Source organism: Vibrio sp. 10N.239.311.G01 (assembly GCF_041465805.1).
In the GTDB taxonomy this organism is placed as follows: Bacteria; Pseudomonadota; Gammaproteobacteria; order Enterobacterales; family Vibrionaceae; genus Vibrio; species Vibrio crassostreae_C.
The window spans coordinates 115,343-173,013 of sequence record NZ_JBFSRM010000008.1; the positions used below are offsets into that span (position 1 = coordinate 115,343).

The 57,671-nt window shown below is 45.3% G+C and carries 53 protein-coding genes and 2 pseudogenes (2 of these 55 running past the window's edge); 6 read left to right on the plus strand and 49 right to left on the minus strand.

Going from position 1 to position 57,671, the window contains the following annotated elements; translation table 11 throughout:
• The 5 genes from AB6D06_RS08855 to guaB all read right to left on the minus strand — a co-directional run.
• Positions 1–36, minus strand: partial view of an acetate uptake transporter gene (locus tag AB6D06_RS08855; RefSeq protein WP_010440610.1) — the 5' end (the start) only. It extends 558 nt beyond the left edge of the window; the window shows 36 of its 594 coding nt (coding positions 1–36); it begins with the start codon at positions 34–36; its stop codon lies off the left edge, out of view.
• 746 nt (positions 37–782) lie between these two features.
• Positions 783–2,333, minus strand: coding sequence for a Na+/H+ antiporter NhaC family protein (locus AB6D06_RS08860; protein ID WP_372110126.1), 1,551 nt, complete (start codon positions 2,331–2,333; stop codon positions 783–785).
• A 274-nt stretch (positions 2,334–2,607) separates the two neighbouring features.
• Positions 2,608–4,320, minus strand: a complete 1,713-nt coding sequence (locus AB6D06_RS08865) for a glycoside hydrolase family 19 protein (protein ID WP_372110127.1) — start codon at positions 4,318–4,320, stop codon at positions 2,608–2,610.
• Positions 4,321–4,644: 324 nt separating this feature from the next.
• Positions 4,645–6,198 carry a glutamine-hydrolyzing GMP synthase gene (gene guaA / locus AB6D06_RS08870; RefSeq protein WP_017059729.1) on the minus strand — a complete coding sequence of 518 codons (1,554 nt, stop codon included), beginning with the start codon at positions 6,196–6,198 and terminating at the stop codon, positions 4,645–4,647.
• A gap of 365 nt (positions 6,199–6,563) precedes the next feature.
• Positions 6,564–8,027 carry an IMP dehydrogenase gene (gene guaB, locus AB6D06_RS08875; RefSeq protein WP_017062496.1) on the minus strand — a complete coding sequence of 488 codons (1,464 nt, stop codon included), beginning with the start codon at positions 8,025–8,027 and terminating at the stop codon, positions 6,564–6,566.
• Positions 8,028–8,271: 244 nt separating this feature from the next.
• Between guaB and xseA the strand changes: the two genes are divergently transcribed.
• Positions 8,272–9,618 carry an exodeoxyribonuclease VII large subunit gene (xseA, locus tag AB6D06_RS08880; RefSeq protein WP_372110128.1) on the plus strand — a complete coding sequence of 449 codons (1,347 nt, stop codon included), beginning with the start codon at positions 8,272–8,274 and terminating at the stop codon, positions 9,616–9,618.
• A gap of 84 nt (positions 9,619–9,702) precedes the next feature.
• On the opposite strand, the gene ureG is transcribed toward xseA, so the two are convergent.
• From ureG to trmJ, 34 genes and pseudogenes are all read right to left on the minus strand, one after another.
• Positions 9,703–10,341, minus strand: a complete 639-nt coding sequence (ureG, locus tag AB6D06_RS08885) for an urease accessory protein UreG (protein ID WP_048614361.1) — start codon at positions 10,339–10,341, stop codon at positions 9,703–9,705.
• 46 nt (positions 10,342–10,387) lie between these two features.
• Entirely contained in the window at positions 10,388–11,068 is a 681-nt protein-coding gene (locus tag AB6D06_RS08890) for an urease accessory protein UreF (RefSeq protein ID WP_372110129.1), read from the minus strand.
• 42 nt (positions 11,069–11,110) lie between these two features.
• On the minus strand, positions 11,111–11,707 hold the full coding sequence (locus AB6D06_RS08895; RefSeq protein ID WP_372110130.1) for a HupE/UreJ family protein: 597 nt from the start codon (positions 11,705–11,707) through the stop codon (positions 11,111–11,113).
• 74 nt (positions 11,708–11,781) lie between these two features.
• Positions 11,782–12,234, minus strand: a complete 453-nt coding sequence (gene ureE, locus AB6D06_RS08900) for an urease accessory protein UreE (protein WP_108117935.1) — start codon at positions 12,232–12,234, stop codon at positions 11,782–11,784.
• 77 nt (positions 12,235–12,311) lie between these two features.
• Positions 12,312–14,015, minus strand: coding sequence for an urease subunit alpha (gene ureC, locus AB6D06_RS08905; RefSeq protein ID WP_017084416.1), 1,704 nt, complete (start codon positions 14,013–14,015; stop codon positions 12,312–12,314).
• Between the two features lie 39 nt (positions 14,016–14,054).
• Positions 14,055–14,390, minus strand: a complete 336-nt coding sequence (locus AB6D06_RS08910; protein WP_017062503.1) for an urease subunit beta — start codon at positions 14,388–14,390, stop codon at positions 14,055–14,057.
• Positions 14,391–14,401: 11 nt separating this feature from the next.
• The gene (gene ureA / locus AB6D06_RS08915; protein WP_004735119.1) at positions 14,402–14,704 is read right to left on the minus strand and encodes an urease subunit gamma; all 303 of its coding nucleotides are present in this window, start codon (positions 14,702–14,704) and stop codon (positions 14,402–14,404) included.
• Positions 14,705–14,837: 133 nt separating this feature from the next.
• Entirely contained in the window at positions 14,838–15,785 is a 948-nt protein-coding gene (locus AB6D06_RS08920) for an urease accessory protein UreD (RefSeq protein ID WP_372104483.1), read from the minus strand.
• On the minus strand, positions 15,782–16,477 hold the full coding sequence (urtE, locus tag AB6D06_RS08925) for an urea ABC transporter ATP-binding subunit UrtE (protein ID WP_017062505.1): 696 nt from the start codon (positions 16,475–16,477) through the stop codon (positions 15,782–15,784). Before urtE ends, AB6D06_RS08920 begins: the two co-directional genes overlap by 4 nt.
• Before the next feature lies 1 nt (position 16,478).
• On the minus strand, positions 16,479–17,321 hold the full coding sequence (gene urtD / locus AB6D06_RS08930; RefSeq protein ID WP_017056203.1) for an urea ABC transporter ATP-binding protein UrtD: 843 nt from the start codon (positions 17,319–17,321) through the stop codon (positions 16,479–16,481).
• Entirely contained in the window at positions 17,318–18,490 is a 1,173-nt protein-coding gene (gene urtC / locus AB6D06_RS08935; RefSeq protein ID WP_050052935.1) for an urea ABC transporter permease subunit UrtC, read from the minus strand. Before urtC ends, urtD begins: the two co-directional genes overlap by 4 nt.
• A 10-nt stretch (positions 18,491–18,500) precedes the next feature.
• Positions 18,501–20,129, minus strand: a complete 1,629-nt coding sequence (gene urtB, locus AB6D06_RS08940; RefSeq protein WP_372110131.1) for an urea ABC transporter permease subunit UrtB — start codon at positions 20,127–20,129, stop codon at positions 18,501–18,503.
• A 235-nt stretch (positions 20,130–20,364) separates the two neighbouring features.
• Complete coding sequence (gene urtA / locus AB6D06_RS08945) at positions 20,365–21,651, minus strand: urea ABC transporter substrate-binding protein (protein WP_010440568.1); 1,287 nt, start codon at positions 21,649–21,651, stop codon at positions 20,365–20,367.
• A gap of 295 nt (positions 21,652–21,946) precedes the next feature.
• Complete coding sequence (locus AB6D06_RS08950; RefSeq protein ID WP_010440564.1) at positions 21,947–22,174, minus strand: zinc ribbon domain-containing protein; 228 nt, start codon at positions 22,172–22,174, stop codon at positions 21,947–21,949.
• Positions 22,175–22,214: 40 nt separating this feature from the next.
• Positions 22,215–23,215 (minus strand): annotated as a pseudogene (locus AB6D06_RS08955) (diguanylate cyclase).
• 289 nt (positions 23,216–23,504) lie between these two features.
• The gene (locus tag AB6D06_RS08960; RefSeq protein ID WP_102428298.1) at positions 23,505–24,407 is read right to left on the minus strand and encodes a metal-dependent hydrolase; all 903 of its coding nucleotides are present in this window, start codon (positions 24,405–24,407) and stop codon (positions 23,505–23,507) included.
• A 131-nt stretch (positions 24,408–24,538) separates the two neighbouring features.
• Entirely contained in the window at positions 24,539–26,020 is a 1,482-nt protein-coding gene (der, locus tag AB6D06_RS08965) for a ribosome biogenesis GTPase Der (RefSeq protein ID WP_017062511.1), read from the minus strand.
• A gap of 158 nt (positions 26,021–26,178) precedes the next feature.
• Positions 26,179–27,339 carry an outer membrane protein assembly factor BamB gene (bamB, locus tag AB6D06_RS08970; RefSeq protein WP_017062512.1) on the minus strand — a complete coding sequence of 387 codons (1,161 nt, stop codon included), beginning with the start codon at positions 27,337–27,339 and terminating at the stop codon, positions 26,179–26,181.
• A 10-nt stretch (positions 27,340–27,349) separates the two neighbouring features.
• Positions 27,350–27,964 carry a YfgM family protein gene (locus AB6D06_RS08975; RefSeq protein ID WP_017062513.1) on the minus strand — a complete coding sequence of 205 codons (615 nt, stop codon included), beginning with the start codon at positions 27,962–27,964 and terminating at the stop codon, positions 27,350–27,352.
• Between the two features lie 79 nt (positions 27,965–28,043).
• Positions 28,044–29,312 carry a histidine--tRNA ligase gene (gene hisS, locus AB6D06_RS08980; RefSeq protein ID WP_372100242.1) on the minus strand — a complete coding sequence of 423 codons (1,269 nt, stop codon included), beginning with the start codon at positions 29,310–29,312 and terminating at the stop codon, positions 28,044–28,046.
• Between the two features lie 70 nt (positions 29,313–29,382).
• Positions 29,383–30,504: a flavodoxin-dependent (E)-4-hydroxy-3-methylbut-2-enyl-diphosphate synthase gene (gene ispG, locus AB6D06_RS08985; RefSeq protein ID WP_017065612.1), complete on the minus strand. Its 1,122-nt coding sequence runs from the start codon at positions 30,502–30,504 to the stop codon at positions 29,383–29,385.
• Between the two features lie 7 nt (positions 30,505–30,511).
• Entirely contained in the window at positions 30,512–31,468 is a 957-nt protein-coding gene (gene rodZ / locus AB6D06_RS08990; protein ID WP_372100246.1) for a cytoskeleton protein RodZ, read from the minus strand.
• A 440-nt stretch (positions 31,469–31,908) separates the two neighbouring features.
• Complete coding sequence (locus AB6D06_RS08995; RefSeq protein ID WP_372100247.1) at positions 31,909–33,051, minus strand: bifunctional tRNA (adenosine(37)-C2)-methyltransferase TrmG/ribosomal RNA large subunit methyltransferase RlmN; 1,143 nt, start codon at positions 33,049–33,051, stop codon at positions 31,909–31,911.
• 293 nt (positions 33,052–33,344) lie between these two features.
• Entirely contained in the window at positions 33,345–33,779 is a 435-nt protein-coding gene (gene ndk, locus AB6D06_RS09000) for a nucleoside-diphosphate kinase (RefSeq protein ID WP_010440533.1), read from the minus strand.
• A 106-nt stretch (positions 33,780–33,885) separates the two neighbouring features.
• Positions 33,886–35,181, minus strand: coding sequence for an aminopeptidase PepB (gene pepB, locus AB6D06_RS09005; RefSeq protein WP_016767136.1), 1,296 nt, complete (start codon positions 35,179–35,181; stop codon positions 33,886–33,888).
• 206 nt (positions 35,182–35,387) lie between these two features.
• On the minus strand, positions 35,388–35,588 hold the full coding sequence (gene iscX, locus AB6D06_RS09010; protein ID WP_010440526.1) for a Fe-S cluster assembly protein IscX: 201 nt from the start codon (positions 35,586–35,588) through the stop codon (positions 35,388–35,390).
• 147 nt (positions 35,589–35,735) lie between these two features.
• Positions 35,736–36,074, minus strand: a complete 339-nt coding sequence (fdx, locus tag AB6D06_RS09015) for an ISC system 2Fe-2S type ferredoxin (RefSeq protein WP_010440525.1) — start codon at positions 36,072–36,074, stop codon at positions 35,736–35,738.
• 20 nt (positions 36,075–36,094) lie between these two features.
• Positions 36,095–37,945 carry a Fe-S protein assembly chaperone HscA gene (gene hscA, locus AB6D06_RS09020; RefSeq protein WP_372110132.1) on the minus strand — a complete coding sequence of 617 codons (1,851 nt, stop codon included), beginning with the start codon at positions 37,943–37,945 and terminating at the stop codon, positions 36,095–36,097.
• Between the two features lie 22 nt (positions 37,946–37,967).
• Complete coding sequence (gene hscB, locus AB6D06_RS09025) at positions 37,968–38,483, minus strand: co-chaperone HscB (RefSeq protein WP_010440522.1); 516 nt, start codon at positions 38,481–38,483, stop codon at positions 37,968–37,970.
• An 84-nt stretch (positions 38,484–38,567) separates the two neighbouring features.
• Complete coding sequence (gene iscA / locus AB6D06_RS09030) at positions 38,568–38,891, minus strand: iron-sulfur cluster assembly protein IscA (RefSeq protein ID WP_010440519.1); 324 nt, start codon at positions 38,889–38,891, stop codon at positions 38,568–38,570.
• Between the two features lie 98 nt (positions 38,892–38,989).
• Positions 38,990–39,367 carry a Fe-S cluster assembly scaffold IscU gene (gene iscU / locus AB6D06_RS09035; protein WP_004735094.1) on the minus strand — a complete coding sequence of 126 codons (378 nt, stop codon included), beginning with the start codon at positions 39,365–39,367 and terminating at the stop codon, positions 38,990–38,992.
• Between the two features lie 33 nt (positions 39,368–39,400).
• Positions 39,401–40,615, minus strand: coding sequence for an IscS subfamily cysteine desulfurase (locus AB6D06_RS09040; protein WP_010440514.1), 1,215 nt, complete (start codon positions 40,613–40,615; stop codon positions 39,401–39,403).
• 27 nt (positions 40,616–40,642) lie between these two features.
• The gene (gene iscR, locus AB6D06_RS09045; RefSeq protein ID WP_010440512.1) at positions 40,643–41,164 is read right to left on the minus strand and encodes a Fe-S cluster assembly transcriptional regulator IscR; all 522 of its coding nucleotides are present in this window, start codon (positions 41,162–41,164) and stop codon (positions 40,643–40,645) included.
• A gap of 116 nt (positions 41,165–41,280) precedes the next feature.
• A complete protein-coding gene (gene trmJ, locus AB6D06_RS09050; RefSeq protein WP_010440509.1) occupies positions 41,281–42,009 on the minus strand; it encodes a tRNA (cytosine(32)/uridine(32)-2'-O)-methyltransferase TrmJ in 729 nt (242 codons plus the stop codon).
• 181 nt (positions 42,010–42,190) lie between these two features.
• Here trmJ and suhB point away from each other — a divergent pair, with 181 nt between their 5' ends.
• Positions 42,191–42,994, plus strand: a complete 804-nt coding sequence (suhB, locus tag AB6D06_RS09055) for an inositol-1-monophosphatase (RefSeq protein ID WP_010440508.1) — start codon at positions 42,191–42,193, stop codon at positions 42,992–42,994.
• A 303-nt stretch (positions 42,995–43,297) separates the two neighbouring features.
• Here the strand turns inward: suhB and secF are convergent, their stop codons facing one another.
• The 5 genes from secF to queA all read right to left on the minus strand — a co-directional run bounded on the left by secF (position 43,298) and on the right by queA (position 48,956).
• On the minus strand, positions 43,298–44,245 hold the full coding sequence (gene secF, locus AB6D06_RS09060; RefSeq protein WP_016788422.1) for a protein translocase subunit SecF: 948 nt from the start codon (positions 44,243–44,245) through the stop codon (positions 43,298–43,300).
• Positions 44,246–44,259: 14 nt separating this feature from the next.
• Positions 44,260–46,116 (minus strand): protein translocase subunit SecD, encoded by a 1,857-nt coding sequence (secD, locus tag AB6D06_RS09065; protein WP_372110133.1) that lies wholly within the window; start codon positions 46,114–46,116, stop codon positions 44,260–44,262.
• 20 nt (positions 46,117–46,136) lie between these two features.
• On the minus strand, positions 46,137–46,466 hold the full coding sequence (yajC, locus tag AB6D06_RS09070) for a preprotein translocase subunit YajC (RefSeq protein ID WP_004735087.1): 330 nt from the start codon (positions 46,464–46,466) through the stop codon (positions 46,137–46,139).
• Positions 46,467–46,576: 110 nt separating this feature from the next.
• Positions 46,577–47,713, minus strand: a complete 1,137-nt coding sequence (tgt, locus tag AB6D06_RS09075; RefSeq protein ID WP_017056177.1) for a tRNA guanosine(34) transglycosylase Tgt — start codon at positions 47,711–47,713, stop codon at positions 46,577–46,579.
• A gap of 190 nt (positions 47,714–47,903) precedes the next feature.
• The gene (gene queA / locus AB6D06_RS09080; RefSeq protein WP_017062523.1) at positions 47,904–48,956 is read right to left on the minus strand and encodes a tRNA preQ1(34) S-adenosylmethionine ribosyltransferase-isomerase QueA; all 1,053 of its coding nucleotides are present in this window, start codon (positions 48,954–48,956) and stop codon (positions 47,904–47,906) included.
• 334 nt (positions 48,957–49,290) lie between these two features.
• Here queA and AB6D06_RS09085 point away from each other — a divergent pair, with 334 nt between their 5' ends.
• Positions 49,291–49,737 carry a CBS domain-containing protein gene (locus AB6D06_RS09085; protein ID WP_372110134.1) on the plus strand — a complete coding sequence of 149 codons (447 nt, stop codon included), beginning with the start codon at positions 49,291–49,293 and terminating at the stop codon, positions 49,735–49,737.
• 69 nt (positions 49,738–49,806) lie between these two features.
• Here the strand turns inward: AB6D06_RS09085 and AB6D06_RS09090 are convergent, their stop codons facing one another.
• Positions 49,807–50,712 carry a hydrogen peroxide-inducible genes activator gene (locus tag AB6D06_RS09090; protein ID WP_017062525.1) on the minus strand — a complete coding sequence of 302 codons (906 nt, stop codon included), beginning with the start codon at positions 50,710–50,712 and terminating at the stop codon, positions 49,807–49,809.
• Between the two features lie 210 nt (positions 50,713–50,922).
• Between AB6D06_RS09090 and AB6D06_RS09095 the strand changes: the two genes are divergently transcribed.
• The 3 genes and pseudogenes from AB6D06_RS09095 to AB6D06_RS09105 all read left to right on the plus strand — a co-directional run.
• Positions 50,923–51,531 (plus strand): peroxiredoxin C, encoded by a 609-nt coding sequence (locus AB6D06_RS09095; RefSeq protein ID WP_017062526.1) that lies wholly within the window; start codon positions 50,923–50,925, stop codon positions 51,529–51,531.
• A 311-nt stretch (positions 51,532–51,842) separates the two neighbouring features.
• Complete coding sequence (locus AB6D06_RS09100; protein WP_372110135.1) at positions 51,843–52,586, plus strand: copper homeostasis protein CutC; 744 nt, start codon at positions 51,843–51,845, stop codon at positions 52,584–52,586.
• 150 nt (positions 52,587–52,736) lie between these two features.
• Positions 52,737–53,000: pseudogene (locus AB6D06_RS09105) on the plus strand (hypothetical protein); the annotation flags it as partial.
• A gap of 9 nt (positions 53,001–53,009) precedes the next feature.
• Here the strand turns inward: AB6D06_RS09105 and phoU are convergent.
• The 4 genes from phoU to AB6D06_RS09125 form a co-directional block, all read right to left on the minus strand.
• The gene (phoU, locus tag AB6D06_RS09110) at positions 53,010–53,708 is read right to left on the minus strand and encodes a phosphate signaling complex protein PhoU (protein ID WP_009848270.1); all 699 of its coding nucleotides are present in this window, start codon (positions 53,706–53,708) and stop codon (positions 53,010–53,012) included.
• Positions 53,709–53,782: 74 nt separating this feature from the next.
• A complete protein-coding gene (gene pstB / locus AB6D06_RS09115; RefSeq protein ID WP_009848269.1) occupies positions 53,783–54,601 on the minus strand; it encodes a phosphate ABC transporter ATP-binding protein PstB in 819 nt (272 codons plus the stop codon).
• On the minus strand, positions 54,602–56,311 hold the full coding sequence (pstA, locus tag AB6D06_RS09120; protein ID WP_029235348.1) for a phosphate ABC transporter permease PstA: 1,710 nt from the start codon (positions 56,309–56,311) through the stop codon (positions 54,602–54,604).
• A 111-nt stretch (positions 56,312–56,422) separates the two neighbouring features.
• Positions 56,423–57,671: the 3' portion of an ABC transporter permease subunit gene (locus AB6D06_RS09125; protein ID WP_372110136.1), read on the minus strand. Its footprint extends 968 nt past the window's final position; 1,249 of the gene's 2,217 nt are visible here — the last part of the coding sequence; its start codon lies beyond the right edge, outside the window; its stop codon occupies positions 56,423–56,425.

Consider the following 57,671-nt stretch of genomic DNA (forward strand, 5'->3'; position numbering starts at 1 on the left):
GCCTAGTGGCGCTGGGTTAGCTAGTTTGGTCGACATTGCGAATTTACCTTATTAAAGTGGTTGATTAAAAAAAAACAATAAAAGTTGTCAGAAAATTTTAATCTATAAACCGTACAACTAGGTAATCCAGTTATCGAAAACTAAGATTGTGTAAATGATCTTATGGAAAATTAGTTTCATAACAACGCTAATTAATTCATAGAACCTATAAGTAAACAAATTCCCTGTCACGTATCGACTCATTTGATCGTCATTCCAGAATCGAGGGACGAGATATCTGGAATCTCCTTTTAGACATAAGCACCGACGATAAACGCCAGAGATTCCCTACCACGTTCGTTCCTCACTGTAGGGAATGACAGAGGTTTGCTTAGATGCGGGTAACGAGATACGGGATGCGAAGAGCGCGTTCAGATTGAGCAAGCGAGAAACTAAATTGCAAACACGAGTAATAATAGGGCGAGCTTTTCGTTACTTGTTTACTCGTATCCCGCATCTACTCACTCAGTCGTCATTCCAGAATCGAGGAACGAGATATCTGGAATCTCCTTTTAGACATAAGCACCGACGATAAACGGTAGAGATTCCCTAATACGCTCATACCTCGCTATAGGGAATGACGGTGGTTTTCGTAGATGCGGGTAACGAGATTCGGGATGCGAACAGCGGGCTCAGATTGAGTAAGCGAGAAACTAAATTGCAAACACGAGTAATAATAGGGCGAGCTTTTCGTTACTCGTTTACTCGCATCCCGTATCTAGTCTCTCATTTGTAATCTTAAATTACGCTTGTTGTGGTTTAGATTCAGGCACTTGAGATTGAACGTCTGAAGAAGCGTTTTTACTCGCATCGCGCTTGGCTAACAACGTCACGACAATCAACTGAGCAACAAGAGCGCCTAACACAACCAATGCACTTCCCGTAAAGCCTGCGACTACAAAACTAATCAGAGCAATAGAGCCGTTCATCAATGCGTAAGGAAGCTGCGTCTTAAAGTGTTCAAACTGATCACACCCTGCCCCGGTTGAAGAAAGAATCGTGGTTTCAGAAATCGGTGAGCAATGGTCACCAAACAAGCCACCAGACAACACAGCGCCAATTGCGACGAGAAGCGGAGCATCTATCGCAATCGCGGTTGGAATAACCAATGGCATCATTATCGCGAAGGTTCCCCACGACGATCCCGTTGCGAATGAAATGATAGCCGATAATAAAAACGCGACCGCAGGTACTAACCAATATGGAAAGCCGCTCTGTGCTTGCTCAGCAATATAAGCTGCCGCACCCAACTCTTTACCAACGGTGCTTAATGCCCAAGCCAATACCAAGATGATCGCGACTGGCATCATGTTTCCCATGCCTTTTAAGTACACAGAAACACCATCAGACAACTTTCTTACACCGTAGTAAGCCATTAACGAAATTAATGTAATCGCCGCAAAGAAATAAGCCGATGATAACGCCGCTCTAAATGATGAACCTGCGACCTTTTGGAACGGGAAACCTTGTGGTACCAGCATGGCACACAACACCACCAGCATCACTAACAATGGTGCCCAGACAAAAGATGCCTTTGCATTTTTATGCGAGAACGGATTTAGTGATTCGTTATTCACGCCAGAGTTAATTCCCGCCTGGCAATCACGCTCGGCTTTTGCCATTGGCCCAAAGTCTAAACCTTTAACGGACACAAGCGGAACGATGAAAATCGCAAGAAATGCGTAGAACTGAAAAGGAATCGCACCGATGAAGGCATCCCAATCGGACATGTTGACATTCAACGCCGTGAACTCTTTCTGAATAAGGCTCATGATGTAAACACCCCATCCAATGAAAGGGATAAGAATAGCAACGGGCGACGAGGTTGAATCAATGATGAATGCTAGCTTCTGTCTAGAAAGTTTCAGTTTATCGAAAAGGGGACGAAAAACAGGGCCAACAATTAAAGGGGTGCCTAAGTCTGAGAAAAATATAACGATTCCACCCAACCATGCTGACAATTGAGCTTGGCATTTATTGCTTACCCACTGAGTCACTCGCTTTGCAAACGCGACGCCACCACCCGACTTTTCCATCAAAGCGACAAAACCACCGATGAACACCAACAGCATAATCACGCCAGCGTTGTAGCTATCTGTAAGCTGAGGGACTAGGTAACCTTTAACCATGGTACCAAACGTATCAAGCGGGTTAAGTTCGCTAAACATGCCAGTCAGCATCGCAACACCACTCAGCACGCCAGCAAAAAGGCCAATCACCACATTCCTTGTCGCCAACGACAACACCAAAGTAATCACAATGGGGATGAGTGACGTGATATCTGTCTGTTCCATAGGTACACCTTAACCCTAAAATAAGAGAATAAATATAAATTAAATTTGAATATAAATTCACAAGCATCATTTGTACAGAACTTTATCCTCTAACTGGATAATTAGTCTTTAAATGCGCTTCAACATAGCCAAATAGACCAATCACCCTGCTTAAATAGCCAAGTTCGAAACGGAAAAAAGCCGAAAGTAGAAACTTTCGGCTTTTGATTATTTATATCGCTATGGTCGTACTACTGAGCTCGTAACTTAGGCCACCTCTTCAGTATTCAGACTATCAATTACAGCTGATTTCATCCCAGAACCAATTCGATTGAACTGGGCTTTCCCAAACACCTGGGCCGTTTTTAGCCACGAAGCACTTACCGTTATGCGTCACTTTATCGCCATTACTCACTTGGCTAACACCGGCTTGCCACGTAATAAATTCAGATGGATCGACAACCACTGGCGGTTCTGTCACAGGTGGTTCAACTGGTGTTGGGTCTACTGGTTCTGGATCGACAGGGGCAGGATCAACAGGCGTTGGATCTGTCACAACTGGTGGTGTTGGCTCGCCCGCTACTAGTTTCCAAGGGCCACCATTGGTAGGGTCATCCCCTTGTGTCCACCATTTCGCTTCATAGGTTGCACCGTTGTGAGTCACTTGGTCACCCGCGTTGTAAACCTTGGTCGCACTCCAACCATTACCACCCGGATCAGTACCAGGATCTACCGGATCCAGCTTATCGACCACTTTCACTTCAGGCCAACTCGCATGAGAACCATAAAAGTTGGTCACACACTTCTCGTAATCGCCAGCCACCAGTGCGGAATAAGCAGTTTGAAAGCCCACTAGCTCACACTCAAATGAATACCCTTCTGGGCGGTCTGCGTAGTATTTCCAGTTACCATCCCAGTTGGTGTACAACACATCCGTTGCTCCGTTGAGATTCAAGCTTCCGTAAGGCGTTTGCTGCCAACATGTATTGGCTTCATCGGCTTCTACAGGAATTTCATAGTGCGCGGCTAACCCTTCCCAGTAACGAATACGGTTAACGGGTTGGCCTTTGTCTTTGTTCTGCTCGCCACATTCAATACCACCATTGATCACGTTGATTGTGGTACCAAAGCCATAGCCAATACCCGCATCCAATTCACGTTGAGATGGTGTCCATGTTCGGTCAATTACATGCAGCATTGCCGGTTTAGGCGCTTGTGGTGTTAAAAAGAACCAGATAGCAGACGCTAAGTTCAACCAAGAATCCGCCACTAAGCCCGGATTGTTGAGAAGCACCGTCGCGTCACCATCAAACATCACTTCAGAGAACGCGCCATAATTAAAATGGTAAGAAAGCTGTTTAGCACCACGTCCGAAGTAGCCCTGTCCCGCAGCACATGGCCAACGGGCATTCTGCCAATCGTTCTGACCACAACCGGTGGTGTAACCTTCTTGGCCTTCAGACCAACCCATTTCGCGAACATGCACCAGCGCTTGCTGCCACTCTTCTAGAGCTAATGGATTATCAGAGGTGTTGTCTATCGCGATATGCCCACCCGTCTCTTGTGAAAAGTGAGCAAAGGCCGTGATGATGGATTTTTTACAGATAGCATCAGAATCACGGCCATCGGTGTACTCTCCACAGAAGGCTGGGAATTTGCCAATTGCACGTAAGAAGCGAGTGTAGGTGTATTCTGGCGCTGCCATCTGAGTGAGGAAGTTCCATTCCGATTGAGGGAACACGCGCTCTACACGCTTTATGTTTTCAGGGTTGGAGGGGGAACCGGGTTCAATCGCTTCAACGATTGTATTCGGGCGAGTTTGAAGGGCCTGTGACCAGATCGCATACATAGGATCGGATGTTTTCGCTTGTTCAGCAGCTTGTAGAGCCGACTTTTCAACAAGGTAACCATTCGGGTTTTGCGGATCAGGTTGAATGTTCAAAGACGCATGACTTTGCGCTGCTAATGTGCAGCCCAGTACTGTCGCCAAATATTTGATTTTTAACATGATGGATTCTCTTATCTGTCCTTAATAAGTCCATCACAGAGTATGCTTCACATGTGGAATGGCCTAGCTGTAGCTGTGTGAATTTATAAAAAGTGCGAGTGATCTTTTTGATACATGGCTCAGCACAACAAAGCGTCTCATGGTTTCTTGAGCTGATATCTAGTTTCCAACTCATTTGGTTTCTAGTTATTGTTCATTTGATTTCGAGGTATTGCTCATAAGCCTTTAATGTAATGAATCAATATAATCAATCGAAAAGAAAAAAGCCCCGAACTGAGTTCGAGGCTTAAGATCTTAATCAAAGCTGGTTAAATCTCTAAGAGATTATTCCCACTCGATAGTTGCTGGTGGCTTACCAGAAATATCGTAAACAACACGTGAAATGCCGTTAACTTCGTTGATAATACGGTTAGAAACCTTACCTAGGAAGTCGTATGGTAGGTGTGCCCAGTGAGCAGTCATGAAGTCGATAGTTTCTACGGCACGTAGAGATACAACCCAATCGTACTTACGGCCATCGCCCATTACGCCAACTGAACGTACTGGTAGGAATACCGTGAATGCTTGAGATACTTTGTGGTAAAGGTCAGCAGCGTGAAGCTCTTCAATGAAAATAGCATCTGCGCGACGCAGTAGATCACAGTACTCTTTCTTGATTTCGCCAAGAACACGAACACCTAGACCAGGACCCGGGAATGGGTGGCGGTAAAGCATGTTGTATGGAAGACCAAGCTCAAGGCCGATCTTACGTACTTCATCTTTAAACAGCTCACGTAGAGGTTCAACAAGACCCATTTCCATATCATCAGGAAGGCCACCAACGTTGTGGTGAGATTTGATTACGTGTGCTTTACCTGTCTTAGATGCTGCAGACTCGATTACGTCTGGGTAGATAGTACCCTGAGCAAGCCATTTAGCATTAGATAGTTTCTTAGACTCTTCATCGAAGATATCTACGAATACGTGACCGATGATTTTACGCTTAGCTTCTGGTTCAGCTTCGCCTTCCAGAGCTTTAAGGAAACGATCTTCTGCATCGACTTTGATGATGTTTAGGCCGAACTGGTCACCAAACATATCCATAACTTGCTCAGCTTCGTTTAGACGAAGAAGGCCGTTATCAACAAATACACATGTTAGTTTGTCGCCGATAGCGCGGTGAGCAAGCATCGCAACTACAGATGAATCAACACCACCAGAAAGACCAAGGATAACTTCATCGTCACCTACTTGTTCTTTAATACGTGCAACTGCATCTTCAATGATTGAAGCTGAAGTCCACAGACCTTCACAACCACATACGTTAAGAACGAAGTTCTCAAGCATTTTCAGGCCGTTTTTAGTGTGTGTTACTTCTGGGTGGAATTGAACACCGAAGTACTTCTTCTCTTCGTTTGCCATTGCAGCGTATGGGCAAGTGTCTGTTTCAGCGATCTTTGTGAAATCAGCTGGAATCTCAACTACTTTGTCGCCGTGGCTCATCCAAACATCTTGAGTAGACTCAAGGTCAGCGAAAAGTGCAGATTCACCAGTTACTTGTACAGCAGCGTAGCCGAACTCGCGTTCAGTAGACGTTGCTACTTTACCGCCAAGTTGCTCAGCCATAGTTTGCATGCCGTAGCAGATACCGAATACAGGAACACCTGAATCAAATACGTACTGAGGTGCACGTGGAGAGTTCTCTTCCGTTACACTTTCAGGGCCACCAGATAGGATGATACCGTCTGGATTGAATTCACGAATATCCGCTTCTTCTACGTCCCAGCTCCAAAGTTCACAGTAAACACCGATCTCACGAATACGACGAGCTACTAGCTGTGTGTATTGAGAACCGAAGTCCAGAATTAGAATACGTTGGTCATGAATATTTTTAGTCATTGTAAGCAGTCTTATTGGCTATGTGATAAAACGGAGGCGAGTTTACTCACCTCTGATTAACTCTTCAAGAAATAAAGCAAACGTTTTCGTTAGATATCTTTAACCACGTGTTTTGAGAAAATCGGACTTTTAACAAAACAGGCGGTAGATATAATACCAATCACAGTAAGTAAGTGTTCAGGAATAGCGTAGGAAAAAAGCCTGAGAACGAGGCAGGATTTTCTGATAAGTAGTTATTCTACAATCAAAAATTCTAACGAAGTTATCGAGGTTTTTAACAAGCTAGGATGACCAGTTATTTACTACGATTGATATATTAATGTGCCGACTAAATCAGCACATTATTCAAACGTTTGGACGTATTATTAACCTAAACGGTAGTTAGGTGCTTCTTTCGTGATTTGAACATCGTGTACGTGAGATTCTTTCATGCCCGCACCAGAGATACGAACAAACTCAGCTTTAGTACGCATGTCTTCAACAGTTGCAGAACCCGTTAGGCCCATGCTTGAGCGTAGACCGCCCATCTGTTGGTGAACGATCTCTTTTAGACGACCTTTGTATGCGATACGACCTTCAATACCTTCTGGAACAAGCTTGTCTGCAGCGTTGTCAGATTGGAAGTAACGGTCAGAAGAGCCTTGAGACATCGCGCCAAGAGAACCCATACCACGGTAAGACTTGTAAGAACGACCGTTGTAAAGGATAACTTCACCCGGTGCTTCTTCAGTACCAGCGAACATTGAACCAACCATCACACAAGATGCGCCAGCAACGATAGCTTTACAGATATCGCCAGAGAAGCGGATACCGCCATCTGCGATTACTGGAATACCGTATTCGTTTGCAACTTCCGCTGCGTCTGCGATTGCTGTTACTTGAGGAACACCAACACCAGTAACGATACGAGTCGTACAGATTGAACCTGGGCCGATACCAACTTTAACTGCACTAACACCCGCTTCGATAAGAGCACGTGCGCCAGCACCAGTTGCTACGTTACCACCGATGATTTGTAGATCAGGGTATGCAGCGCGAGTTTCGCGGATACGGTTAAGTACGCCTTCAGAGTGACCGTGTGAAGAGTCGATAAGTAGAACGTCTACGCCAGCTTCAACTAGAGCAGCAACACGCTCTTCGTTACCAGCACCAGCACCAACAGCTGCACCTACACGTAGGCTGCCGCGCTCATCTTTACATGCGTTTGGTTTACGTTCTGCTTTGTGGAAATCTTTTGCAGTGATCATTCCAGTCAGTTGGAAGTCATCATTTACAACAAGAACTTTTTCAACACGCGCTTCGTGCATTTTCTCTTGAACTTCTTCACGAGTTGCACCTTCTTTAACAGAAGCAAGGCGAGCTTTAGGCGTCATTACTACATCAACTTTCTTAGAAAGGTCAGTAACAAAGCGAACGTCACGGCCAGTAATGATACCAACCAATTCGTTTGTTTCAGTAACAACAGGGAAACCGGCGAAGCCGTGTTTTTGAGTAAGGGCTACAACATCAGCGATTGTCGCGTCAGGGCTTACAGTTACTGGGTGAGAAACCACACCAGCTTCGTAAATTTTAACCTGGCGAACCATTTCAGCTTGCTGCTCGATTGACATATTCTTATGAATAAAGCCAATACCACCTTCTTGCGCAAGGGCAATTGCTAGGCGTGCTTCCGTAACAGTATCCATCGATGCAGAGATCATTGGGATGTTTAAAGAAATGTTTTTCGTTAACTGAGTGCGAAGATCAGCTGTGTTCGGAAGAACGGTTGAGTGTGCTGGGACGAGTAAAACGTCATCAAAAGTTAAAGCTTCTTTTGCGATTCGTAGCATTTGCAATATCTCACAACAAAGGTGTTAAAAGGAGTAAACCCAACTTTATCGTTTCGCATAATAAAGTGATTTGGATTTGATATTGCAGACGGATTATACGCACGGCGAAATCGCTTGGCTACACATTTTTGTATTTTTAATTTGCATTTACCCCCTTGCTATGTATTATATTGCCGCTATCTTCCATACTCACGCCCTGTGAGATTCCAAGAAAGACCTTCCTTCAAGGAAAGATAGTGCTTCTATGACTAATCCAAACATCTTTACTGTTTCTCGCCTCAACTCAGAGGTTCGTCTCCTATTAGAAAACGAAATGGGAATAGTCTGGCTCGTTGGTGAAATCTCAAACTTCTCTGCACCTGTCTCTGGTCACTGGTACCTCACGCTAAAAGACTCTCGCGCTCAAGTTAAATGCGCCATGTTTCGTGGCAATAACCGCCGTGTGACCTTTAAGCCTCAGAACGGCAATCAAGTTTTAGTCAAAGCTCGCCTATCTCTTTACGAGCCACGCGGTGACTACCAACTGATCATCGAAAGCATGCAGCCAGAGGGTGACGGTAAACTTCAGCAAGAATTTGAAAAGCTGAAGATGAACCTTGCCGCAGAAGGACTGTTTGCTCAATCAAGTAAGCAAGCTCTTCCTGAACACCCAAAACGTGTTGGCGTTATCACATCTAAAACCGGTGCAGCGCTGTTTGATATTCTTGATGTACTAAAAAGGCGCGATCCTTCGCTACCGGTTGTGGTTTACCCGACCATGGTTCAAGGCGAAGAGGCGGCGATTCAGATTGCCCAAGCGATTGGACGCGCTAACGAACGCAATGAATGTGATGTGTTAATCGTCGGCCGTGGTGGCGGCTCACTGGAAGACCTATGGTGCTTCAATAACGAGATCGTAGCTCGCACAATCGCAGCAAGCCAAATCCCGATTATCAGCGCCGTTGGCCACGAAGTGGATGTCACTATCGCTGATTTCGTTGCCGATATGCGTGCCCCAACGCCATCAGCTGCCGCAGAATTGGTTAGCCGTGATAACAGTCATAAAGAACAAGCTTTCGCGTCTAAACGTGCTCGCTTAGTCAGTGCGATTCGTCATGTGTTAATCAAACAGGCGCAATCAACTCAAACGTTGAAATACCGCTTAGAGAAGCAACACCCTAGCTACCAACTTCAAAAGCAGAGTCAGCAGCTTGATGACCTAGATATGCGTTTGCGTCGTGGTATGACTCAATACCTAAAACAGCATGCACAGTGTGTTGAACGTAAACAGCACCAGCTTCAATTGAACTCGCCAGTGAAACGCCTTGGCGAACAGAAACTGCATCTGCAACGTTCAGAGCAAAAGCTATTGGATGCAATGGACAAGACATTACTAACCACTCGCCACCAGCTCGCTATGGCTGCAGAGAAGTTAGAGACCGTTAGTCCACTGGCAACCCTAAAGCGTGGCTACAGCATTACTCATTCAGAATCGAGCAAGACGGTATCATCGATTAACGATGTCGAAGTCGGTGAAGTGATCACCACTCAAGTTGAAGACGGTGTGATTGAGTCGCAAGTGACCACAAGAGTGACTAAGAGCGAGCTTTAAGTTCGACCTAACGTTTCAAACCAGAAAGCCCTATCGATAATCGACAGGGCTTTTTTCGTATCTACTGGTTTTGAAATTCAAACTCTACTCAGTAGCAGAAGGCTCCTTCATGGTCAGCATCCCTTCCGTCACAATAAAGTTGATGATGAAATCTAAACCTTGGCTCTCTTTTAGGTTGGTGAACACGTATGGCTTAGTTGGTCGCATGCGTTGAGTGTCTTGCTCCATCACCTCAAGTGACGCACCAACATACGGTGCTAAATCGATCTTGTTGATGACTAACAGATCGGATCGTGTAATACCCGGGCCACCTTTACGTGGGATCTTCTCCCCCTCCGCTACATCAATCACGTAGATAGTAAGGTCGGCTAATTCAGGACTGAACGTAGCACTGAGGTTGTCACCACCGCTTTCGACGAATACCACATCGAGGTTTTTGTGCAGCTTAGCAAGCTCTTCTACCGCAGCTAAGTTCATCGACGCATCTTCACGGATCGCCGTGTGCGGACAGCCACCCGTTTCAACACCAATGATACGATCCGGTTCTAGCGCTTCTGCTCGCGTGAGTATCTTTGCATCTTCTTGGGTGTAGATGTCGTTGGTTACCACGGCAATGTTGAGCTTGTCGCGAATCGCCTTACATAGCACCTCTAACAAGGCTGTTTTACCAGACCCTACCGGGCCGCCAATACCAATTCGAAGGGGTTGCTTATAACTTTCCATTGTCTACTTCCTTATATTCTTTTTACTACACCGTTCGAGCTGACCGCTACGAACGAAATAGTCGCGTGTATTGTGTTTCGTGCAGTGAACTTGCTAATGCCATTGATGGCGAAAAGCTGCCTACCATCCAATCTTCTATCGTGCGGGCCTTTTCGATTACCTCAGGAAAGGTGTTGGTGATATTAATCAATGCCAACTGCCCGTCGGTTTGCCCTAAAGGCACCAGTTTCACTCCTGCGGTAACGATATTTTCAAGCCAGCTCCATAAGTAACCTTGCTTGAGGCTTTCTAAATCAATGCCCCAATGCTGAGCCGCCATACACATGCCCAACAATTGGTTTGGATGACTATCAACAGAGTCCACCAGCGAGATATCGATATCTAAGCGCTTCAACAAAGTATTCAATGCCTGCCCACGTTGCTTTTCTTCTGCCCGCAATTCACTGGTTTCACGGCTTGAGTACAGGTAATTACACCAGTGCTCAATCTCATCGAGTTCACCCTTTTCTAGAGCGTGGTAAAGACGCTCTAAGATGGGCAATTCCAAAGTCGCAACACTGGAACTGACAATGGTATTAAGCCACTGTTCCATACTATTGCGATCGGTCACCCAGCCCGCTTCAACCGCTAACTCAAGGCCTTGCGAGTAAGTGAACCCACCAATCGGCAATGACGGACTGATCAATTGAAACAGACGATAGATGGCGACTTTTTCTGTTGTGGTCATAACCGTGCCCTCAGTCTTCTAGAATCAAATAAGTTCGAGAGCCTACGCGCCTAACAGTAATAGTGCGCTTGCTGAAGCCACACCAACCGACATCCATTTTGAGTAAACCGCGCGGCCAACAAATGTACCTATAACCATCAGAGCCAAAGCTGTGATGCTCATACCCGCTGCAAACTGAGTCAGGTTACTTGCCGCTTCAACGCCATGCGCATAACCATGGAAAAACAACATGCCAATCGAAGCCGCTAATACACTGTTCACACGCTTAGTCGATGGTGAAAACACGTGCCATAAACATAGGCTGACAACGAATAGAGAAGCGATGATCGCGGGTTCAACAATCACAGAGAAACCTAAGGCTTGGCCTGCGATAAGCCCTACCACCAAAGACGCCAACCCACCGCCAATCAGAGCGGCTTTTGTCTTGGTGGAAAATGAAAGTGCGCCAATTAACAGACCGAAAGCGATCAACATGATCAGATGATCCATACCTGTCACAGGGTGAGTTAAGCCAGACATAAATGAGTGAGACTCATGAACCGAATGCGAACCATGCCCCGGGTGAGCCAATGCCAATGTCGATGTTGTTAGAGAAGCTATTGTGAAAGTGCATAAGCCTGCAGCTGTTTTAAAGTTCATCGCGAGTTCCTTGCGTTTATAGTTATTAATATTTGTTGTTATATAAATCGTTTAGTGAGTCATCAATGACTCGATTAATGATGGTGATGATGTCCACCAGAGCGACCGCCATAAGCGCCACCTTCAGGTTCAAAAGGTTGTTTCTCGGTGGTCACCTTCGCGCCTAAGCCTGCAACCATTTCATCCAAAACGTGGTCGTGTTGGTAACGAACCCAACCCGCTTCCACTTGCAGCGGAACATGTCGGTTGCCAAGGTGATACGCCACTCGCGTTAGCAAATGTGGGTCTTCACAGTAAACGGTCGACACGGTTTCCGGCGCCGCTTTCACTTCGACAGTTAAACCACACTCACTAGTTAATTGTTCTCCGCCACGCAAGATATGACCACGTGGTAGAAACAGTCCGGCATTGCGCCCGTCATCTAGCATCACCTTAAGGCGGCTTTTGATGCGACTATCGATCGGCAGGCTCAAATAGCCGTCCGGTGCATTTTGTATTTGAGTATTCAGTTGAGTCAGTTCAATCATGCTATTACCTCAATCTCCTTGTGAGATTTATAACGTTCAAAATAGGGTCACTAAAATAAGATTCTTTAGTCAAAGGCTTAGAATAGAAAATACCGCTGTGCCATTGGCAGCTCTTCAGCAGGCTCACACGTCAGTAATTCACCATCGGCGCGTACTTGATACGTCTGAGAGTCGACTTCAATCTTCGGCATCCAATCATTGAGCTTCATGTCGGCTTTGCTGATGTTTCGGCAGTTGCTCACAACACCAATCAAGCTCTGCAGACCCAATTGCTTGTCGATGTTCTGCGCCTTGGCTTCTTTAGAGACAAACAGCATTGATGTGTTCTGACACGCCTTGCCGTAGCTACCAAACATCGAGCGATAGTGAACTGGCTGAGGTGTTGGGATTGAAGCGTTTGGGTCACCCATCGGCGCCATGGCGATCATGCCGCCTTTCAAAATCACGCTTGGTTTCACGCCAAAGAAGGCTGGCTTCCATAGAACTAGGTCAGCTAATTTCCCGGCTTCGATCGAACCGATTTCATGAGACATACCATGAGTGATCGCTGGGTTGATGGTGTACTTAGCGACATAGCGTCTTAATCGGAAGTTATCGCTGTAGTCTGAATCTTCTTTTAGGCTGCCGCGCTGAACTTTCATCTTGTGCGCAGTTTGCCAAGTTCGAGTGATCACCTCGCCTACACGTCCCATTGCTTGTGAGTCCGAAGCGATCATCGAAAAGGCACCTAAGTCATGAAGAATGTCTTCTGCGGCAATGGTTTCACGGCGGATACGTGACTCTGCGAACGCGACATCTTCAGCAATCGATGGTGACAAGTGATGACAGACCATCAACATGTCTAAGTGCTCATCGACGGTATTGATGGTGTAAGGGCGTGTTGGATTGGTTGAGGAAGGCAAAACGTTCGGCTCACCTGCAGCACGAATAATATCGGGAGCATGACCACCGCCCGCACCTTCGGTGTGATAGGTATGAATCACGCGGTCGCCGATTGCGCCAAGTGTCGATTCAACAAAACCAGATTCATTCAGAGTGTCGGTATGAATCGCAACTTGTACGTCCATCTCGTCAGCCACACTCAAACAGGTATCGATTGAAGCGGGAGTGGTTCCCCAGTCTTCGTGTAACTTCAAACCCACCGCGCCTGCCGCTACTTGCTCACGTAGTGCTTCTGGCTGACTGGCATTGCCTTTGCCTAACAAACCAAAGTTCATCGGGAATTGATCGAGTGACTCTAGCATGCGGTGCATGTTCCAAGGCCCCGGTGTGCATGTGGTCGCGTTAGTACCTGTGTTTGGTCCAGTGCCACCGCCGATCATGGTTGTCACACCTGACGCCAGTGCTTCTTCAATCTGTTGTGGGCAAATAAAATGAATGTGTGAATCAATACCACCAGCAGTCAAGATTGAACCTTCGCCTGCTAAAATTTCCGTGCCCGGGCCAATCACAATATCAACGCCCGGTTGAACATCTGGGTTGCCCGCTTTGCCCAATGCCTGAACTCGACCATCTTTGACTGCGACATCGGCTTTTACGATGCCCCAGTAATCCAACACAATCGCGTTAGTGATCACCAAATCTGGAGTTTCGGCACTTGGACGTTGGCTTTGCCCTTGTCCATCACGGATAACTTTGCCGCCGCCGAATTTCACTTCGTCGCCGTATACGGTGTAATCTTTTTCAACTTCTAGCCATAAATCAGTGTCAGCAAGACGCACTCGGTCACCGACTGTTGGCCCAAACATTTCGGCATAAGCCTGTCTGGATATCGTCGCCATGTTCAATCCTTTGTTATTTTCATTATTCCGTGGGAGCGCTTAGAGCTTGCCCATCACCTTTCCTTGGAAGCCATAGATCTCTAACTTACCGGCGTAACGCACTAACTCGACGCTGCGCGACTGACCCGGCTCAAAGCGGGTTGCAGTACCCGCAGGAATATTGAGTCGAAAGCCTTTAGTGACTTCTCGGTTAAAGATCAGCGAAGGGTTTGCTTCATAGAAGTGGTAATGAGAGCCAATTTGGACAGGACGATCGCCAATGTTTTGCACCTTAACGGACGTTGTGTCTCGGCCTTCATTGAGAGTGATGTCACCCGGTGCGGTTTCTACTTTTCCGGGAACGAATCCTGAGTATTGTTTTGTGGAACCAGCCATATTACTTCTCCCTACACGATAGGTTCATGAACGGTCACCAGCTTGGTGCCATCAGGAAAAGTGGCTTCGACTTGTACATCAGGGATCATGGAAGGGATCCCCTCCATAACGTCATCGACAGTAAGAAGTGTGCGTCCAAAATCCATTAATTCTGAAACGGTTTTACCCTCGCGGGCACCTTCGAGAATGGCACTGCTGATCAGTGCGATAGATTCTGGGTAGTTGAGCTTTAAGCCTTTTTGTTTGCGCTGCTGTGCCAGCATTCCTGCGCAGAAGATAAGTAGCTTATCTTTTTCTCTTGGTGTTAATTCCATTTAGCCGCCCGCTGTTAGTGTTGTTTTCTTATTGCTCAAAAACGCATGAGCAGTAAGTGGGATTCAATCACAGCAAGCTTGAAAAAATGCACCTAGGGTCGGAAGTCACCCTAGGTACAAAAAGGGCTAATCGCTAAGTCGCCCAAATCCTTGGTAAATCAGGAGTCGTACCACATAAATGAGAGCGAGTTGCTTGCCATATCTGACCAAAGGCCTGGAGGATATCTTCACTCCAATTACCCAAGGCTCGCACCACAATCAATCCTTCTATCTGAGTCGCGCCCAATATTAATGTGGGTTCACTCGACATTTTTGATGTAACTGATTGCTGTGAAGCTTGCTGTGTAATAGATAAGAGCAAGCTCTGTACCAACTCTAAATCTTGCTTCTCATTTGAAGTGATATAAAAGGTTCCCATCATTGAATAATCAAGTAACCCCATATTTATCATTAACTTATCGCCACCATGAAAATTAAAGCCTTCAGTCAGAAGCCTTTGATTATCAAGATAGATTTCTGTTTTCCCAACGAGATGACCATGCTCGAATCCCTCATTCTGTGCAGGGCGTCCAAAACAGTGCATCTCCCAACCCCAAAACTGTGCACCCTTTTCTAGGCGAATTTCAGTATCTAAACGAACGTGTGCATTCGGGAAAAAGATGTTCTCTTGCGGCATCCATTCCAAGCGTGCATCTTTCTTCACTCGTAGGGTCTGCTTCTGCTTGGCGTACTTGTTGTTTGAGCGATAAAACTTGGTCGCACCGGGTGTGGTAATCAACGCGTGAGCACCGTGCTCAAGATTCACGTTAATATTGAGAGTGTCACCACCTACCACTCCGCCGGGGGGATGGAGTAAGTAGGTGTGACACGTTTCCCCATCAGGATACAGGGGGCGTTGCACCGCAAGCGGACCAGACTGCTGACGATTCTTTAATACGGTTTTATCACCTCGATCGACAAAGGTGAGGTTTAAACTCGCTTGCCAACCATCACGAATATCTTGTTCGATGGTCTCATTCAAAGATAAAGCTTCTACTAAAGAAGCCTTGCTTACTTCATTCGGAGAAAAGAGAGAATTCATACGGTTAGGTACTCCTTTATCAAGGACTCATCGAGCCCTGTCATTTCACCTTCTGCCACTTGGCGTCCACGGTCGATAATGCAAAAACGGTCACCGACCTTTCTTGCAAACGGCAGCTTCTGTTCAACCAACAGAACCGTGAGCCCCATTTTCTCGTTGAGCATGCGAATGATGTCGCCAATCTCTTGCACAATATTGGGTTGAATACCCTCCGTCGGCTCATCCAAGATCAATAGCTTTGGATTAACCACCAGCGCACGCCCAATCGCTAGCTGTTGCTGCTGGCCACCCGATAAATCACCACCGCGACGATGTAGCATCTCTTTTAACACTGGGAAAATATCGAAGATGAATTCAGGGATCTTGCGGTCACCCTTTTTACGAATCGGTAAACCGACCTCTAGATTTTCTTGAACAGTGAGCATTGGGAAGATCTGGCGACCTTGCGGTACATAGCCGATCCCTTGGCGTGGACGGTCCTCGGCATCGGTTTTCAAAAGTGACTCACCCGATAAGGAGATGTCACCGCTTTCAACCTTCACCAACCCCATAATGCATTGCAGTAAGGTGGTTTTACCGACACCATTTCGCCCCATTAGCACCGTGCATTTACCTTCTGGGATCTGCATATCCAAATCCCACAGCGTGTGGCTCTCACCGTAATATTGATTAACTGATTTAACCTCTAACATCCTATTCTCCGAGATAAACTTGTTTAACTTCAGGGTGAGCCTGCACTTGATCCATGGTGCCTTCTGCCAACACGTGACCTTGATGAAGCACGGTGACATGGCTGGCGATAGAACGAACGAAATCCATATCGTGTTCAACGACCACAACCGAGTGCTTACCTGCCAGTGAGTTAAGTAACTCAGAGGTGCGATCCATTTCTTGGTGAGTCATACCTGCCACGGGTTCATCCACCAGCAATAGCCTAGGGTTTTGCATCAATAACATGCCTATCTCTAACCACTGTTTCTGACCGTGAGACAGGTTACCTGCCAAATTCGCCGCTTCGTCTTTAAGGTGAATAAGCTCTAGTACCGAGGTGAGTTTGTCTTTCTGCTCGCCAGACATCACGGCAGTGAAAGTTGCCCACACCGAGCGATCACCTGCCATGGCTAATTCAAGGTTCTGCCACACAGTTAAACATTCAATCACGGTCGGCTTTTGGAACTTACGCCCAACGCCTGCGTTAGCAATTTCAGCTTCGTTCATCTTGAGTAGATTGATGTTCGAACCTAACCACACTTCGCCAGTATCTGGCTTAGTTTTCCCGGTAATGATGTCCATCATGGTTGTTTTACCTGCACCATTAGGGCCGATGATGCAGCGTAGCTCTCCCTCTTTGATGTAGAGGTTGAGGTCGTTTATCGCTTGGAAACCATCGAAGCTTTTGTTGACGCCTTCGACATACAACAGCACGTTATGTCGAGTATCGATGGCAGGATGAATATCGGGTTTGAGGTAATCAAAGACTTCGTCTCGACGAGTGAACGCCTGAACCGATTCCTTTACGCTATTAAATGTGGTCATGCGATCACCTCCTTGGCCTTGTGCTGATCATCCTTATCTTTATCTTGGTTTTTCCCATTTGATGCCTTGCGCAGCTGCTGCCACTTTTCACTGACAAAGCCAATCACACCTTGTGGGAAGTACATGGTTGAGAGTACGAATAGTCCACCCAGAGCAAACAGCCACACCTCCGGGAACTCAACCGTAAACCAACTCTTGGCGTAGTTGATGATCAATGCACCGACAATGGCACCAAACAGAGTGGCACGACCGCCTAAGGCTACCCAAACCACAATCTCAATCGAGTTAAGAGGAGCAAATTCTCCCGGATTGATAATACCCACTTGAGGGACATATAAAGCCCCGGCAATACCGGCGATAACCGCAGAAAGAACGAAGACCCACAGCTTGATGCCATCGACGTCATAGCCCATAAAGCGAGTGCGTGATTCCGTATCACGAATCGCTAATGCCACACGACCTAATCGACTGGTCACCACCATGCGACAAGCTATGTAGCTGAGAATAAGCGCAATACCAGTCGCGACAAACAGACCTATCTTGACCGCATCACTCTGCAAACTCAGACCGATGATGTCTTTGAAATCCGTCAGTCCGTTGTTGCCACCAAAGCCCATCTCGTTGCGGAAAAATGCCAGCATCAATGCGTAAGTTAACGCTTGAGTCATGATAGAAAGATACACCCCTGACACTCGAGAACGGAAAGCTAAATAACCGAACAAATAAGCCAATGCGCCCGGTACCAACACCACCATTAGGCAGGCGAACCAGAACTGATCAAAGCCCTGCCAGAACCATGGCAACGCCGACCAATCAAGAAACACCATGAAGTCAGGTAGGATTGGGTCACCATATACCCCACGGTCACCAATCTGGCGCATTAAGTACATGCCCATCGCATAGCCACCAAGCGCAAAGAAAGCGCCATGGCCTAGACTCAAGATTCCGAGGTAGCCCCATACAAGATCGAGCGCCAACGCCAACATTGCGTAACTCAGGTATTTGCCCATTAATGAGATTGTAAAAGTCTCAACATGAAGCGGGTGTCCACTTGGCAACATGGTGTTAGCCAGCGGAATAAGAATGACGGCCGCAAGAATGGCAAGGATGGTCAGTTGACCACCTTTGTCACCACGCATCGCCGAAAGTACAAATGATTTAGACTGCATGATGTTGTCCTTAACCTTCAGCCGCACGGCCACGTTGCGGGAATAGTCCGCGTGGACGTTTTTGAATAAACAGAATGATGAAAACCAGTACTAGGATCTTGGCGAGAACCGCACCAGCCCATGGTTCTAAAATCTTATTAAATAAGCCAAGGCTGAGCCCTGCGACTAGTGTGCCCCATAAGTTGCCAACCCCGCCAAACACCACCACCATGAAAGAATCAATGATGTACGCCTGCCCCATATTTGGGCCAACGTTAGTCAGTTGAGAAAGCGCTACACCCGCAACACCTGCGACGCCAGAGCCTAAACCGAAGGTCATCGCATCAACACGTTCCGATCGAATCCCCATCGCACGAGCCATACCACGGTTTTGAGAAACGGCACGAACCTGAAGGCCTAACGGTGTCTTTTTCAGAACCATCAATAACCCCATAAACACCAAGCCACAGAACAAGATGATGTAAAGACGGTTATAAGTCAGCGATAGCATAGGATTCAATTGAAGCGCACCAGACATCCATTCAGGTGTACTCACTGATCGGTTCAGCGGAGAGAAAATAGAGCGAACGGCTTGCTGCAAGATTAAGCTGATACCAAAGGTGGCGAGCAAGGTTTCTAATGGACGCCCATAAAGGTGACGAATCACGCTTCGCTCAATCGCAATACCCACTAAGCCCGAAACGATGAATGCTGCAGGAATAGAAAGTATTAGCGCTAAACCAATATGATTCGGCATCAGAAGTTGCAATACATAGGTGGTGTAAGCGCCAATCATGATCAGCTCACCATGAGCCATGTTGATAACGCCCATCACACCAAAGGTGATCGCTAAGCCAATGCCCGCTAGTACCAATACCGAACCTAAACTCAAGCCAAAGAATACGGTTTCAACACCTGAGTACAGAGCTTGGCTTTGTTGATAATCGTCCATCGCACGCTCTGTTGCAGCCAAAATGCTTGGTTCTTGCTCACCGTTAAGTAGTTGGTTCAGTGTTTTTAGAACGACTGAATGCTTAAAGTCGCCCACTCGTTCAATCGATGTTACTCGAGCTTCAGTTGTTGCACTGTTATCAAGCGAGGTAAAAATAGCTAATGACAAATCCATTAGTTCAGCGACTTTACCATCGGTCTCATTTTCTCTAAGTTCGGATAAACGATCGATGATAGTGGCATCCTTAGTTCCCAGTAGATCGAGAACCGCTTGATAACGCACATCTGGGTTACTGCTATTTAATCCAATAGAGGCAATTTCACCCCGTAAGATCCCGCGAAGTTTGTTGTTTACGCGCACCTTTTTAAACAGCTTAGCATTGTCGATATTGAGAGTTGATTCATCCCATACAGACTGAGCTGAAGTGGCTGTTTTGGTGTTTTGAATGAGATAGAGCTGTTTATAATGTTCGTTTTTTTTATCATTGAAGTAATAGAGATTGCCGTTTAACCATCCATATAAAATAGCCTTCGACACGTCTTCCGTTTGTGTCTCAATGATCCAATCGATGGCTAGCTCTTTATCCGATGTTTTTTTACCAACTAGCGCCTTGGTAAAGCTAGCTTTATCCGTTATTCCAGCAAAAGCCAACTGAGCACTGATAGCCATGAGCAACAGCGCCTTAAATACGTTTAATACGTTCTTCATCCCTGCTTCCTTAACCAACAAGTTAGATATTGTTATTTTTTACTTGGTGGATGTTTGGATAGTTGTTGTGACTTGAAACTAATTTGAGCCTTCTCTTTCGTTGCGCCTCCATGCAGAAGCACTCTTCCCTAAAGAGAAGGCTCAATATTCATAGCTAGTAGTTACCGGTAATAGCTAACACCCAGTAACGAAAGCTGATAACCAGTAACTAGTTATCAGCTAAGAGCGAATAACTCTAGTTACCACCAGAACACTTTTTAGTTTCAACGTTGAACGCACCACATGAGAATGGCTTAGACCAACTAGAGAATAGTTTTGCTGATTCAGGTAAGTAGTTAGACCAAGCATCACCTGCAACAAGGCCTGTGGTTTCCCAAACGATGTCAAACTGGCCATCATCTTGAATCTCACCAATCAATACAGGTTTAGTTATGTGGTGGTTTGGTAGCATGGTTGAGTAGCCACCAGATAGGTTTGGAACAGACACACCAATCAATGCATCTTGCACCGCTTCAGCATCGGTTGTGCCCGCATTAGTCACAGCTTGAGCCCACATATTGAAACCAATATAGTGTGCTTCCATCGGGTCATTCGTTACACGTTTGTCACTCTTAATGAATGACTGCCATGTTTCAACGAACTCTTCATTGACTTCGGTATCGACGCTCATGAAATAGTTCCATGCCGCTAAGTGACCCACTAGAGGTTCAGTATCCATGCCCGATAGCTCTTCTTCGCCAACCGAGAATGCAATCACTGGAATGTCTTCAGATGAAACACCTTGAGCACCAAGCTCTTTATAGAAAGGTACGTTTGCATCGCCATTCACAGTAGATACAACGGCGGTTTTCTTACCAGCTTCACCAAACTTCTTGATATCTGAAACAATAGATTGCCAATCAGAATGACCAAACGGTGTGTAGTTGATCATGATGTCTTCTTCTGCGACACCTTTACTTTTTAGGTAGGCCTCTAAGATCTTATTGGTGGTACGCGGATAAACGTAATCGGTACCTGCAAGCACCCAACGTTCCACTTCAAGTTCATCCATTAAGTAATCAACGGCAGGAATCGCTTGTTGGTTTGGCGCAGCACCGGTGTAGAAAACGTTTTTAGAGGACTCTTCGCCTTCATACTGTACTGGGTAGAAAAGGATGCTGTTTAGCTCTTCAAAAACTGGCAGCATGGATTTACGTGATACCGATGTCCAACCACCAAATACCACATCCACTTTTTCTTTCTCGATAAGCTCACGTGCTTTCTCAGCAAACAGCGGCCAGTTTGACGCAGGGTCAACAACTACAGGCTCAAGCTTCTTACCAAGTAAGCCACCTTTTTTGTTTTGCTCGTCGATGAGCATAAGAACGGTATCTTTTAGCGTTGTTTCACTGATCGCCATAGTGCCTGACAATGAATGTAGAACGCCGACTTTAATGGTATCGTCAGCCGCAAGCACTGTTGCAGAAGAAAATGAAAGTGTTGTACACAGTGCAGCTAGCGATAAATTGAACACCTTGTTCATGATTGTTACTCCATAATTGTATTTTTGTTATTCAATTACAGAGTTACAAGAAGAGTGCCAAACTTAAAACATAACCAACAAAGTTTTAAGCCTTTGTATTTAATAGTACTTTAACTAAGTTAACACCAATGCAGTGCATAGCGACAAGGTTACTATGTTTCATGCTGGTGCAGTGACGATAAGATTGAACCAAGATGACACACGCATATTCGCTAAATACAAAAAAGGCCCAATATTTTCATACTAGACCTACAAAAAACATCTCAGATTATCGTCTTGCCATTGAGAGGTAAGACTATTCGGCTTGTTGAAACTCGAATTTCACTCTCGACTTAGATTTAAGCTCGTTACAATCACCATTGCAGAAATAGCTCGCAGCCCCACAAGCTTGAAGCTTCTCTAATTGGCTGCTGCACTCAGGACAAAAGCCCACTTTTGTAAAGTGATCTTGGCAGCTTTCACAGTGGTATTTACCATCCCAGCTAAGTTCTGACTGGCATTTAGGGCAGATATTTTCACTCATAGGAAATCCTAACTTTTTACTTTCAGTACTAATAAGCAATCTACTCTTTCTTCGCCTTGGCTTGCTTGATTTGATACATGCTTTTGTCAGCTGACGCAATCAACTGATCGAGCCCTTTAGGCGACTTTTCACAAGCAATCCCAACACTGACTGAAAACTGAACGCCATTAATATAGAGAGCTTTATCCAACGCTTTTTCTAAGCTGTGATAAAAGTCTGACACTTTTTGTTCGGTATCAAAGCAAGAAAACACTACAAACTCGTCACCACCGTAACGACCTACCTTGGCACATGCCGTAGTCGCTTCATCGAGAACTTTTGCAACGGCTAACAGAACATCATCGCCAAAGCTATGGCCATACGTATCGTTGATTGACTTGAATTTATCAACATCAACAAACAGGCAGGCCATCACTTTGTCCGCAAAACATCGTTTAACTAAAACCTTCTTAGCTTCACTTAACAATGCTCGGCGGTTCAAGCAATGCGTCAGCGAATCATGACTGGCAAAAAAGTTGAGTTGATTCTCTAGCTCGTATTTCTCTAGCGCTACTGAATACAAAGAAGCAAGCAGCTCCAAGATCTCGAGTTCAAATTCATGAGGTTCTGAAATGCATGGCCACGTGCAAATGTACCTAGCACGTGGCCATGCGAAGAGATGATGGGCACCGACCAACAAGCGTGTAAGTTGGCTTGATTGGTCAAGGTTAAGAAAGGCGCCCAATTTGAGTGAGTATTAATATCAGAGACCATAACAGCTTTCTTAAGCGCAGCTGCCTCGCCACAAGAGCCTATCCCCGCACCAATTCCTACCCCTTCAATCTGTTGATTGTAAAAATCAGGCAGGTTTGGGGCATATTCAAGGTGTAACGTTTTAGACTCTGAGTTGAGCAGTAGAATTGAAGCCATGCGCTGCCCAAAAAGCTGCTCGGTAAGCTGAATAATCTTGTGATTTAAATCTTTGCGATCCATCCCAAGCGCAAGCTTCCGTAGCAAGCTATTGACGGCTCGATGACCTTCTAATAAAAATTGTTGTTCCATTCACTAAGGCTTTCAATTGTGTAATCGGGTACAACTTGTTCTTATGCAAGCTTGTTATTGGTTAATAATAACACACTAAATTAGTACGACACACAATCGAAGATCATAGGTTGATCTTTCGCTTTATCTATTTTGATCAGCGATCTACCCCAAAAAGAATATTTATATCACCACACACCGAAAGCATAAGTTACATATGCTGCATTTCAATTTCAAATAGTCATTTATATCAAAAGTGACATGTAAAAATAAAATAAACAGCACAAGCCATTTCGATCTGTAGTCTAAATCATCGAATTACATGCGTCAGCATTTCAATGTTTTGGCCATCTAGCTGGGTCAGCTTAACGGACAGCGCACCAAGTTCTGAGGTATTTCCAATGTGTGTGCCACCACAAGGAATAGTGACCTGAGTATCTGCGTCAAGCTGCCACTCCCAGTAACGAGAGTCTGTTAACGCCTCGCCTTCTAGTCGCATCGCAACTGGCGTCGGCTCTGCAAGCCAGCCCGCAAGCATTTGGTTGATATCAGCTTCGATGTCATCAAGATTTGCTAGCATGTCTGCAACGTTCAAACCGCGCTTCTTCAGGGTTTTGCCTAAGCGATACTTATCGGTACACAGCTCTGGAGTCACAAAGCTCGTCACTTGTGCATAACTATTGAAGTCGTAACTGCCAAGCGGATCTTTTCTGTCCGCATCTTTACGCCAGTAGCTCTCAGCCAATACTTTATTCAAGGCTAGGAAAGCGATGTGGCCAGCACTGTGACCACGGCTCAAACTGGCTTGGTACTCTTTATCAACCGACAACACGACTTCGTCGTTAACCTTAATCATAGAAGCAGATGTAGGTAGCTGGTGGACAACAACAAACGCCCACCCTTCCGTATCACGCTTAACAGGGATATCTGCTGCGATATGAAGCTTGCCAGTAGATTGTTCTATAGCACCAACAAGGCAGTCTTCAACGGGAAATTGCACTTCACCAACATTCACAAAGCCTTGGTCTGCAGGGTGATCGGGCCAAATATGACTCACTGGGTGGAAAGGTGTTACGTCGGCAATCAGGTAAGTTTTGCTGTCGTCGCTTTCAACGTACTGCGCTTTAGCATTGAGCTGCCAAGCCTGATGACAAAATTGAGTGATGGTTGGTGTGATTGCTGACACAGGTGTAATCAAATCGCTAGTAGTCATATCGTTCTTCTTCTGGAATCTAGTCTGATTCGTTGAGCCATGATGATAAAAACGTATTGTTATGGCTTAACGTGAATTTTGCTTAAAAAAATACCCGAGACAGGCTCGGGTATCAAATCTATTGGAAAGGTTTACTTACGACCTTTAACCATGCTCATCATACGCTTACGTTTACGTTCTTGAGAAATTGTCAGCTTGTTTGTCTTAGCTTCAAATGGGTTCTCGCTGTTCTGGAATTGAATGCGAATAGGTGTACCCATGATTTCTAGTGAACGACGGTAGTAGTTCATCAAGAATCGTTTGTATGAATCTGGCAAGTTACGAACTTGGTTGCCGTGGATAACGATAATCGGTGGGTTGTAGCCACCAGCGTGCGCGTATTTCAGTTTCACACGACGGCCACGAACCATAGGCGGTTGGTGATCATCAGTCGCCATCTTCATGATACGAGTTAGCACAGAAGTACCAACACGAGTAGTCGCTGATTTGTAAGCTTCTTGTACAGACTCAAACAAGTGACCAACACCTGTACCGTGAAGTGCAGAGATAAAGTGAATACGTGCGAAATCAACGAAGCCTAAGCGACGGTCTAGCTCTTTCTTAACGCGTTCTTTAACGTCGTTATCTAGGCCATCCCACTTGTTTACGGCAATAACAATTGAACGACCAGCGTTCAACGCAAAGCCTAGCAAGCTTAGATCTTGATCAGAGATGTTTTCGCGAGCATCGATAAGCAGCAATACAACGTTAGCATCTTCAATCGCTTTCAGTGTTTTAACCACTGAGAACTTCTCTACCGTTTCGTTGATGTTTTTACGACGACGAACACCCGCAGTATCGATTAGAACGTATTCACGCTCGTCACGCTGCATTGGGATGTAGATAGAGTCACGAGTCGTACCTGGCATATCGTAAACAACCACACGCTCTTCACCAAGAATACGGTTCGTTAGCGTTGATTTACCTACGTTAGGACGGCCAATGATCGCTAGTTTGATCGGTTGATCTTGAAGACGCTTGAATTCTGCTTCAGCTTCTTCTTCTGTAAATTCAACCTGCTCTTCTTCTTCGTCTTCAAACTCAGTTAAGTCGCTTACTTCGCCATTCTCAGCTTTTAGCGCTTCTGCGAATGGGTTAAGAGCAAGGTCAATAAGTGCAGTAACACCACGACCATGCGCCGCAGCGATTTGGTACATGTCTTCTACACCTAGTTGCCAGAAGTCAGCACTTGCAGCATCAGGGTCGATACCATCAACCTTGTTTACTACTAGCATTGAAGGCTTTTCTAGTTGACGTAGGTGCTTAGCAATCGCCACGTCTGAAGGTGTTAGACCCGCACGGCCATCTACCATAAATAGAACGACATCAGCTTCATCAATCGCCGCTAGCGACTGTTCAGCCATTTTAGTTTCAACACCTTCTTCAGTACCGTCGATACCGCCAGTGTCAATAACAATAAAGTCATGCTCGCTAAAATGAGCATGACCGTATTTACGGTCACGCGTTAAGCCAGGGAAATCCGCAACCAATGCATCACGAGTTCGAGTCAATCGGTTAAATAACGTAGATTTACCTACGTTCGGACGCCCTACTAGAGCAACAACAGGTACCATAACAACCTCTACAATTTCTTCTCTAAATGTAGTTATAGGTAAGCACTTGTTCGCAAGTTTAAACTCTTACCTATAACCACACGGTTTATTAATTTTTAACAACAAAACGGCTCCTGGCTGTTACCAACCAGGAGCCGACTGTGAATTATATCACGCTTTTATTGGCTAATCGTTAGTTTCTTTACATCGCCATTGCGAGTCGTCACTAAGTAGCCTTCAGGCAGTTCAATTGGTGCAACCGCAAAGCCGCTATCATCGACAAGCTGTTGAGCAACAAACTCACCCGATGAACGATCCAACCAGTGCAGATAACCTTCAGTATCACCCACGACTACATAACCATTAATAATAGCAGGTGCTGTCAGTAAGCGGTTTTCTAACAATGGAGTGCTCCACAGTTCAGTACCACTACGCGCATCAACCGCAACCACATGGTCTTTGTCGGTAACAACGAACAAACGGCTACCATCACTTGCTAAATCAATCGCTGATGAGTAGTTACGTTTCCAAATTGGCTTACCAGAACGAAGGTCGATAGCAATCAGCTGACCATTGATACCTACGGTATACAGGGTGCCACCAAGAACAATTGGAGATGCATCAACATCAACCAAACGATCAATTTCCGTTGCACCTTTTGGTGTGCCTACTGGCTGTTGCCAAATAAGCTGACCACGATCAACGATAGCCGCAGCTAGACGACCATTTGCTGTACCCCAGAATACACCACCAGAAACTGCAACAGGCGAGCTATCGCCACGCAGTGTTAGGCTTGGTACTTCCGTACTGATGGTCCATTTTTGTTCACCGCTTGCTTGATCTAACGCGATCAACATACCGCGACTGGTATGAACAATGACCATGTTGCTATCAGTTGCTGGGGATGCAAGCACCTCGCCATTGACTGATACACGCCACAGCTCTTCACCGGTCGATTCTTCCAGTGCGATCACTTCGCCATTTTCAGAACCAACAAAAACTTTACCGTAAGCCGCCGTTAAGCCACCCGATAAACGAGCCAATACGTCTTTCTCAAGATCGACTTTCCACAGCGCTTTACCTGTATCAGGATCAAGCGCTTTAACCATACCTTCACGGCTTGCAACAAACACTTTGTCGTAAGCCAATTCTGGCGTTAGTTTTGAAAAGTAGTGACCAACACCATCACCAACCGACGTAGACCATTCCTGACTAGGAGTGAACTCGCTGTTTACCGTTGGGACTGGAGCCATGATTACGGTGTCTTCTTCACCCGCACAGCCAGCTAGTAGGCCAAGAGCAATCGCACACAACGCCGCTTTTGGAAACATCTTCTTCATTCAAAGCGCCTTATTTAGCTAGGTCGTCAAGTTTGATTTGAAGCGTTTGGCTAGCGTCAACAGCTTGCTGTGCTTCTGTGTAAGCACTGTATGCTGCGTCTGTGTCGCCTTTACGAAGTGAGATATCACCACGCAGTTCAGCAACACGGCCTTTCCAAGATTCGTCTGTCATAGCAGCAAGATCAGTCAGTGCTGCGTCAAATTCACCTTGCTCAGCTTTAATACGTGCAACACGGTAAGTAAGTAGTGGCGCAAGTGCCGCGTCCTTAGTTGCCGATTTTGCCCACTCGAGCTGTTCAAGTGCCGCCGCTAGATCGCCTGCTTGTACTTGTACTTTTGCTAGTTGCATAGCAGCAAGTACTGAGTACTCAGCATCTTTGTTTGCGTCGATGAAAGCTTGAATATCAGATTGAGCATCAACACCCTTAACATCAAGAGCTGAAATTACAGAGGTGTAGCTTTCTGAAGCTGCTTCACGCGCTTCAACTACTGAATCTTGGTAATAGCGCCAGCCAAATAGACCACCTAAACCAATAACCGCACCAAAGATTACGGCTTTACCGTTCTCTTTCCACCAATCTTTAATGGCTTCAACTTGTTGCTCTTCGCTATCGTAAAGTTCCACTTCCTGTCCTCTTTAATTCTTTAAACGCCAGCATAGTGCTGACGTTAGTATTCATTATGAGCGTTTGCTCAATGGCTAATTAGATTAGCGCAGCAACTTTCTCTGCAACTTCCGTTTGAGACACGGTTTCTTGCTCGCCGCCAACCAGATCTTTTAGCACAACTGTATTGTCAGCAACTTCGTTCTCACCAAGTACCAGCGCCACAACAGCACCTACTTTGTCAGCACGTTTGAATTGCTTCTTGAAGTTACCACCACCGAAGTGGTTCATTACACGCACGCCTTCAACGGTGTCGCGTAATTGATTCGCTAACTGCATGCCCGCGATCATAGTACCTTCGCCAGCAGCAACTACGTATACATCAACGCTACGACGAACTTCTGTTAGCTCTAGCGTTTCCATCATCAGAACCAGACGCTCTAGACCCATTGCGAAGCCAACTGCATTGGTTGCTTTGCCGCCTAGTTGCTCAACAAGACCATCGTAACGACCGCCGCCACATACTGTACCTTGAGCACCAAGGCTGTCTGTGATCCACTCAAATACAGTGCGGTTGTAGTAATCTAGGCCACGTACTAGACGCTCATTAACTTGGTATTCGATACCAACAGCGTCAAGAAGTTCACACAAACCAGCAAAATGTTGCTTCGATTCTTCACCTAGATATTCAGATAGTCGAGGTGCGTCACTTAAGATAGCTTGAACATCAGGGTTCTTAGTATCAAGTACACGTAGAGGGTTAGTGTGCATGCGACGTTTGCAGTCTTCGTCAAGCACATCAATGTGTTGCTCAAGGAAAGCCACTAACGCAGTGCGGTAGCTAACGCGATCTTCTTGAGAACCGATTGAGTTCAGCTCTAGGCGAACGTGCTTGTCGATGCCTAGCTCACGCCATAGACGTGCTGTCATCATGATAAGTTCTGCGTCAACGTCTGGACCGTCTAGGCCAAACACTTCAACACCACATTGGTGGAATTGACGGTAACGACCTTTTTGAGGACGCTCGTGACGGAACATAGGGCCCATGTACCATAGGCGCTGTTCATCACGGTTGATAAGGCTGTTTTGAATACATGAACGAACACAACCTGCTGTGCCTTCTGGACGCAGCGTTAGGCTATCGCCATTGCGGTCGTCAAAGGTGTACATCTCTTTAGAAACAACGTCTGTCTCTTCACCAACTGCACGGCTAAATAGGTTTGTTTCTTCAACGATAGGCATACGTACTTCGTTGTAACCGTATGCACTCACCACGTTTTTAACTGCGCTTTCTACTTTCTGCCACAGTGGTGATTGAGTTGGAAGGCAGTCGTTCATGCCTCGAATTGCTTGAATATTTTTAGCCACAGTATTTATTCCGTAATTTCTCACGACCAGGTGTTAGTGCGAATAGACAATCACACCCCATCGCGTTGTATTAATCTTCTAAGTTTTCTACATCAATGCGATTTGCTTTATCAAGCACTGACGCTTTTGCACGAATCTTAGCTTCAAGTTTGTCGACAAGGTCATCGTTGTCGAAGCGCTCTTTCTGACGCTTACCATCTTCGTAGAAGGCACTCTTACGTGCACTACCAGCTAAACCTAAGTGAGACACTTCAGCTTCACCAGGGCCGTTAACCACACAACCGATGATAGATACGTCCATTGGAGTGATCACGTCTTCTAGGCGCTCTTCAAGGGCATTAACGGTGTTAATAACATCGAACTCTTGACGAGAACAGCTCGGACACGCAATGAAGTTGATGCCACGCGAACGAATGCGCAAAGATTTAAGAATATCAAAGCCAACTTTGATCTCTTCAACCGGATCAGCCGCTAGCGATATACGCAGCGTATCGCCGATACCTTCAGAAAGAAGCATTCCTAAACCTACCGCTGACTTCACAGAGCCTGCACGCGCACCACCCGCTTCGGTAATACCAAGGTGGAGAGGTTGATCAATCTGCTTAGCCAGCAAACGGTAAGAACCGACAGCAAGGAATACATCAGAAGCCTTCACGCTGACTTTGAATTGATCAAAGTTCAGACGGTCTAGGATATCTACATGACGCATTGCTGATTCAACAAGCGCTTCTGCTGTAGGTTCTGTGTATTTCTCTTGGATCTCTTTCTCAAGAGAACCGCCGTTAACACCAATACGAATCGGAATATTCATATCACGCGCACAATCAACAACTGAGCGGATACGGCTTTCGTTACCGATGTTACCTGGGTTGATACGCAGACAGTCAACGCCGTATTCCGCCACTTTAAGTGCGATACGGTAGTCGAAGTGAATATCAGCAACCAAAGGAACAGAGACCTGCTGCTTGATTTGCTTAAAGGCTTCAGCTGCATCCATAGTCGGTACAGATACGCGAACGATATCAGCGCCAACTTTTTCCAGAGCTCTAATTTGAGCAACGGTCGCGGCTACATCTGTTGTTCTTGTGTTGGTCATGGATTGCACAGCAATTGGTGCACCATCACCGATCGGCACATCACCCACATAAATACGGGTTGATTTGCGACGAATAATAGGAGATTCGTGTTGCATATTAACTCTAAGGTAAGGTTATTCTAGCTACTTTGCCTGAAGTATACCCAGAAAGGTCGACAGGTTCACTTGCAAATGTCATCGATACGCCTTCAGGCGCACCCAGAATCACTTTATATGGTGCAGTTCCAGAAAGATTTAATGTCTGGCCTGCTTTTTTAATGCCAGTCGACAAGGTTTTACCCGTTGCATCTTTTACTTGGATCCAGCAATCAGCAGAGAACTGCATGACTAGCTCGTTAGCCACAGCTTCAGGAGCAGTGCTTGCTTCAACCGCTTCTGCATTCGCAGCAACTTCAGCAGTTGGCTCTGTCTCTGTTGCTTGTTGTGCAGGAGTTTCGTCAGCTGGAGTAACAGCATCTGAAGTATCTTCCGCATCGCTTATCGCAGCAAGGCCTTCAGTATCTTCAACAACAGAAGCACCCGCTTCGTTTTGTTCAGCTTCAATCACTTCCAAAGAGGTGAATTCAGGGGCAAGTGATTCTTCTACCGCTAGCTCTTCTGAGCTTTCAGTATTCGCTAAAGATTGAGATAGGGTGTCTTGCTGTTGGTTCTGCCACCACCAAAGTGAGGAGATACCCGCAATGACCGCAAAAATGCTCCAAGTCAGGATCATAATACGGCTGTTGTGCTTCTCGGTTTTGGTCTTACGAGAAAAACTCAGCATTTCTTGCTCTTGATGCTGAGCATCACCGGCATGATGCAGCGCACTCAATACGACTTTTTCGTCAAGATTGACGTATTTCGCGTATGAACGAATATAGCCACGCATAAACGTCGCCACTTGATCTGACTCGAATTGGTTTTCTTCAATTTGTTGGATCAGAGTAACGCGAAGTTTCAAGCGATCAGAAATCTGCTTTTGCGTTAAACCAAGAGATTCTCGTTTGTTCTTAAGCAGCGTTCCCGCTTCCAAAGCTGGAGCTACGTTTTCTTGCGCTTGTGTATCTTGTTCTGTGTTCATAGAGAGTGAACTTCTAAAGTATTATCGCAGGTTGAGGAGAGCGTTTTCTTATTGTCGTTTAAGCTCAATCTAACAACCCACGTTATGTGGAATTTTTCCTGCTATCTAAATCATCAACCCTTAAAGGCGAACATCATTCATTTATTATGGATGACCTTCTCAGGAAGCTAGTTTATCAAGTAGCCAACCTAAATAGACATATTGATGATCAGTAGCAAGCGAGCACTTAAATTAATTTAAGATTAGTTAATCATAAGCTAATGCCATTACAAGGCAAAAACACTTTAAACAAAATTTACCGTCAGCTCATGGTTTTGTCCAAAATTTGACGAAAAATGTAAGAAAGCGTGGGCAAGAAGTCCAAAAAATCAAAAACTGCACCCCAGAAAAGCAACAAGCCAGAAGTAAGACTTCTGGCTTGTTTAGGTTCTAATCGCGTTTTATACCGCTTTTACTTCAATCACACCACCGGCAATCAAGTTCGCTTCAGAGGCTGCTTTAAGCATTTTAGTACGCTTGGTTCTATCAATCACATCACCGACTAACTGACCACACGCGGCATCAATATCATCACCACGAGTCTTACGAACGGTTACTGTGTAGTTGTATTCCATCAGCGTTTTTTGGAAGCGATCAATACGAGAGTTGCTTGGCTTCTTATAAGGCGACCCCGGGTAAGGGTTGAATGGAATCAAGTTGATCTTACAAGGCGTCTCTTTCATTAGCTCAGCAAGTTCACGTGCGTGGTCCATATCATCATTCACATGATCCAATAACACGTACTCAACCGTTACTTTACCGCGGTTAGCATTTGAAGATGCAATGTAACGACGAACAGATGCTAGGAAGTCTTGGATATCCCAACGGTCGTTGATCGGCATGATTTGGCTACGTAGTGCATCGTTTGGTGCATGTAGAGAAATCGCAAGTGCTACGTCGATGTTATCAGTCATTTGGTCAAGGCCAGATACAACACCAGAAGTTGATACCGTTACACGACGCTTAGACAGTGCGAAGCCAAGATCATCAAGCATGATTTCTAATGATGGAATTAGATTCTTCATGTTCAATAGAGGTTCACCCATACCCATCATTACAACGTTAGTAATTGGGCGACGACCTGTTTCTTTCTCTAGACCGATCTCACGAGATGCACGCCAAATTTGACCAACAATCTCTGAAACTTTTAGGTTACGATTAAAGCCTTGTTGAGCTGTTGAACAGAATTTACACTCAAGTGCACAACCAACTTGTGAAGATACACATAGCGTCGCACGGTCACCATCTGGGATGTATACGGTTTCAACGTCTTGGTCGCCAACGCTCATAGCCCATTTAATTGTGCCATCTGTAGAGTGCTGAGCTTCAGAAACAACAGGTGCAACAATCTCACAACGACGTTGAAGTTTCTCACGTAACTTTTTGTTAATGTTGTTCATTTGTTCGAAGTCATCGACACCGAAGTGATAAATCCACTTCATCACTTGCTCTGCTCTAAACGCTTTCTCATTCAGTTCTTCTGTGAAAAATTTACGAAGACCTTTACGATCAAAATCGAGTAGATTGACTTTAGCTGTGGTCATGATGCCTCTCAGTGACGGAACAATAATTAAGGGCGCGAATTGTACAGGCTTTACGCAACTTCAACAAGCACTGTAAAACCCTGTGTTTACTAAGACATTCAAACTTAAATGATTAAAATTTGAACAATTTAATTTATCGGCCTGAGATTAACCAATTTGAAGAAAAGATTACCGATTAAGCTCCTCCGTCGCTCTCGGGAATGACGACGAAATAGATTATCGAGAATGCAAAGTCCACATACAAAAAAGACTCCACCGAAGTGAAGCCTTTATTGATACTTGCTGTTGTCTGCTTATTCAGCTGGGCGCGGGCAAATTTCAGATTCTGGGAAGAAGAATTCGATTTCACGAGCTGCTGACTCAGGGCTGTCACTGCCATGTACTGAGTTGTAACGCATGCTGATAGCGTAGTCAGCACGGATAGTGCCGCATGCTGCTTCTTCTGGGTTTGTTTTGCCCATCAATTCGCGGTAACGAGCAATCGCGTTTTCGCCTTCAAGTACTTGAACCATGATAGGACCAGAAGTCATAAACTCTTTAAGAGCCGGGAAGAATTCTTTGCCTTCGTGTTCTGCGTAGAAGCCACTTGCTTGTTCTTCAGTAAGACGAACCATTTTAGCAGCAATAATTTCTAGGCCTGCCTTTTCGATGCGGTGGTAGATTTCACCAACAAGGTTACGCTTAACTGCATCTGGCTTAACAATTGAGAACGTTCTTTCTAGAGCCATAGGGATTCCTTCACTTCATTTTTTTGTTATTAAATACTGAAATTACTGAGATCATTCGATCTTAGTTTCTGAATGAGCGGCATCGAAATACCGCACATTCTTATTATTATTTTGCTTGATCGATAAGAAGGCGAGCGAGCGTACGAACACCCATACCCGTTGCACCAGCCGACCATTTATCACTTGCAGATTTACGGTAAGTACCTGAGCAATCCAGGTGAATCCAACCTTTTTTGTAGTCGTCTACAAAGTAAGAAAGGAATGCAGCAGCGGTACTTGCACCCGGCGTGTAATCTCCTGAACTGATGTTTGAAAGATCAGCAAAGTTTGAAGGCAGCATACCACGGTGGAAATCAGCAAGAGGCAGTGGCCATAGGCCTTCTTTCTCTTGGTTCGCAGCCGTTAGCGCTTGGTGAGACAGTTCATCATCGAAGCTTAATAGTGCATGGTAGTCGTTACCTAGTGCATTTTTCGCTGCGCCAGTTAGCGTTGCGCAATCAATGATCAATTCTGGATTTTGTGCACTTGCGTACATCAAACCATCAGCAAGAACCAAGCGACCTTCAGCGTCAGTATTCATGATCTCAACCGTCTTACCATTTTTGTAGGTAATGATGTCGCCAAGCTTCAATGCACGACCAGAGATCATGTTCTCTGCACAACATAGAATAAGCTTAATACGCTTGTTCAAGCCACGTTCAATTGCAAGACCAAGGCCACCAGTGATGGTTGCAGCGCCGCCCATATCAGCCTTCATTGCTGTCATGAATTGACCTGGCTTGATGCTGTAACCGCCTGAGTCGAAAGTGATACCTTTACCGACTAGACAAGCAAATACAGGTGCATTTTCGTCGCCTGTTGGGTTGAAATCCAATTGAAGCATTGCTGATGTACGCTCAGAGCCACGCCCTACTGCGTAGATGCCTTCCCAACCTTCAGTTAGTAGATCTTTATCTTTAACGATTTTCGCTTTCACTGTGCCTGCTGGCGCCACTGACTTGATGTATTCAGCAGCCATTGTCGCTAATTGACGAGGTGCCACTTCTTCAGCGGTTTTGTTGATAATGTCACGAGTCCAATCAGTAGCACGAATGCGAGCTTCTAGCTCTACTTGATCAGCTTCTGAAAGTGCATCCCATTCCAATGCATTCTTTTTCTTTGGTCCACGGTAGCCTTGGTAGAAAGCCCAAACGCTTTCTAGATCCCAACCTTCACCACGAAGTGAAACGAATGCGATACCTTGTCCGTCAAGCGTACGACCAGCACGTTGAACTGCGCCTAAATCGTGACCTTCACCAATGTGAATTGTCGCTCCTGCTTCAGAAAACGATAAAATAGCTCTAGCTCCCCACTGAGGCTGGGCAGCTTCTTGACTTAAAAATACTGACATCTGTGTAGACATGATTTCTCCTTGTCATGAACCACCGTTATTAAGTGGTTCTGATTATTTTTTATTAGCGCACTGATGTTAGCATTATGTAGGAGTAAAATGTCATTTTGATAAAAAAACGGACCATAAGGTCCGCTATTTTTAGTAAGAATTGTTAACTTGGCTGCGTTTTATATTGGACTGATGCCAACCCACAACCTAATCATTAGACAAGAGGATTAATCCATCTCATCCATCCAGCACAAAATAATAGCCTCTAAGATTTTCTCATTAGAGTTGTTCGGCGCGTCGTCGAACTCTTCAAGGTCTAACACCCACTGATGCAAATCGGTAAAACGAACCGTTTTAGGGTCAGTATCTGGGTACAAATCACATAGTTCAATTGCGATATCTCGCGAATCAATCCACTTCAAGCTCATAACACTTCCTTATTTTTATCAGCGACGCTCTGTCACCTTTATGATCTATATTCTAGGCCTGTTTCTTAACATGGCTGTTCTAGTAATGGTTGTCTAAATAATAATTACACAGTTATAACCATAGAAACCGTTACTAAAAACAAGTTCTTAGTGATCTTCAGAAGCTAGGTTCAGCGTGTACTTTGGAATCTCTACAACAAGATCCGTATCAGCAACTTTAGCTTGGCAACCTAGGCGGGATTCCATCTCTAAGCCCCATGCTTTATCTAGCATGTCGTCTTCTAGGTCATCGCTCTCTTCTAAAGAATCAAAGCCTTCACGAATCACAACGTGACATGTAGTACATGCACACGACTTCTCACATGCGTGTTCAATACCAATACCGGCCTTCAATGCAACATCAAGAACCGTCTCACCAGTTTTTGCTTCTAAAACAGCGCCTTCTGGACATAGATCTTCGTGAGGTAAAACAATAATCTTTGGCATGTTTATCTATTCTCTAACTATTAAATATTATCGACTGACTGACCTGACAGTGCAGCACGAATTGATTTATCCATACGACGAGAAGCAAAGTCTTGGCTCGCTTTGTCGATATTTTTAATTTCTAGTTCAATGGCATCGGCATTGTCGCCATTGCGCACTTCAATCAGTGCTTCAATGGCTTGAACAAGTTGTTGCTTGCCTTGCTCATCCAGCAACTCATCACCATCGGCTTGCATCGCAGCAATTAAGCCTTCAATAACGCGATCCGCTTCTACGCGTTGCTCAGCAAGAGCACGCGCTTGCATGTCTTCTTTTGCAAACGTCATCGAATCTTTCAGCATGCTGGCCACTTCGTTATCGCTTAGACCGTAAGAAGGCTTAACTTGGATTTCAGCTTGAACGCCAGTGCTCTTCTCCATTGCGGTAACCGACAGTAGACCATCAGCATCCACTTGGTAAGTAACGCGAATATGAGCAGCGCCTGCTGTCATCGGCGGGATGCCTTTCAAAGCAAATCGAGCCAGTGAACGACAGTCATCAACCATCTCACGCTCGCCTTGCACGGTGTGTACTGTCATTGCAGTTTGACCGTCTTTGAACGTGGTAAACTCTTGTGCACGAGCTACTGGGATCGTGGTATTACGAGGGATGATCTTTTCGACTAAGCCACCCATGGTTTCGATACCCAGTGACAGAGGGATAACATCCAATAGCAGCATCTCAGAGTCAGGCTTGTTGCCAACTAAGATATCCGCTTGAATCGATGCGCCAATCGCAACCACTTCATCAGGGTTAATACTGGTTAATGGAGTACGACCAAAGAAGCCACCGACCATTTCACGAACAAGTAAGGTACGAGTTGAACCACCTACCATCACGACTTCTAGTACTTCATCCGCGTCAACTTCCGAATCTTTCAGTGCTCGGCGGCACGAAAGCAGCGTTTTCTTAACTAGTGGCTTGATGATCTCTTCGAACTCTTCACGAGTTAATGAGCCAGACCAACCTAGTGCTTCAACATTAACGCTTTCAGCTTCAGATAAGCCAATCTTCGCTTCTGTTGCTGCGTCTAGAAGAATACGGTTCTGTTCTGCTGTCAGCTCTAACAAGCCCATTTGCTCTTGGAAATGATCCGCAATTAAATGGTCAAAGTCATCGCCGCCTAATGCAGAGTCACCACCGGTTGCTAAAACTTCGAAGACACCTTTAGACAGGCGTAGGATAGAGATATCAAACGTACCACCGCCTAAGTCATAAACAGCGATTACCCCTTCTTTACCTGAATCCAAGCCATAAGCAATCGCAGCTGCAGTGGGTTCATTAAGAAGACGTAACACATGAAGACCAGCAAGTTGCGCTGCGTCTTTGGTACCTGCACGTTGTGCATCATCAAAGTACGCAGGGACGGTAATCACGGCACCAGCCAATTCACCACCTAACGTCGACTCAGCACGTTGACCGAGTGCACGAAGAATATCTGCAGATACTTGAATTGGGTTCTTATTTCCTTGCGCTGTGTTAATCACAGGCAGGCCATTATCACTTTCTTCAAACTGATATGGCAGAGATGGGTATCGCTGTTGAATATCTGACAGTGAACGACCGATTAATCGCTTAACTGAGATAATGGTATTTTTAGGATCAGTTTGTGCATTTACACGCGCTTCATCACCAGTGGTGTACGACTCTGACTGATAGTGAACAACGGAAGGGAGAATACTGCGACCTTGTTGATCAACAAGCGTGCTCGCCTCACCACTGCGCACTGACGCAACCAATGAGTTTGTTGTACCTAAATCAATACCCACTGCAAGCTTGTGCTGGTGAGGAGCGGCGCTTTGCCCTGGTTCTGCAATCTGAAGTAGTGCCATGGATGTGTCCTTGTTATACGAACTAGCCGATCAAACGATCTTCAACTAACTCGATTTCATTCTTTAATTTTGCAATAAACTTAAGCTTTCTTACTCGGTCTGCAGCTTCTAACCAAGCTTCGCTGTCGAGTTCTTGTTGGATAGCGCTTAATTGTTGTTTATACATTTTGCTAACCTTTCCTTCAAATGCAAACAAAGCATCTTCAGGATCAGAACTGTCGGCGATATCTTCCAGCTCTTCACGCAATTCCATTTGCTCCATCAGGAACATAGGATCTTGCATAGTCTGCTGCTCACCACGAATATCCTCACCATGTTGAACTAACAGGTATTCAGCACGGCTGACTGGATTTTTCAACACCTGGTACGCATCATTGATTTGCGCAGCTTTTTGCACAGCCAGCAAGCGATCTCGCTCAGAAGCCGTGGCAAATTTATCAGGGTGGAATTGGCGTTGCAGATCTCTAAACTGAGAAGAAAGAAGGCTACCATCCAGTTGAAACTGAAGTGGTAGCCCAAATAATTCGAAATGATTCATGTAACGGTGGTCCTAAGTTTAGGCTCTTTACTTAGAGCCTAATTTTATTCTTCGCTCATTATAAACGCTCAACGATTGAGGCGTTTATACATTGAAGCTCTCACCACAACCACATTCGCCTTTCGCGTTAGGGTTGTTGAATTCAAAACCTTCGTTTAGGCCTTCTTTTACGTAATCAAGCTCAGTACCGTCTAGGTAAACTAGGCTCTTTGGATCAATGATGACCTTAACACCTGAATGCTCGAACACTTCGTCTTCTTCGTTGAGCTCGTCAACGAATTCCAGTACATACGCCATACCCGAACAGCCAGTAGTTTTTACCGCTAAGCGCAACCCGATACCTTTACCTCGGTTATCTAGGAAAGCTTGAACTCGGCTTGCTGCCGTATCTGTCATGGTGATGGCCATACTACAACCTTGTGTTTTATATAAATTGAGAACTCAGGGGGAGCACAAAGGGTGCTCCCAAATATTACTTTTTTGAAGTGATTACGTTGTAGAAACGATTAGTGTTTCTTTTTGTAATCCGCAACCGCTGCTTTGATTGCATCTTCAGCAAGAATTGAACAGTGAACTTTCACTGGTGGCAACTCTAGCTCTTCTGCGATTTCAGAGTTTTTAATAGCAGCTGCTTCATCAATACTTTTACCTTTAACCCACTCAGTTACTAGTGAGCTAGAAGCGATTGCGCTACCGCAACCGTAAGTCTTGAATTTTGCGTCTTCAATAATACCTTCTGCAGATACTTTGATTTGCAGTTTCATTACGTCACCACAAGCTGGTGCGCCAACCATGCCGCTACCTACACTTGGATCTTCTTTATCAAACGAACCTACGTTACGTGGGTTTTCGTAGTGATCAATTACTTTTTCGCTATATGCCATGATAGTTACCTCGAATCCTCTATTTCCGTGAGATTAGTGATGAGCCCACTCAACAGTGTTCAAATCAATCCCTTCTTTATACATATCCCATAGAGGAGACATGTCGCGTAATTTATTTACTGCTACACGGATTTGTGCAATCGCGTAGTCGATTTCTTCTTCCGTAGTGAAACGGCCGAATGAAAAACGTACTGAGCTGTGTGCCAGTTCATCGTTTAAGCCAAGAGCGCGTAAAACGTATGAAGGCTCAAGACTCGCTGATGTACATGCAGAACCTGATGATACCGCTAAGTCTTTTAAAGACATAAGCAGAGATTCACCTTCAACGAAAGCAAAGCTCACGTTTAGGTTATGTGGTACACGTTGATCTAAGTCGCCATTTACCGTTACTGCTTCTAGATCTTGAACCCCTTTCAATAGACGCTCGCGAAGTGCTAGTGCGTGGTCATAATCTTTCTGCATGTCTTGTTTAGCGACAGCAAAAGCTTCACCCATACCCACGATTTGGTGAGTAGCAAGCGTACCAGAACGGAAACCACGTTCGTGACCTCCACCGTGCATCTGTGCTTCAAGACGAATACGTGGCTTACGACGAACGTACAAAGCACCAATGCCTTTAGGGCCGTATGCTTTGTGTGCAGAAAGAGAGATAAGGTCAACTTTCATCTCTTTTACATCTAGTGGGATTTTACCCGCAGACTGAGCCGCATCAACGTGGAAGATGATCTTGCGTGAACGACATAATTCGCCGATTGCAGAGATATCTTGGATTACACCAATCTCGTTGTTTACGTGCATGATAGAAACAAGAACCGTATCTTCACGCATTGCTGCTTGTAGCTTGTCTAAATCAATGATGCCGTTTGCTTCAGGCTCAAGGTAAGTCACCTCAAAACCTTCACGCTCTAGTTGGCGACATGGATCAAGAACCGCTTTATGTTCTGTTTTACACGTGATTACGTGCTTACCTTTCTTCTCGTAAAAGTGCGCTGCACCTTTGATAGCAAGGTTGTCTGACTCTGTAGCACCTGACGTGAAAACAATCTCACGTGGGTCTGCATTTAGTAGATCGGCAATTTGCTCACGAGCATTATCTACTGATTCTTCTGCCTGCCAGCCGTAACGGTGTGAACGAGATGCAGGGTTACCGAAGTTACCGTCCATCGTCATGCACTGAACCATTTTTTCAGCAACACGTGGATCGACTGGGCATGTAGCTGAATAGTCAAAGTAAATAGGCAGTTTCATTTTCTACTCCAATGTAAAAACTGACCGCTAAGAGCGGGCATTAACACCGTGAGGTGCTGCACTAATCGTTGTAGTGCTCGTATTTTTATGTGCAAAACCATTATTAACCGCAAGATCGATATCTTGACGATCAGAAATCTCTAAAACTTCGTTATCTTTCATTAGCTCACCGAGCGTAATGTCATTTAAGAAGCTGCTGATTCGGGAGCTTAAATCACGCCAAAGAGTGTGAGTTAAACAACGACTACCACCTTGGCAATCTGCTCGACCGTGACACTTGGTTGCATCCACTGATTCGTCTACTGCTGCAATAACAGTTCCGACAGCAATGTCGCTCGCTTCAGCACCTAAGCGGTAACCACCACCAGGGCCGCGAACACTAGCAACTAAGCCAGCTTTACGTAACTTAGAAAAGAGTTGTTCTAAGTAAGATAACGAGATGCCTTGTCGCTCTGAAATATCAGCCAGAGGAACTGGGCTTTTTTGCGAATGCAGTGCTACATCTAGCATAGCTGTTACCGCATATCTTCCTTTAGATGTAAGTTTCATATCACACCGTATCCACATTGTTTATGTGGTTGGAATTTTCCCATACCCGACTAAATTGGTCAAGTATTTAGTTGACTATTTTAGTCAAGTATTCATCCCTAGAGGTTGTATGGGATTTATTTGCCCGATTTACTCTTCTCAATCGAAGTCAAAATACCGCGCAAAGTGTTGATCTCTTGAAGCTCTGGGCGAGCACGGCTGAATAGACGACGTAACTTGTTCATCACCTGACCCGGCTTATCCTTAGAGATAAATTGGGTATCAATGATCACTTTTTCAAGGTGCTCATAGAACATTTCTAGTTCTTCGTGACGTGGGTAGTCATCTTGTTGTTGTGGCTGATATTGGCTAGCCACCATATCAAGGTGTGCAACACGAACTTCGTAGCTCAGAGTCTGTACCGCCATCGCTAGATTTAATGAGCTGTATTCTGGGTTAGCAGGGATACATACGTGATAGTGACATTTCTGCAACTCGTCATTCGTTAAGCCAGTACGTTCACGACCGAACACTAATGCGACTGGATGTTTTTGACCTTCAACGGCAAACTTTTCGCCACACTCGCGAGGCTCAAGCATTGGCCACTCAAGCGTACGAGAACGAGCACTTGAGCCTACAACCAAACCACAGTCTTTTACTGCTTCTTCTAGAGTAGAAACAATGGTCGCGTTTTCTGCGATGTCACCTGCACCCGCAGCCAGTGCTAAGGTCTGCTCGTCAACTTCACATTGAGGGTCTACAAGAACCAACTGACTCAAACCCATCACTTTCATTGCGCGAGCTGCTGAGCCGATATTTCCCGAATGAGACGTACCAACCAGAACGACTTTTACATTGTCTAACATGCTATATGACACCACTTTAAAAATAATCGCGAGATATTAACACATAGCAAAGTAAAATGGTCAGACCCTTAACGGAATGTGAAACCAAGAGTTCAAAAAATAACCACTTCCCTTTTACGGAAACTTTGGTATACTCGCCGCCGCTTTAAATTGTTCTTTAACATCTTGTGGGAAAAACCATATGCATCCAATGCTAAACATTGCGATACGCGCTGCGCGTAAAGCTGGCAACCATATTGCTAAATCTCTTGAAACAACTGATAAGATCGAAACATCTCTAAAAGGTAACAACGATTACGTTACTAACATTGCTCAAGAAGCTGAGTACATGATTATTGAGACAATCAAATCATCTTACCCAGAGCACAGCATTATTTCTGAAGAGTCAGGCCTGACTGAAGGTAAAGACTCTGACGTACAATGGATCGTTGACCCACTAGATGGCACCAACAACTTTGTAAAAGGTTTCCCTCACTTCTCTGTATCTATTGCTGTTCGTATGAACGGTCGTACAGAAGTTGCTTGTGTTTATGACCCAATGCTAAACGAGCTATTCACTGCTCAACGTGGCGCTGGCGCTCAACTTAACAACGCTCGTATGCGTGTTACTCAACTTAAAGACCTTCAAGGTACTGTTTTAGCGACTGGTTTCCCATTCAAGCAAAAACAACACTCTGAATCTTTCATGAAAATCATCTCAGCTTTATTCGTAGATTGCGCTGACTTCCGTCGTACTGGTTCTCCAGCTCTTGACCTATGTTACCTAGCGGCTGGTCGTGTTGACGGTTACCTAGAACTTGGTCTTAAGCCATGGGATCTAGCTGCTGGCGATCTAATCGCTCGTGAAGCTGGCGCTATCATGACTGACTTTGCTGGCGGCACTGACTACATGACGTCTGGTAATGTTGTTGCTTCAAGTGCACGTGGTGTTAAGTCTATTCTTAAGCACGTTCGCGAGAACTCTAACGAAGGTATGCTGAAGTAATTCAGACCTTACGTTAATGCTCTTTAGTTAAGGGCAAAAAATTTAATGAAGAGCCTCGCTATCCGCGGGGCTTTTTTGTATCTGCGGTACGAGATACGAGCAAGACGACGGTTAGTACAGTGAGCACAAATCACTTACCCTATCAGTTGCATTTAGCCCCTCACTTGATAGTGATTTACGGATTGGTAAATGCTAAAAAGCCCCTTAGATAGCACAAGCTTACCTATAAAATACAAATATAAAAAAACCGCTAGTTGCCTAGCGGTTTTTTTTTGGTTTAGCGAAACTTGTTAGGTTTTAGGCCTAAGGCATTTCGTCAAACTCTTCACCTTCTTTGTCCACTTGTGGTGGCATTAGGTGTTCACGCGTGATACCCAACTTCATAGCCAGTGCTGATGCAACGTAGATAGAAGAGTAAGTACCCACTGTAATACCTAATAGAAGTGCAGTCGCGAAGCCGTGAATCATAGCACCACCCTGTACAAACAGAGCGATAACCACGAACAACGTTGTACCAGAAGTGATCAATGTACGGCTCAATGTTTGTGTGATTGAGCTGTTCAGTACTTCAGGTGCTTCGCCTTTACGCATCTTACGGAAGTTCTCACGAATCCGGTCAAATACCACTATGGTATCGTTGAGGGAGTAACCGACCACCGTAAGCAAGGCTGCTACGATAGTAAGGTCTACCTCAATTTGCATTAGAGAGAACACACCTAGTGTGATGATAACGTCGTGTGCTAGGGCTAATACAGCACCTGCAGCCAAACGCCATTCAAATCGCACTGACACGTAGATCAAGATACAGATAAGAGAAACTAGAATAGCAAGGCCACCAGCTTCTGTTAGTTCATCACCCACGTTTGGACCAACGAACTCGATACGGCGCATTTCAACTTGCTCACCAGTACCATCTTTAATTGCAGTCAGGATCTGGTTACCAAGCGTTTCGCCTGCAACACCGTCACGTGGACGTAGACGAACCATTACCTCACGCGCAGAACCAAAGTTCTGAACCGTAGCATCACCAAAGCCTTCAGCTTCTAGTGCACTTCGAATGTCAGGTAGGTTTGCTGGTTGCTCGAAACCCACTTCAATCAGCGTACCGCCGGTAAAATCTAAACCCCAGTTCAACGACTTCGTTGTTAAGGTGAAGATAGCAGTACCAATCATCAAGATAGAGAATACAAAGGCAACCTTTGACCAACGCATAAAGTCGATCATTTTTTCTGCTTTTAGAATCTGAAACATATTAATTCCTAGCCTTAGATCGACAGTTTCTTAACGCGTTTGCCGCCATACATCAGGTTCACGATACAACGTGTTCCGATAATAGCTGTAAACATTGAAGTCAAGATACCGATAGACAGCGTTACCGCGAAGCCTTTGATAGCACCCGTACCCACAGCAAATAGAATGATTGCTGTTAGTAGTGTGGTGATGTTGGCATCGGCGATTGTGCTGAATGCGTTCGCGTAACCTTGGTGAATCGCTTGTTGTGGACTGCGTCCATCTCGAAGCTCTTCACGTATACGCTCAAAGATCAGAACGTTCGCATCGACCGCCATACCGACCGTTAATACGATACCGGCAATACCTGGCAGGGTCATGGTAGCCCCCGGGATCATCGACATCACACCGATAATCAACACCAAGTTAGCCATTAGCGCAACGTTCGCAATCAGACCAAAGCTACGGTAGTAAAGCAGCGTGAATAACATAACCGCAGCCATACCCCAAACCATCGCCATGATACCCATATCGATGTTTTGCTGCCCCATAGATGGACCAATGGTACGTTCTTCTACAATCGAGATAGGCGCAATCAATGCACCAGCACGAAGTAGAAGTGCCAAGTTATGAGCTTCAGCTGTTGAATCAATACCAGTAATACGGAAGTTACGACCAAGTGCAGATTGAATCGTCGCTTGGTTAATCACTTCTTCGTGCTTACTCAAGATAACTCGACCTTCCGGTGTTTTACGACCGCTGTCTTTGTACTCTGCAAATACCGTTGCCATTAGCTTACCGATATTCTGACGAGAGAACGCAGACATCTTGCTGCCACCTTCGCTGTCTAGCGAGATGTTAACTTGAGGGCGACCATATTCATCAACACTTGAGCTTGCATCAGTAATACTTGAACCGCCTAGAATAACGCGCTTCTTAAGTACCACAGGACGACCATCACGATCTTGCTTGATTTCGCTACCCGCAGGGGTACGACCAGAAGCGGCAGCGGCTAAGTCAGCACTGCTATCCACTTCACGGAACTCAAGCGTCGCGGTAGCACCAAGAATTTCTTTAGCGCGAGCCGTGTCTTGAACACCAGGCAACTCCACTACGATACGGCTAGAGCCTTGACGTTGAACCAAAGGTTCAGCAACACCAAGTTCGTTTACACGGTTACGTAGAATGGTAATGTTTTGCTCTACCGCGTAGTTGCGGATTTCTTGAAGACGAGCCTCTGTGAAGCTAGCAACCAAAGAAAAACGACCATTAGATTCAGAATCTACAAACGTCATGTCTTGGTGCTTAGATTGCAGTAGCGATTTAGCTTCAGCAAGTTGCTCGGCGTTACGTAGAATCACTTCAACCGCATCTTTACCAGACGGGCGAATTGCACGGTAACGGATTTTCTCTTCACGAAGTTCACTACGGAACGCTTCTTCTTGTTGGCCAACCAGCTTTTGCATCGCAGCGTCCATATCCACTTCCATCAAGAAGTGAACACCACCACGTAGGTCAAGACCAAGTTTCATTGGTGCAGCACCAATAGATTCAAGCCAATCAGGAGTTGAAGCCGCTAAGTTTAAAGCAACGATTACATCTTCATCTAATGCTTCTGTGATGATATCACGGGCACTAATTTGCGTATCTGTATCGTTAAAGCGAACAAGAATGGAACCGTTTTCTAGAGCAACGGATTTAGTAGAAAGGTTCTCTGCTTCCAGAGCATTGGTGACAGCATCCAGCGTAGACAGATCTACAGAGGCGCCACGCGCCCCTGTAACTTGAACTGCCGGATCTTCACCGTATATATTCGGAAGTGCGTACAACGCGGCGATAGCGATGGCAAACACCACCATCAAATACTTCCATAACGGATAACGGTTTAGCACAGCGAGGATCCTCTAGCTGTTTATAGTGATTTCAGAGTACCTTTTGGTAGCACTGCTGTAACGAAGTCTTTCTTGATAACAACTTCGTTGTTTGCGTTCAGTTCGATAGCAACGTAGTCGCTGTCTTCTGCAATCTTAGTAATCTTACCGATTAGACCGCCGCTTGTTAGAACTTCATCGCCTTTGCCCATAGAAGACATAAGGCTCTTATGCTCTTTTACGCGCTTAGCTTGTGGGCGGTAGATCATGAAGTAGAAGATCACAGCGAACATACCTAGCATGATAAGCATTTCGAAACCGCCGCCTGCTGGTGCACCTTCTACTGCTGCGTGAGCTTGAGAAATAAACATTTAAAACATCCTCTATTATATTTTCGTAATTGTTTGTCTAATTGGGTCGCATCCCTTTATTTTCAAGCCCCATCACTCGGAAGAGAGATAGGGCTCGCAAAAAAGAAATACTAAGATTCTTTACCTAGTGGTGGCACTTCACGCCCCATTCTTGCGTAGAACTCTGCAACGAACTCTTCAAAGCGGTCTTCATCGATAGACTGACGAATGTCTGACATTACTCGTTGGTAGAAACGCAGGTTATGAATCGTGTTCAGTCGAGCACCTAGGATTTCGTTACAACGATCCAAATGGTGTAAGTACGACTTGCTGTAGTTCTTACAAGTGTAACAGTCACACTCTGAATCTAGTGGTGTTGTATCGGTTTTATGCTTCGCATTACGGATCTTGATCACACCTTCAGTCACAAACAGGTGGCCGTTACGTGCATTTCGCGTTGGCATTACACAGTCAAACATGTCGATACCACGACGAACACCTTCAACCAAGTCTTCCGGTTTGCCTACGCCCATTAGGTAACGTGGCTTATCTTCTGGCAGTTGAGGACATGTGTGCTCAAGAATGCGGTGCATATCTTCTTTTGGTTCGCCTACTGCTAGGCCGCCTACTGCGTAACCGTCAAAACCAATTTCAGTTAGGCCTTTAACGGATACATCACGAAGGTCTTCGTACACGCCACCTTGAACGATACCGAACAGTGAGTTCGGGTTTTCAAGTTTGTCGAAGTGGTTACGTGAACGCTCAGCCCAACGAAGAGACATCTCCATGGAGTCTTTTGCTTCTTTGTGTGTCGCTGGGTAAGGCGTACACTCATCGAAGATCATTACGATGTCTGAACCTAAATCTTTTTGGATTTCCATAGACTTCTCAGCGTCCATGAAGATCTTGTCACCGTTTACAGGGTTACGGAAATGAACACCCTCTTCAGTGATTTTACGCATTGCACCTAGGCTGAATACTTGGAAGCCGCCTGAATCAGTCAGGATAGGACCGTGCCAGTTCATGAAATCGTGCAGGTCACCGTGCATTTTCATGATTTCTTGACCAGGACGTAGCCATAGGTGGAATGTGTTACCTAATAGGATTTCAGCACCTGTGTCTTTTACTTCTTCAGGTGTCATACCTTTAACAGTACCGTAAGTACCTACAGGCATGAATGCTGGGGTTTCGACGGTACCGCGTTCAAACTGAAGTTGACCACGACGTGCGCCGCTATTAGTTTTTTTAAGTTCGTATTTTAATTTCACGAAGCCTCCAATATGCCAGAGAAACAATCTGACTGTTAATTCAGAACCTTAGGCCAAACAAAAGTTCAGTCTAGTGGGTTCTATGAGGAGCGGTCGCGTATTCCTTGCGAGAGATTAGACAGACACCCTGCCCGACTCCTAGCTTACTGCTAGCACCCGTAAATTTTTGTATCGCTTAAACCAGCTTAAGTTAGCTCGTTTTCTTATTGATGAACATCGCATCGCCGTAGCTGAAGAAACGGTATTCGCTCTTCACGGCGTGATCGTAAGCGCCCATCACATTATCGTAGCCAGCAAATGCACTCACCAACATAATCAGTGTTGATTCTGGCAAGTGGAAGTTGGTAATCAGGCAATCCACTAACTGGTATTCATAGCCAGGGAAGATGAAGATTTCTGTATCACCAAAGAAAGGAACGAGCTCGGTGCCTTTCTTCAATGCATCTTGCGCTGCACTTTCTAGTGAGCGTACTGATGTTGTACCAACAGCAATAATACGTCCGCCACGAGCTTTTGCTGCAGCTACGGCGTCAACCACTTCTTGCGGCACTTCAACGTACTCAGCATGCATGTGGTGATCATTGATGTTATCTACTTTTACTGGCTGGAACGTACCAGCACCAACGTGAAGCGTCACGTAAGCAAACTCAACACCTTTTTCTTTCATGTCGGCCATTAGCTTGTCATCAAAGTGAAGGCCTGCTGTTGGCGCTGCAACCGCACCCGGCTTTTCATTATAGACAGTCTGGTAGCGCTCTTTATCTGCATCTTCATCAGGACGATCGATGTAAGGAGGCAGTGGCATGTGACCAACACTGTTAAGAATCTCTAAAACGCTTTGATCGGATGTGAAATGGATTTCGAATAACGCATCGTGACGCGCCACCATTTCAGCTTCATATTCATCGTTCTCACCAAGGAACAACTTGGTACCCGGCTTCGGTGATTTAGAACAACGAACATGCGCAAGAATGCTTTTCTCATCAAGCATACGTTCAACCAGCACTTCAAGCTTACCGCCTGATGCCTTGCGACCAAATACACGAGCTGGAATCACTCGAGTGTTATTGAAAACAACAAGATCGCCTGGCTCAACCAAGTCTAAAACGTCTTTAAACGAACCATCAGCTAGGTTACCGCTGTTGCCATCTAATTTAAGCAGGCGGCTTGCTGTACGCTCCTCTTGAGGGTAGCGAGCAATGAGTTCATCTGGTAGGTCAAAGTGAAAATCTGAAACTTGCATGTGTCTAGTCTTGTCTTAGTTGATGAGATTTGTGCCGTTGACGAATCATAAATCGTAGTTGCTGGATAATCGTTACGGTAAGTCAATCGTTACCAGAAACACATCGCAAACACGACTAAAAATTTCGCAGTGGGCTAGTATAGGCACACGAGCCGCAATAGCAAGGTTTACAGCACTGGATTATTGTAAAGAGGCGTAAAATAATGCGACTGATTCACCTCCTCAAGCTAAAGAATTAGTTGCATAAAACTCACCCAAGAATGCGTCAGATCTCAGTTATTTTTTGGATAAAAAACTATAGTAATAGCAACAAATAAAAAAGAAGGAGGTTCGTATGATCAAGGTTGAAGATATGATGACTCGCAACCCTCATACCCTATTGCGCTCACACTCACTGGCCGATGCTAAGCACATGATGGAAGCACTTGATATCCGCCATATTCCGGTCGTCGATTCCGACAGGCAACTACTAGGTGTCGTCACACAACGAGACGTTCTCGCCGCTCAAGAATCCAGCCTACAAAACATCCCACAAGCTCAAGCTTTTACTCTTGCTACTCCCCTCAACGACATCATGCACAAAAGTGTTATGTCGGTAGAGCCGCGTGCAGGATTAAAAGAATCGGCTATCTACATGCAGAAACATAAAGTGGGCTGTTTACCTGTCGTAGAAAACCACGAACTAGTAGGCATTATTACAGACAGCGATTTTGTCACGATAGCGATCAATTTACTGGAGCTGCAAGAAGAAGTAGAGCCAGAAGAAGCAGAAGTAGAGTAACGCTCGGGATTGATATAAAGAAGAGCGGCCAATTCAGCCGCTCAGAGGGATTGTTGTCGCAGCGGATTATTATAGAAGCTCAGATACCACATCCGCTAATTGATGGAATGTCTCACGACGCGAAGAGCTTGGTCGCCAGACAAGGCCAATATCTCGGTAGGCCTGCTGACCAGGAGGATCGATCACAACGAGATTCTGGTTTTCCAATAAACCGTGGTCGATCGCCATTTGCGGAATAAAGGTGGTTCCTAAACCATTGGCCACCATTTGCACCAATGTGTGAAGGCTCGTCGCAGTGAACGGGTTGATCTTCTCTTTATCCGTTAACTTACAAGCCGACACAGCATGCTCGGTTAAGCAATGCTCGTTCTCCAACAAAAATACAGATTCGTCTGGCAGGTCATCGTATTTAATCGGAACGCGAATACCATCAGCTTGATTGCGACTGATCACCATCCGGAAAGGGTCTTGCCCAACAACTTGGCTTTCCATATTGTCGATATCGACAGGCAAAGCCAGAATCAGCACATCTAAGTCTCCATGACGCAGCGCAGCCAATAGGTTGGTCGTTGTGTCTTCACGTAACAGCAAATTTAATTGTGGAAAGCGCTGGTTGGCTTCCTGTACCAAATCGCACAAAAGGAACGGCGCTATAGTAGGAATACACCCGACTCGCAGCTGCCCTTGCATCGCATCCCCGTTACATAGATTTCCAAGCTCTACGAGATCTTGTCCTTTCGCTAGTAGCTCTCGACCGTGCTTGACCACCAGCTCACCTGCTTGCGTGAAAACTAGCGGGCTCTTTTTATCTTTCTTCTCATAAAGCGGGCAACCAATCAGCTCTTCTAGGTTTTGAATGCCTTTACTTAGCGTAGATTGACTGACGAAACAGCGATCTGCGGCATCACTGAAATGACGAGTTTCGTGAAGAGTAACAAGATAGTGAAGTTGCTTAAGACTTGGCCATTTATTCATGAAATTACTTTGTAATATGAGTAGGATAAGTTATGTAAAGGTCATTCGACCTAAGGACAGGACAAAGAATAAGCTTATCGCTTTTTTCGATTAACTTAATCTATTTAATTCGCTTTTTTCTATAGTACCGATTGTACTATAGTTTGTCCCGTAGAAACGGAGCCCAAACAAAGATGTGTTGGGCCAACTAATTTTTTAGGAGATTCCAAAATGGTACTAGTAGGTCGTCAAGCCCCTGACTTTACTGCAGCAGCTGTTCTAGGTAACGGTGAGATCGTTGATAACTTCAACTTCGCAGAATTCACTAAAGGTAAGAAAGCTGTAGTTTTCTTCTACCCACTAGACTTCACTTTCGTTTGTCCTTCAGAGCTAATCGCTTTCGACAACCGTCTTGAAGATTTCCAAGCTAAAGGCGTTGAAGTAATCGGTGTTTCTATCGATTCTCAATTCTCTCACAACGCATGGCGTAACACTGCTATCGCTGATGGCGGTATTGGTCAAGTTAAATACCCTCTAATTGCTGACGTTAAGCACGAGATCTGCAAAGCATACGATGTTGAGCACCCAGAAGCAGGCGTTGCTTTCCGTGGTTCTTTCCTAATCGACGCTGACGGCCTTGTACGTCACCAAGTAGTTAACGATCTTCCACTAGGTCGTAACATCGACGAAATGCTACGCATGGTAGACGCACTAAACTTCCACGAGAAGAACGGTGAAGTTTGTCCTGCACAATGGGAAGAAGGCAAATCAGGTATGGACGCATCTCCAAAAGGTGTTGCAGCATTCCTATCTGAGCACGCTGACGACCTAAGCAAGTAATTACCTCTTAAGCCCGAACTCAACGCGGGTTAATGGTTGGAAGATTCTCTTTAAAGAGACATAAAGCATAAGCTAATAGCGCAAAGCGCACCGCCAATCAGTTAAGAAGTAAAGTCCTATTAAAAGCCCGAAGTTAACGCTTCGGGCTTTTTGTTTCCCCCCTCCTCGCTCCCCTAGACTGACTCTTGTAATAGATAATTGAGGTAGCGATAAACCTAAACTTTACCTCTATTTTCCCTTATCCCCATCTATTCAGAATCACACCTAGATTGCTATTATTTCATCAGTATCTTTTTGAACGGATAAACACGATGAACACCGAAATTGAAGTCTGTATCGATAACTTAGAATCTCTTCATACCGCACTATCTGGTGGCGCGAATCGAATTGAGCTTTGCTCTTCATTAGCACTTGGCGGATTAACTCCAAGCTTCGGAATGATGAAACAAGCGGCAATAGTTTCGTCGGTTCCGGTCTACGCTATGATACGCCCAAGACAAGGCGACTTCATTTTCGATAACGACGATATGCTCTGTATGCTTGAAGATATTGAAGCTTGCGCAAATGCAGGATTGGATGGGGTCGTACTTGGTGTGTTAGCGCCGAACGGAAGTATTGATATGCCAAAGATGCAACAACTGGCTGACAAAGCGCACTCGTTAAAGCTTGGGATTACCTTCCACAGAGCCATCGATCAAAGCTCTGATTTCCAAGCAGCATTAGAACAAATCATTACACTTGGATGCGAAAGAGTCCTGACATCAGGGCTTGCTGCTAATGCTGAGCAAGGTATCGATGTATTGGCTGCAATGGTCAAACAAGCCGATGGACGAATTGATATCATGGCGGGGGCTGGCGTTAACGCTGCGAATGCCAAAATGATTCAAAGCGCTACCCAAGTACCTGCTCTTCACCTTTCAGGTAAATCGACAAGGCCGAGTCTAATGGAAAACAACTCAAGAGCTCAAATGGGCAGTGATAATATTGATGATTATCAGATCCCAGTGACAGATGCGAGTAAGATATCTGATGTGAGAGCCGCCCTCACCGCTTAGGGCAATAGTCGCCAGCATAAATCCAGAGAACCTCGCTGACTAATCTAACTGACTGACTGACGTATATTAGATTTAATAGCGCAGAAAATTTTCATGGATAGATATGGCTAAAGACTTATTCAGCTCTCTTGATTTAAACCTGTTACGAAGCAAAACATGTTTGGAAGAAACCAAACCCACGGCTTTCAGGCTGAGATTGGTGTGGCAAGTTATGACGGTACAAAAACGCGCTCAGGCGAAGTAGAAGAGAAAACAACACATGGTATAAGCCTAGGTGGTGCCTACGTTTACCAAGCGACACCAATGCTTGGATTACGTGCTGGTGTTGATATGAATATTTTTGATCACAACAAAACCTTTGTGCCTTACGACACAACGGTCAATTTCAATCTTGGTGCCATTATTAGCTTCTAAAGATAAGCTCTATTTTAGTGCGTCATCAAGGCTTTGATCACCGAGGTGACGTACATCTTTACCCTTCACAAAGTAAATAATGTATTCGCAGATATTTTGGCAGCGGTCTCCCACTCGCTCAATCGCACGAGCTGACCACATCACCTGCAAAATATTAGGGATGTTCTTAGGGTCTTCCATCATATAGGTCATTAACTGACGAATAACGGCTTCGTATTCCGCATCCAACTTATCATCAAGTTTGTGAACTTCAGCAGCCGCATCAACATCCATACGAGCAAAAGCATCTAACACTTGGTGAAGCATGGTGATTGCCTGACGGCAAAGAGGCTCTAACGAAACATGGAATTTTTGCTCTTTGGTTGAAGGGATCTCAATAGCACCTTGCGCAATTTTAGAAGCAACATCGCCAATACGTTCCAGATCGGTAATGGTTTTGATGATCGCCATAATCAAACGCAGATCCTTCGCTGTCGGCTGACGCTTTGCAATGATTCGAGTACACGCCTCATCAATCGACACTTCCATCGCATTCACTTTGTGGTCATCACGAATCACTTTTTTGGCCAATTCAACATCGTCTTTATGAAGCGCCTGCATTGCAAACGAGAGTTGTTGCTCCACTAACCCGCCCATGGTCAATACATGAGTACGGATCGATTCTAACTCGACATTGAATTGCCCTGAAATGTGGCGACCGAAATGCATACTTGCTCCTTGAAAGAAATGAAGAAAGCCATTTTTGTAGAGTGACTTAGCTCTAGATGACACCTTTGTAGGGGTTAGCCATATCTACCAGTAATGTAGTCTTCCGTCTGGTTTTTCAATGGAGACGTAAAAATTGAGTCCGTATCTGAGTACTCGATCAATTTTCCCATATGAATAAAGGCAGTATGGTCACTTACACGCGCGGCTTGTTGCATGTTGTGGGTAACAATCACCACTGTGTATTGCGTTTTGAGATCGTTGATCAACTCTTCAATCGTCAAAGTAGAAATCGGATCGAGTGCCGATGTCGGCTCATCTAACAACAGCACTTCAGGCTCAATCGCAACCGCACGAGCGATAACCAAACGCTGCTGTTGACCGCCAGATAAACCAAAAGCATTCTCATGCAACCGATCTTTCACTTCATCCCATAACGCAGCAGCGCGCAGAGAGCGTTCAACCGCATCATCAAGGTCTCGGCTGTTGCTAACGCCTTGTAGCCTCAAGCCATAAACCACATTCTCATAGATAGATTTAGGAAAAGGGTTTGGACGCTGGAATACCATACCCACACGGCGTCGTAAGGTCGCAACATCCACCTTAGGGTGATAGACGTTCTTGCCATGAAGCTTCACTTTCCCGGAAACCTTACAGCCTTCAACAAGATCGTTCATGCGATTAATGCAGCGCAGCAGAGTCGACTTACCACACCCAGAAGGGCCGATAAACGCCGTCACCTGCCCCTTCGGGATCTGCATCGAGATATCATCAAGTGCTTGGCTCTCTTTATAGTAAAGATTTAGCCCTTCGATCGAGATAGCAATTTGCTCATCCTTCAGATTGTGAACATCAAGTGGTGCTTGGTAACCCAAGGTTTCATTAATCGAGAACATCTAATCTTGTCCTAAGGTTCGGTATTTTTCACGCAAGTTATTACGGATATTGATGGCTGTTAAGTTCAACCCAACAATCACCGTAACCAATAAAAATGAAGTCGCATACACTAAAGGTCGTGCCGCTTCGATATTAGAGGTTTGAAAACCAACATCATAGATATGAAAGCCTAAATGCATGAACTTTCTATCTAAGTGTAAATACGGAAACTGACCATCGACTGGCAAGCTAGATGCCAATTTAACAACACCCACCAGCATAAGTGGTGCAACTTCCCCCGCGGCTCTCGCGATTGCCAAAATTAAACCAGTGATAATCGCTGGGCTTGCCATCGGTAAAACAATGCGCCAAAGCGTCTCAAATTGAGTCGCACCAAGCGCTAATGAACCGTGCCTCACTGCACTAGGAATACGCGTTAAGCCCTCTTCCGTGGTTACGATAACGACTGGAAGCGTCAAGACCGCTAAGGTTAGTGCTGACCAAAGTAGACCCGGCGTACCAAATGTCGGTGCTGGCAATCGCTCTGCATAGAACAACGTATCAATCGAGCCACCAATGGTATAGACGAAAAAGCCTAAACCAAAAACGCCATACACAATCGACGGTACACCCGCCAAGTTAATCACGGCGATACGAATTAAACGTGTTAGTGCGTTGTTTTTTGCGTATTCATGAAGATATATCGCAGCGACTACCCCAAGAGGCATCACGACGATCGACATGAGAATAACCAACAGTACTGTGCCAAAAATAGCAGGAAACACACCGCCTTCAGAGTTTGAGTCTCGTGGGTTCTCTGATAAGAACTTCCAAACTTGTTTGCCCCAGTGCCCAACCTTTTCTAGGTAAGACATATTATTTGGGTACCAATAATCCAGAATGTGACTTAGCGAAATCTCGACCTGCTCGCCTGTCATATCCTCAACGAGTAAGCTTTCGACATTAAGTTGCGTTCTAAGGTGCTCAAGCTTAACTTCGGCTTCACCTAACTGGCGGTTTAATTCCAGTTTAGTTTGAGTATAGGTTTTAAGGTATTCATCGCTCACTGACTCATTGAGTTCAAGCTTACGCTTTTCTAAGCGCAGGTTTTCCAATTGCCAGCTGATATTGCGAATTTCTTGGTTCACGACACGCGACGTTTCTTTACGTAGCGCATCAGCGAACGCCAAGCCTTGTTCGAGCTTTTGGTCTATGTTCGAATCAAAGGTGCCAGAAGCGGTTTTAAAACCCACCGGCTTACCAAAGAAATAACCACCTCGACTTCGTTCAATCACAACCCAATCAAGCGGGGTAGTGGGTTCACGTAAGTTAACATCCAGAATAGAAACAAAGTCCGCAGGGTACAGTTCTCTGTTAGCAACTTTGATGCTTAAGCGCTGTATCAGCCCAGTCGACAAATTTTGAGGAGACAAAAGGTCATGGACTTGTGGAACTTGCTCTATCGGGATGTATTTTCGTTCATATAACTGACCAACCAATACATCTTGTTTTGATACGGTTTCGTCAAGATCGACCACTAGCGATAAGTCTTTGGAGTCAACTTGCCATTGATACAAAGGTGCGGGCCAAAAATAGGTTAAGCCCTTCCAACCAATCAGCAGCATTAGGCCAAGAACAGAAAGCATACTGATGCTCACCGCCCCGCCCGTAAGCCAGATCCACGGAGAGCCCGATTTAACCCAAGATAATAATGACTTCAGTTTATTCATCATGATCGACCTTGCTCTTGGCGTGCTGAAATCAAGGAGCTGCAAAGATCAAGAGACACGCTAGTCAAGCCACTAAAAGCCATTGATACACATTGAGGCAAACCTTTAAAACTACAGCGCACGATATTTATCTCTCAGTCTTTGTCTAACCCACTCAGCAACTGAGTTCACCGCGAATGTAAAGATAAACAGCAAGAGTGCAGCCAAGAACAGCAAGCGGAAATGAGAACCGCCTACTTCTGATTCTGGTAGCTCAACAGCAATCGTTGCCGATAAGGTTCTCATCCCTTCCAAAATATTCCAGTCAAGAATTGGAGTGTTACCTGTCGCCATCAAGACGATCATGGTTTCGCCAACCGCTCGACCTAGGCCCATCATAACCGCTGAAAAGATACCTGGACTCGCCGTCAATAGCACCACATAAATAAGCGTCTGCCACGCCGTCGCACCCAACGCTAATGACCCATCAGACAAATGTTTAGGTACAGAGAAAATAGCATCTTCAGCAATAGTGAAAATCGTTGGGATGACCGCAAAGCCCATAGCAAAACCAACCACTAGCGCATTGCGTTGGTCAAAGTCGATACCATAGCTAGCCAAGAAGGTACGAATATCACCACCAAATAACAAGGCTTCAATGTTGTTTCCACCAGCAAACACCGCAACCACTGTAATCACCAATACCGGAATCAATATCAGAGCATGCCAACCATTAGAGAAGCGACCCGTTACCCTCTTCGGTAAACAGAACCAAACAAGTCCAGTCAGCAGTGTGCTCAGTGGTAATAACACCATCAATGAGAAGACGGCCGTTAAATGCGTCTCGACGATTGGAGCAAACCAAAGCCCGGCCAAGAATCCGATGATCACGGTCGGAAGTGCTTCCATCAGCTCTATCGAAGGCTTCACCACTCTTCGCATGCGTGGAGACATAAAGTAAGCGGTGTAAATAGCTCCGAGCACAGCAACCGGCACGGCAAACATCATCGCAAACAGAGCTGCTTTGATAGTACCGAATGTGATAGGTACTAAACTGAATTTCTCTTCAAAGTCATCATTCGCCGAGGTTGATTGCCAAACATATTGTGGCTCAGGGTAGCTTTCGTACCAGACTTTTTGCCAAAGCGATGAGAATGATATTTGTGGGTATTCATTATCGACCTTAGCCACACTGATGGTGCCATCAATCAGCGTCGCCAGATGCAGTTCATTGGCAGACATAGCCGCTAATTGTGGTGATTTATCAAATGCACGCTCGAACAGCGACAGCTTTTCACTGGTCGTATAGTGGCTTTGTAATGTGCCGTTCTTATAGAAGCTATAAAAACCCTTTCTATAAGTATCAGGAAGAATAAATTGC

What these genes read in the sequence shown, in the direction of transcription:
- AB6D06_RS08860 (WP_372110126.1), bottom strand. Translation starts at nt 2,333, where the DNA reads ATGGAACAGACAGATATCACGTCACTCATCCCCATTGTGATTACTTTG.
- AB6D06_RS08865 (WP_372110127.1), bottom strand. Translation starts at nt 4,320, where the DNA reads ATGTTAAAAATCAAATATTTGGCGACAGTACTGGGCTGCACATTAGCA.
- guaA (WP_017059729.1), bottom strand. Translation starts at nt 6,198, where the DNA reads ATGACTAAAAATATTCATGACCAACGTATTCTAATTCTGGACTTCGGT.
- guaB (WP_017062496.1), bottom strand. Translation starts at nt 8,027, where the DNA reads ATGCTACGAATCGCAAAAGAAGCTTTAACTTTTGATGACGTTTTACTC.
- xseA (WP_372110128.1), top strand. Translation starts at nt 8,272, where the DNA reads ATGACTAATCCAAACATCTTTACTGTTTCTCGCCTCAACTCAGAGGTT.
- ureG (WP_048614361.1), bottom strand. Translation starts at nt 10,341, where the DNA reads ATGGAAAGTTATAAGCAACCCCTTCGAATTGGTATTGGCGGCCCGGTA.
- AB6D06_RS08890 (WP_372110129.1), bottom strand. Translation starts at nt 11,068, where the DNA reads ATGACCACAACAGAAAAAGTCGCCATCTATCGTCTGTTTCAATTGATC.
- AB6D06_RS08895 (WP_372110130.1), bottom strand. Translation starts at nt 11,707, where the DNA reads ATGAACTTTAAAACAGCTGCAGGCTTATGCACTTTCACAATAGCTTCT.
- ureE (WP_108117935.1), bottom strand. Translation starts at nt 12,234, where the DNA reads ATGATTGAACTGACTCAACTGAATACTCAAATACAAAATGCACCGGAC.
- ureC (WP_017084416.1), bottom strand. Translation starts at nt 14,015, where the DNA reads ATGGCGACGATATCCAGACAGGCTTATGCCGAAATGTTTGGGCCAACA.
- AB6D06_RS08910 (WP_017062503.1), bottom strand. Translation starts at nt 14,390, where the DNA reads ATGGCTGGTTCCACAAAACAATACTCAGGATTCGTTCCCGGAAAAGTA.
- ureA (WP_004735119.1), bottom strand. Translation starts at nt 14,704, where the DNA reads ATGGAATTAACACCAAGAGAAAAAGATAAGCTACTTATCTTCTGCGCA.
- AB6D06_RS08920 (WP_372104483.1), bottom strand. Translation starts at nt 15,785, where the DNA reads ATGAATTCTCTCTTTTCTCCGAATGAAGTAAGCAAGGCTTCTTTAGTA.
- urtE (WP_017062505.1), bottom strand. Translation starts at nt 16,477, where the DNA reads ATGTTAGAGGTTAAATCAGTTAATCAATATTACGGTGAGAGCCACACG.
- urtD (WP_017056203.1), bottom strand. Translation starts at nt 17,321, where the DNA reads ATGACCACATTTAATAGCGTAAAGGAATCGGTTCAGGCGTTCACTCGT.
- urtC (WP_050052935.1), bottom strand. Translation starts at nt 18,490, where the DNA reads ATGCAGTCTAAATCATTTGTACTTTCGGCGATGCGTGGTGACAAAGGT.
- urtB (WP_372110131.1), bottom strand. Translation starts at nt 20,129, where the DNA reads ATGAAGAACGTATTAAACGTATTTAAGGCGCTGTTGCTCATGGCTATC.
- urtA (WP_010440568.1), bottom strand. Translation starts at nt 21,651, where the DNA reads ATGAACAAGGTGTTCAATTTATCGCTAGCTGCACTGTGTACAACACTT.
- AB6D06_RS08950 (WP_010440564.1), bottom strand. Translation starts at nt 22,174, where the DNA reads ATGAGTGAAAATATCTGCCCTAAATGCCAGTCAGAACTTAGCTGGGAT.
- AB6D06_RS08960 (WP_102428298.1), bottom strand. Translation starts at nt 24,407, where the DNA reads ATGACTACTAGCGATTTGATTACACCTGTGTCAGCAATCACACCAACC.
- der (WP_017062511.1), bottom strand. Translation starts at nt 26,020, where the DNA reads ATGGTACCTGTTGTTGCTCTAGTAGGGCGTCCGAACGTAGGTAAATCT.
- bamB (WP_017062512.1), bottom strand. Translation starts at nt 27,339, where the DNA reads ATGAAGAAGATGTTTCCAAAAGCGGCGTTGTGTGCGATTGCTCTTGGC.
- ispG (WP_017065612.1), bottom strand. Translation starts at nt 30,504, where the DNA reads ATGCAACACGAATCTCCTATTATTCGTCGCAAATCAACCCGTATTTAT.
- rodZ (WP_372100246.1), bottom strand. Translation starts at nt 31,468, where the DNA reads ATGAACACAGAACAAGATACACAAGCGCAAGAAAACGTAGCTCCAGCT.
- AB6D06_RS08995 (WP_372100247.1), bottom strand. Translation starts at nt 33,051, where the DNA reads ATGACCACAGCTAAAGTCAATCTACTCGATTTTGATCGTAAAGGTCTT.
- ndk (WP_010440533.1), bottom strand. Translation starts at nt 33,779, where the DNA reads ATGGCTCTAGAAAGAACGTTCTCAATTGTTAAGCCAGATGCAGTTAAG.
- pepB (WP_016767136.1), bottom strand. Translation starts at nt 35,181, where the DNA reads ATGTCTACACAGATGTCAGTATTTTTAAGTCAAGAAGCTGCCCAGCCT.
- iscX (WP_010440526.1), bottom strand. Translation starts at nt 35,588, where the DNA reads ATGAGCTTGAAGTGGATTGATTCGCGAGATATCGCAATTGAACTATGT.
- fdx (WP_010440525.1), bottom strand. Translation starts at nt 36,074, where the DNA reads ATGCCAAAGATTATTGTTTTACCTCACGAAGATCTATGTCCAGAAGGC.
- hscA (WP_372110132.1), bottom strand. Translation starts at nt 37,945, where the DNA reads ATGGCACTACTTCAGATTGCAGAACCAGGGCAAAGCGCCGCTCCTCAC.
- hscB (WP_010440522.1), bottom strand. Translation starts at nt 38,483, where the DNA reads ATGAATCATTTCGAATTATTTGGGCTACCACTTCAGTTTCAACTGGAT.
- iscA (WP_010440519.1), bottom strand. Translation starts at nt 38,891, where the DNA reads ATGGCCATCACCATGACAGATACGGCAGCAAGCCGAGTTCAAGCTTTC.
- iscU (WP_004735094.1), bottom strand. Translation starts at nt 39,367, where the DNA reads ATGGCATATAGCGAAAAAGTAATTGATCACTACGAAAACCCACGTAAC.
- AB6D06_RS09040 (WP_010440514.1), bottom strand. Translation starts at nt 40,615, where the DNA reads ATGAAACTGCCTATTTACTTTGACTATTCAGCTACATGCCCAGTCGAT.
- iscR (WP_010440512.1), bottom strand. Translation starts at nt 41,164, where the DNA reads ATGAAACTTACATCTAAAGGAAGATATGCGGTAACAGCTATGCTAGAT.
- trmJ (WP_010440509.1), bottom strand. Translation starts at nt 42,009, where the DNA reads ATGTTAGACAATGTAAAAGTCGTTCTGGTTGGTACGTCTCATTCGGGA.
- suhB (WP_010440508.1), top strand. Translation starts at nt 42,191, where the DNA reads ATGCATCCAATGCTAAACATTGCGATACGCGCTGCGCGTAAAGCTGGC.
- secF (WP_016788422.1), bottom strand. Translation starts at nt 44,245, where the DNA reads ATGTTTCAGATTCTAAAAGCAGAAAAAATGATCGACTTTATGCGTTGG.
- yajC (WP_004735087.1), bottom strand. Translation starts at nt 46,466, where the DNA reads ATGTTTATTTCTCAAGCTCACGCAGCAGTAGAAGGTGCACCAGCAGGC.
- queA (WP_017062523.1), bottom strand. Translation starts at nt 48,956, where the DNA reads ATGCAAGTTTCAGATTTTCACTTTGACCTACCAGATGAACTCATTGCT.
- AB6D06_RS09085 (WP_372110134.1), top strand. Translation starts at nt 49,291, where the DNA reads ATGATCAAGGTTGAAGATATGATGACTCGCAACCCTCATACCCTATTG.
- AB6D06_RS09090 (WP_017062525.1), bottom strand. Translation starts at nt 50,712, where the DNA reads ATGAATAAATGGCCAAGTCTTAAGCAACTTCACTATCTTGTTACTCTT.
- AB6D06_RS09095 (WP_017062526.1), top strand. Translation starts at nt 50,923, where the DNA reads ATGGTACTAGTAGGTCGTCAAGCCCCTGACTTTACTGCAGCAGCTGTT.
- AB6D06_RS09100 (WP_372110135.1), top strand. Translation starts at nt 51,843, where the DNA reads ATGAACACCGAAATTGAAGTCTGTATCGATAACTTAGAATCTCTTCAT.
- phoU (WP_009848270.1), bottom strand. Translation starts at nt 53,708, where the DNA reads ATGCATTTCGGTCGCCACATTTCAGGGCAATTCAATGTCGAGTTAGAA.
- pstB (WP_009848269.1), bottom strand. Translation starts at nt 54,601, where the DNA reads ATGTTCTCGATTAATGAAACCTTGGGTTACCAAGCACCACTTGATGTT.
- pstA (WP_029235348.1), bottom strand. Translation starts at nt 56,311, where the DNA reads ATGAATAAACTGAAGTCATTATTATCTTGGGTTAAATCGGGCTCTCCG.